General features: G+C 61.0%; 51 protein-coding genes and 4 pseudogenes (1 of these 55 running past the window's edge). 22 read left to right on the top strand and 33 right to left on the bottom strand.

The annotated features are described in order from the left end of the window. Nucleotides 1-985: pseudogene (locus tag NCS28_RS33555) on the top strand (aldehyde dehydrogenase family protein) (its annotated part extends 743 nt beyond the left edge of the window); the annotation flags it as partial. On the opposite strand, the pseudogene NCS28_RS24260 reads toward NCS28_RS33555, so the two are convergent. From NCS28_RS24260 to NCS28_RS24250, 3 genes and pseudogenes are all read right to left on the bottom strand, one after another. After that, nucleotides 974-1201, bottom strand: a pseudogene (locus NCS28_RS24260) (aldehyde dehydrogenase family protein); the annotation flags it as partial. The pseudogenes NCS28_RS33555 and NCS28_RS24260 sit on opposite strands and share 12 nt — an antisense overlap. A gap of 410 nt (nucleotides 1202-1611) precedes the next feature. Next, nucleotides 1612-2667, bottom strand: coding sequence for an ABC transporter substrate-binding protein (locus NCS28_RS24255; protein WP_250516322.1), 1056 nt, complete (start codon nucleotides 2665-2667; stop codon nucleotides 1612-1614). 46 nt (nucleotides 2668-2713) lie between these two features. Further along, on the bottom strand, nucleotides 2714-3748 hold the full coding sequence (locus NCS28_RS24250) for an aldo/keto reductase (protein ID WP_250516321.1): 1035 nt from the start codon (nucleotides 3746-3748) through the stop codon (nucleotides 2714-2716). A gap of 191 nt (nucleotides 3749-3939) precedes the next feature. On the opposite strand from NCS28_RS24250, the gene NCS28_RS24245 reads away from it, so the two are divergent. Both NCS28_RS24245 and NCS28_RS24240 read left to right on the top strand, forming a co-directional pair. After that, complete coding sequence (locus NCS28_RS24245; RefSeq protein WP_250516320.1) at nucleotides 3940-4734, top strand: IclR family transcriptional regulator; 795 nt, start codon at nucleotides 3940-3942, stop codon at nucleotides 4732-4734. Between the two features lie 109 nt (nucleotides 4735-4843). Further along, on the top strand, nucleotides 4844-5803 hold the full coding sequence (locus tag NCS28_RS24240; RefSeq protein ID WP_250516327.1) for a PDR/VanB family oxidoreductase: 960 nt from the start codon (nucleotides 4844-4846) through the stop codon (nucleotides 5801-5803). Nucleotides 5804-5897: 94 nt separating this feature from the next. Here NCS28_RS24240 and NCS28_RS24235 read toward each other — a convergent pair whose 3' ends face one another. The 10 genes from NCS28_RS24235 to NCS28_RS24190 form a co-directional block, all read right to left on the bottom strand. After that, on the bottom strand, nucleotides 5898-7064 hold the full coding sequence (locus NCS28_RS24235) for an ABC transporter ATP-binding protein (protein WP_250516319.1): 1167 nt from the start codon (nucleotides 7062-7064) through the stop codon (nucleotides 5898-5900). Then, nucleotides 7027-8769 (bottom strand): ABC transporter permease, encoded by a 1743-nt coding sequence (locus tag NCS28_RS24230; RefSeq protein ID WP_250516318.1) that lies wholly within the window; start codon nucleotides 8767-8769, stop codon nucleotides 7027-7029. Before NCS28_RS24230 ends, NCS28_RS24235 begins: the two co-directional genes overlap by 38 nt. Before the next feature lie 289 nt (nucleotides 8770-9058). Further along, entirely contained in the window at nucleotides 9059-10396 is a 1338-nt protein-coding gene (locus NCS28_RS24225) for a Rieske 2Fe-2S domain-containing protein (RefSeq protein ID WP_250516317.1), read from the bottom strand. 213 nt (nucleotides 10397-10609) lie between these two features. After that, nucleotides 10610-11137 carry a chromate transporter gene (locus NCS28_RS24220; protein WP_250516316.1) on the bottom strand — a complete coding sequence of 176 codons (528 nt, stop codon included), beginning with the start codon at nucleotides 11135-11137 and terminating at the stop codon, nucleotides 10610-10612. Nucleotides 11138-11141: 4 nt separating this feature from the next. Then, complete coding sequence (locus NCS28_RS24215) at nucleotides 11142-11750, bottom strand: chromate transporter (protein ID WP_250516315.1); 609 nt, start codon at nucleotides 11748-11750, stop codon at nucleotides 11142-11144. A 41-nt stretch (nucleotides 11751-11791) separates the two neighbouring features. Then, a complete protein-coding gene (locus NCS28_RS24210) occupies nucleotides 11792-12778 on the bottom strand; it encodes a substrate-binding domain-containing protein (RefSeq protein ID WP_250516326.1) in 987 nt (328 codons plus the stop codon). Nucleotides 12779-12842: 64 nt separating this feature from the next. Next, nucleotides 12843-13556, bottom strand: a complete 714-nt coding sequence (locus tag NCS28_RS24205; RefSeq protein ID WP_250516314.1) for a class II aldolase/adducin family protein — start codon at nucleotides 13554-13556, stop codon at nucleotides 12843-12845. Nucleotides 13557-13585: 29 nt separating this feature from the next. Beyond that, nucleotides 13586-14686 (bottom strand): Bug family tripartite tricarboxylate transporter substrate binding protein, encoded by a 1101-nt coding sequence (locus NCS28_RS24200; RefSeq protein ID WP_250516313.1) that lies wholly within the window; start codon nucleotides 14684-14686, stop codon nucleotides 13586-13588. An 82-nt stretch (nucleotides 14687-14768) separates the two neighbouring features. Continuing rightward, nucleotides 14769-16961, bottom strand: a complete 2193-nt coding sequence (locus NCS28_RS24195) for a tripartite tricarboxylate transporter permease (protein ID WP_250516312.1) — start codon at nucleotides 16959-16961, stop codon at nucleotides 14769-14771. Between the two features lie 251 nt (nucleotides 16962-17212). Then, nucleotides 17213-18451, bottom strand: a complete 1239-nt coding sequence (locus tag NCS28_RS24190; protein WP_250516311.1) for an aromatic ring-hydroxylating dioxygenase subunit alpha — start codon at nucleotides 18449-18451, stop codon at nucleotides 17213-17215. A 288-nt stretch (nucleotides 18452-18739) separates the two neighbouring features. On the opposite strand from NCS28_RS24190, the gene NCS28_RS24185 reads away from it, so the two are divergent. Genes NCS28_RS24185 through NCS28_RS24175 form a run of 3 tightly spaced genes read left to right on the top strand, consistent with a single transcriptional unit; the run spans nucleotide 18740 to nucleotide 21515 of the window. Next, nucleotides 18740-19288 (top strand): MarR family winged helix-turn-helix transcriptional regulator, encoded by a 549-nt coding sequence (locus tag NCS28_RS24185; protein WP_250516310.1) that lies wholly within the window; start codon nucleotides 18740-18742, stop codon nucleotides 19286-19288. Between the two features lie 5 nt (nucleotides 19289-19293). Then, nucleotides 19294-20478 (top strand): Gfo/Idh/MocA family protein, encoded by a 1185-nt coding sequence (locus NCS28_RS24180; protein WP_250516309.1) that lies wholly within the window; start codon nucleotides 19294-19296, stop codon nucleotides 20476-20478. 47 nt (nucleotides 20479-20525) lie between these two features. Beyond that, nucleotides 20526-21515: a PDR/VanB family oxidoreductase gene (locus NCS28_RS24175; RefSeq protein ID WP_250516308.1), complete on the top strand. Its 990-nt coding sequence runs from the start codon at nucleotides 20526-20528 to the stop codon at nucleotides 21513-21515. A 63-nt stretch (nucleotides 21516-21578) separates the two neighbouring features. Here NCS28_RS24175 and NCS28_RS24170 read toward each other — a convergent pair whose 3' ends face one another. From NCS28_RS24170 to NCS28_RS24160, 3 genes are read right to left on the bottom strand one after another with little or no spacing between them, the layout of a single operon-like run. Beyond that, nucleotides 21579-22571: an ABC transporter substrate-binding protein gene (locus NCS28_RS24170; protein ID WP_250516307.1), complete on the bottom strand. Its 993-nt coding sequence runs from the start codon at nucleotides 22569-22571 to the stop codon at nucleotides 21579-21581. 57 nt (nucleotides 22572-22628) lie between these two features. Further along, a complete protein-coding gene (locus NCS28_RS24165; protein WP_284505758.1) occupies nucleotides 22629-23669 on the bottom strand; it encodes a 2Fe-2S iron-sulfur cluster-binding protein in 1041 nt (346 codons plus the stop codon). A 26-nt stretch (nucleotides 23670-23695) separates the two neighbouring features. Further along, entirely contained in the window at nucleotides 23696-24505 is an 810-nt protein-coding gene (locus NCS28_RS24160) for an IclR family transcriptional regulator (protein WP_250516305.1), read from the bottom strand. 462 nt (nucleotides 24506-24967) lie between these two features. Between NCS28_RS24160 and NCS28_RS24155 the strand changes: the two genes are divergently transcribed. From NCS28_RS24155 to NCS28_RS24130, 6 genes are read left to right on the top strand one after another with little or no spacing between them, the layout of a single operon-like run. Then, nucleotides 24968-26104 carry a porin gene (locus tag NCS28_RS24155; protein ID WP_250516304.1) on the top strand — a complete coding sequence of 379 codons (1137 nt, stop codon included), beginning with the start codon at nucleotides 24968-24970 and terminating at the stop codon, nucleotides 26102-26104. A 35-nt stretch (nucleotides 26105-26139) separates the two neighbouring features. Further along, nucleotides 26140-27180, top strand: a complete 1041-nt coding sequence (locus NCS28_RS24150) for an ABC transporter substrate-binding protein (RefSeq protein WP_250516303.1) — start codon at nucleotides 26140-26142, stop codon at nucleotides 27178-27180. Between the two features lie 9 nt (nucleotides 27181-27189). Next, nucleotides 27190-27996 carry an ABC transporter ATP-binding protein gene (locus NCS28_RS24145; protein WP_250516302.1) on the top strand — a complete coding sequence of 269 codons (807 nt, stop codon included), beginning with the start codon at nucleotides 27190-27192 and terminating at the stop codon, nucleotides 27994-27996. Further along, nucleotides 27993-28826 (top strand): ABC transporter permease, encoded by an 834-nt coding sequence (locus tag NCS28_RS24140; protein WP_250516301.1) that lies wholly within the window; start codon nucleotides 27993-27995, stop codon nucleotides 28824-28826. The genes NCS28_RS24145 and NCS28_RS24140 overlap by 4 nt, the downstream gene beginning before the upstream one ends. Before the next feature lie 25 nt (nucleotides 28827-28851). Continuing rightward, nucleotides 28852-29565, top strand: a complete 714-nt coding sequence (locus NCS28_RS24135; RefSeq protein ID WP_250516300.1) for a class II aldolase/adducin family protein — start codon at nucleotides 28852-28854, stop codon at nucleotides 29563-29565. Between the two features lie 12 nt (nucleotides 29566-29577). Next, a complete protein-coding gene (locus tag NCS28_RS24130; RefSeq protein ID WP_250516299.1) occupies nucleotides 29578-30513 on the top strand; it encodes a CobW family GTP-binding protein in 936 nt (311 codons plus the stop codon). A gap of 27 nt (nucleotides 30514-30540) precedes the next feature. Here NCS28_RS24130 and NCS28_RS24125 read toward each other — a convergent pair whose 3' ends face one another. Continuing rightward, a complete protein-coding gene (locus NCS28_RS24125) occupies nucleotides 30541-30894 on the bottom strand; it encodes a non-heme iron oxygenase ferredoxin subunit (RefSeq protein ID WP_250516298.1) in 354 nt (117 codons plus the stop codon). Nucleotides 30895-30986: 92 nt separating this feature from the next. Between NCS28_RS24125 and NCS28_RS24120 the strand changes: the two genes are divergently transcribed. The 4 genes from NCS28_RS24120 (at nucleotide 30987) to NCS28_RS24105 (ending at nucleotide 35254) form a co-directional block, all read left to right on the top strand. Next, on the top strand, nucleotides 30987-32273 hold the full coding sequence (locus tag NCS28_RS24120; RefSeq protein WP_250516297.1) for an aromatic ring-hydroxylating dioxygenase subunit alpha: 1287 nt from the start codon (nucleotides 30987-30989) through the stop codon (nucleotides 32271-32273). Between the two features lie 11 nt (nucleotides 32274-32284). Beyond that, a complete protein-coding gene (locus NCS28_RS24115; protein WP_250516296.1) occupies nucleotides 32285-33421 on the top strand; it encodes a zinc-dependent alcohol dehydrogenase in 1137 nt (378 codons plus the stop codon). Then, nucleotides 33412-33912, top strand: a complete 501-nt coding sequence (locus NCS28_RS24110; RefSeq protein WP_250516295.1) for a hypothetical protein — start codon at nucleotides 33412-33414, stop codon at nucleotides 33910-33912. Before NCS28_RS24115 ends, NCS28_RS24110 begins: the two co-directional genes overlap by 10 nt. Nucleotides 33913-33982: 70 nt before the next feature. After that, the gene (locus tag NCS28_RS24105) at nucleotides 33983-35254 is read left to right on the top strand and encodes an MFS transporter (protein ID WP_250516294.1); all 1272 of its coding nucleotides are present in this window, start codon (nucleotides 33983-33985) and stop codon (nucleotides 35252-35254) included. Between the two features lie 16 nt (nucleotides 35255-35270). Here NCS28_RS24105 and NCS28_RS24100 read toward each other — a convergent pair whose 3' ends face one another. Next, nucleotides 35271-36221: a LysR substrate-binding domain-containing protein gene (locus tag NCS28_RS24100; protein ID WP_250516293.1), complete on the bottom strand. Its 951-nt coding sequence runs from the start codon at nucleotides 36219-36221 to the stop codon at nucleotides 35271-35273. A 25-nt stretch (nucleotides 36222-36246) separates the two neighbouring features. Continuing rightward, entirely contained in the window at nucleotides 36247-37575 is a 1329-nt protein-coding gene (locus tag NCS28_RS24095) for an MFS transporter (RefSeq protein WP_250516292.1), read from the bottom strand. 256 nt (nucleotides 37576-37831) lie between these two features. Between NCS28_RS24095 and NCS28_RS24090 the strand changes: the two genes are divergently transcribed. After that, nucleotides 37832-38650 carry a class II aldolase/adducin family protein gene (locus NCS28_RS24090; protein WP_250516291.1) on the top strand — a complete coding sequence of 273 codons (819 nt, stop codon included), beginning with the start codon at nucleotides 37832-37834 and terminating at the stop codon, nucleotides 38648-38650. Here the strand turns inward: NCS28_RS24090 and NCS28_RS24085 are convergent. Continuing rightward, complete coding sequence (locus NCS28_RS24085; protein WP_250516325.1) at nucleotides 38626-38976, bottom strand: amidase family protein; 351 nt, start codon at nucleotides 38974-38976, stop codon at nucleotides 38626-38628. The genes NCS28_RS24090 and NCS28_RS24085 overlap by 25 nt on opposite strands. A 293-nt stretch (nucleotides 38977-39269) precedes the next feature. Here NCS28_RS24085 and NCS28_RS33245 point away from each other — a divergent pair. Both NCS28_RS33245 and NCS28_RS24075 read left to right on the top strand, forming a co-directional pair. Continuing rightward, nucleotides 39270-39401: pseudogene (locus NCS28_RS33245) on the top strand (hypothetical protein); the annotation flags it as partial. Between the two features lie 64 nt (nucleotides 39402-39465). Continuing rightward, a pseudogene (locus NCS28_RS24075) lies at nucleotides 39466-39963 on the top strand (transposase); the annotation flags it as partial. A gap of 119 nt (nucleotides 39964-40082) precedes the next feature. Here the strand turns inward: NCS28_RS24075 and NCS28_RS24070 are convergent. After that, nucleotides 40083-40658 carry a nuclear transport factor 2 family protein gene (locus NCS28_RS24070; RefSeq protein ID WP_250516290.1) on the bottom strand — a complete coding sequence of 192 codons (576 nt, stop codon included), beginning with the start codon at nucleotides 40656-40658 and terminating at the stop codon, nucleotides 40083-40085. Between the two features lie 121 nt (nucleotides 40659-40779). On the opposite strand from NCS28_RS24070, the gene NCS28_RS24065 reads away from it, so the two are divergent. Beyond that, on the top strand, nucleotides 40780-41700 hold the full coding sequence (locus NCS28_RS24065) for a LysR substrate-binding domain-containing protein (protein ID WP_250516289.1): 921 nt from the start codon (nucleotides 40780-40782) through the stop codon (nucleotides 41698-41700). A gap of 189 nt (nucleotides 41701-41889) precedes the next feature. Here the strand turns inward: NCS28_RS24065 and gorA are convergent, their stop codons facing one another. From gorA to NCS28_RS24050, 3 genes are all read right to left on the bottom strand, one after another. Further along, nucleotides 41890-43275, bottom strand: a complete 1386-nt coding sequence (gene gorA / locus NCS28_RS24060) for a glutathione-disulfide reductase (RefSeq protein WP_250516288.1) — start codon at nucleotides 43273-43275, stop codon at nucleotides 41890-41892. Nucleotides 43276-43363: 88 nt separating this feature from the next. Then, entirely contained in the window at nucleotides 43364-44137 is a 774-nt protein-coding gene (locus NCS28_RS24055; protein WP_250516287.1) for a glutathione S-transferase family protein, read from the bottom strand. Nucleotides 44138-44268: 131 nt separating this feature from the next. Next, nucleotides 44269-45396, bottom strand: coding sequence for a porin (locus NCS28_RS24050; protein ID WP_250516286.1), 1128 nt, complete (start codon nucleotides 45394-45396; stop codon nucleotides 44269-44271). A gap of 254 nt (nucleotides 45397-45650) precedes the next feature. On the opposite strand from NCS28_RS24050, the gene NCS28_RS24045 reads away from it, so the two are divergent. Beyond that, nucleotides 45651-46181, top strand: a complete 531-nt coding sequence (locus NCS28_RS24045; RefSeq protein ID WP_250516285.1) for a MarR family winged helix-turn-helix transcriptional regulator — start codon at nucleotides 45651-45653, stop codon at nucleotides 46179-46181. A 40-nt stretch (nucleotides 46182-46221) separates the two neighbouring features. Here NCS28_RS24045 and NCS28_RS24040 read toward each other — a convergent pair whose 3' ends face one another. The 7 genes from NCS28_RS24040 to NCS28_RS24010 form a co-directional block, all read right to left on the bottom strand. After that, nucleotides 46222-47682 carry an aldehyde dehydrogenase family protein gene (locus tag NCS28_RS24040; RefSeq protein WP_250516284.1) on the bottom strand — a complete coding sequence of 487 codons (1461 nt, stop codon included), beginning with the start codon at nucleotides 47680-47682 and terminating at the stop codon, nucleotides 46222-46224. A gap of 45 nt (nucleotides 47683-47727) precedes the next feature. Beyond that, nucleotides 47728-48918 carry an amidohydrolase family protein gene (locus tag NCS28_RS24035; RefSeq protein WP_250516283.1) on the bottom strand — a complete coding sequence of 397 codons (1191 nt, stop codon included), beginning with the start codon at nucleotides 48916-48918 and terminating at the stop codon, nucleotides 47728-47730. A gap of 32 nt (nucleotides 48919-48950) precedes the next feature. Beyond that, the gene (locus tag NCS28_RS24030) at nucleotides 48951-49814 is read right to left on the bottom strand and encodes a fumarylacetoacetate hydrolase family protein (protein WP_250516282.1); all 864 of its coding nucleotides are present in this window, start codon (nucleotides 49812-49814) and stop codon (nucleotides 48951-48953) included. A gap of 30 nt (nucleotides 49815-49844) precedes the next feature. After that, on the bottom strand, nucleotides 49845-51101 hold the full coding sequence (locus NCS28_RS24025; protein ID WP_250516324.1) for an MFS transporter: 1257 nt from the start codon (nucleotides 51099-51101) through the stop codon (nucleotides 49845-49847). 76 nt (nucleotides 51102-51177) lie between these two features. After that, a complete protein-coding gene (locus NCS28_RS24020) occupies nucleotides 51178-51675 on the bottom strand; it encodes a flavin reductase family protein (RefSeq protein ID WP_250516281.1) in 498 nt (165 codons plus the stop codon). Continuing rightward, the gene (locus tag NCS28_RS24015; RefSeq protein WP_250516280.1) at nucleotides 51672-52586 is read right to left on the bottom strand and encodes a VOC family protein; all 915 of its coding nucleotides are present in this window, start codon (nucleotides 52584-52586) and stop codon (nucleotides 51672-51674) included. Before NCS28_RS24015 ends, NCS28_RS24020 begins: the two co-directional genes overlap by 4 nt. Nucleotides 52587-52598: 12 nt before the next feature. After that, nucleotides 52599-53843 carry an acyl-CoA dehydrogenase family protein gene (locus NCS28_RS24010; RefSeq protein ID WP_250516279.1) on the bottom strand — a complete coding sequence of 415 codons (1245 nt, stop codon included), beginning with the start codon at nucleotides 53841-53843 and terminating at the stop codon, nucleotides 52599-52601. Nucleotides 53844-53955: 112 nt separating this feature from the next. Here NCS28_RS24010 and NCS28_RS24005 point away from each other — a divergent pair, with 112 nt between their 5' ends. Next, nucleotides 53956-54978: an amidohydrolase family protein gene (locus NCS28_RS24005; protein WP_250516278.1), complete on the top strand. Its 1023-nt coding sequence runs from the start codon at nucleotides 53956-53958 to the stop codon at nucleotides 54976-54978. A gap of 166 nt (nucleotides 54979-55144) precedes the next feature. Here NCS28_RS24005 and NCS28_RS24000 read toward each other — a convergent pair whose 3' ends face one another. Both NCS28_RS24000 and NCS28_RS23995 read right to left on the bottom strand, forming a co-directional pair. Continuing rightward, entirely contained in the window at nucleotides 55145-56047 is a 903-nt protein-coding gene (locus tag NCS28_RS24000) for a LysR family transcriptional regulator (RefSeq protein WP_250516277.1), read from the bottom strand. A 67-nt stretch (nucleotides 56048-56114) separates the two neighbouring features. Then, nucleotides 56115-57449 (bottom strand): MFS transporter, encoded by a 1335-nt coding sequence (locus NCS28_RS23995; protein WP_250516276.1) that lies wholly within the window; start codon nucleotides 57447-57449, stop codon nucleotides 56115-56117. Between the last annotated feature and the right edge of the window lie 222 nt (nucleotides 57450-57671).

Below are 57671 nucleotides of genomic sequence, written 5' to 3'. Positions count from 1 at the left end.
ATCGGTCGCGCGTGTCGCGGCGCGGCGCGGCGCGGCGTGCAAACTGATGCTCGCCAACCGCAACACGCTCGCCGAATTGCTCACACGCGAACAAGGCAAGCCGCTCGCCGAAGCGCTCGGCGAAGCCGCCTACGCGGCGAGCTTCTTCGAGTGGTTCGCCGAAGAAGCGAAGCGCAGCTACGGCGACATCATCCCCAGCCTGAAGCCGAACTCGAAGATCGTCGTCACGCGCGAGCCGGTGGGCGTCGTCGCGGCCATCACGCCGTGGAACTTCCCGCTCGCGATGATCACGCGCAAAGCCGGCCCCGCGCTCGCCGCGGGTTGCACGATGGTGCTGAAGCCATCGGAAGAGACGCCGCTTTCGGCATTCGCGCTCGCGGTGCTCGCCGAGGAAGCCGGCATTCCGGCGGGCGTGTTCAACATTGTTTCGGGCGATGCCGCCGTCATCGGTCAGGTGCTTACCGAACCGCCCGACGTGCGCAAGCTGTCGTTCACCGGACAGACGCGCGTCGGCAAGCTGCTCGCGAAGCCATCGGCGGATACGCTCAAGAAGCTGTCGCTGGAACTCGGCGGCAATGCGCCCTTCATCGTGTTCGATGACGCCGATATCGACGCTGCCGTGCAAGGCGCGATGGCATCGAAGTTTCGCAACACCGGACAGACGTGCGTGTGCGTCAATCGCTTCTGCGTGCAGGACGGCTTCTACGAGGCATTCACGCGAGCCTTGACGCGAGCGGTGCACAGTTGCGCGCAGGAAACGGGCTCGAAGGCGAGTTCGATCAGGGACCGCTCATCAACGCGGCCGCGCTGAAGAAGGTGCAGACCCATGTCGCCGATGCCGTCAGCAAAGGTGCGAAGGTTCTGACGGGCGGCAAGCCTCACGCTCGGCGGCACGTTTTACGAGCCGACCGTGCTCGCGGACGCCACGCCTTCCATGCTGATCGCCGATGAAGAAACCTTTGGCCCCGTCGCCGCATGCTTCCGTCGAGATGATGCCTTCGTTGATGCCGACCATGCCGCTTTCCAGCGCTTCCGCGACGCGCCACGCGCGGCCCAGATCGCGCGTGTAGAAATATGCGGAGAGGCCGAAGGGCGTGTCGTTTGCCGCGTCGATCACGTCTTCTTCCGTCTTGAAGCGGAAGCAGAGTCCGCACCGGGGTAACGCTGGGCTTGGATGCAACTCGCCATGGCGGGTTTTCATTCGAGGCCAGATCTCAGATCATATCCGGGTGCACGACGCAAACCGCCCCGGTTCTCCTTCGCTTGGCTCTTGGCTGGCTCCTGGAAATCGGAGCCTTTCAGGAGCACCTCATGGCGAAAATCAAACTTGCCAAGACCGCGGTTGAAGCTGCACAACCAACGAACTGCGACGTGGAGCTCCGGGACACGGTCGTTCCGGCTTCTTGTGCAAGGTTATCAGCCGCACGAAGCCGCTGGTGCGTCTGATCCTCAACCGGATCGGTCGTCGCCTGACCGAATCGCCTGAAGGCAGCGACGGTATCGGTCATCGCGGATGCCACGCAGCGCCTTAATGCGCATGGCTTCGGTCAGAACAGCCGCAGTCATGGTGAGTCGCGGAAGTCTGATTTCCTGGCTAGCGCCAGTACAGAATCACCCTCCCGCCGCATGAAGAAAGATTTGATTGAAAAGAGACGTCCATTCGGTTCGTTCAGTAAGCGGCATAGCAGAGTCGACAGGTGTTATCTGCACGCCCTGAAACGGAGAAGCAACTTTTCGATTGGTAGGCACATAATCGCGGCTTGCAAGGATCTTTTGCGCATCCACAGACAGAAGATAGTCGTACAACAGAAGCCCTGCCGCTGGATGAGGCGCGTGCTTGAGCAGCGCGACGCCATTGGCCCGCGCGGCCGCCGGCTGCAACAGGAACCAGTCGATAGGCGCGCCCTTGCGCTTGGCCTGAGCGGGCATGTAGTTATAAACCTCGAGCGCCATCGGCACTTCGCCAGCCGCCACCAGATTATTCAACAAGGAATTCCCCGTGCGCGCCGATACGCCATTCCGAGCGACGAGTTCCTGAAAGAAAGCGATCCCCTTCTCGCGCCCCATCTGCGATGCAACCGTCGCAAACCAGTCGGAACTCTTCGCTTCGATGCCCAGCTTGCCCTTCCATTCCGACCGCAGCAAATCCGCATACGAAGCGGGTAACTCCGACTTCTTGATCAGATGCGTGTTATACGCTTGCACCCACACCGAAAGCATCGTCGCCGCCCACTGACGATGTTCGGGAATGGTCTCGGGCATCAGGTCAGCAAGCGCGGGCGACATGACAGGCTGCAGCAGCTTCTCGCGCCTTAGCGCATCCAGATAAGACGAGCCGGTATGCACTGCGTCGGGAATATATCGATGGCCCTGTGCTTCGGCTACGACGCGCTGAACGACCTGCTCGTCGCCGGCACGCCAGATATCGACCTGAATGCCGAACTTGTCCTGAAACGGATCGATCAGGGGCGCAATATCCGGTTGCGCTATCGACGTATAGAAGTTCAATTGCCCTTCGGCTTTGGCCGCAGCAAGAATTCTTGCTTCCCGGTCAGGCCCTGTGTAGCTGGTCAATGCCAGGTTGGGCGAAACCGTATCGCTTGCGTCTACATCGAACGGCAGGCCCATCGCGCTCAGCGCGATCCAAAGCCCGGCCGCCTTCGTCACGGTACGTCTCGTCGTCATTTCGTCCCCATCTTATGTGTCTTGCTCTTCAGGAATGAACTCGGACGGTGGCGAAGTTATTGCGCCAAACACGGTCGAGGCGACTCAGCAGGTCGTCCGGTAGCGGCCCCATTCCGGAGACGGCCGAAAGCTCCTCGAGCTGTGCGAGCGATGAAAATCCGCCCAGTGCAGTCGTCACTCCGGTGTGTCCGAGCACGAATCGAAAAGCGGCTTGCGCCAGACTGATTCCGAGTTCACGCGCCACGAACTGAACCTGCGCTGCCTGTTGCTGCAGCCCACTCGCTCGCTCTCCGTAGGCCGCCGTGCTGCGCGCAAGCCGGTGACGCTCCAGTCCGTGAACACTGTCGTCGGTGAGAAATCCACGGGCGAGAACGCTGTACGCTGCCGCGCCGCAACTGGCATCGCGTGCGAAATCCAGCACTGCGCCTCCGTCCTTTTCGACCTCGAGACCTTCGGGACACACTATTCCCGGCGTCGGGTTGAGCATCGTATAGCTGACGTTGATCATGCTGAACACGCCGGTATCGAGCAATTGCCTGACCGGATCGATGTCGTTACCACGGCAGACAAAGCCGACATACCGCACCTTGCCGGCCTGCACGAGGCTCTGCAGACCCTCGAGAGCGCCATTCGGTCCCGTGAAATGATCGATGCCAAGCGTCGCGTAGTAATCGCCCTGCAGCGGCGCTGCACCGAATACCGGCCCATTGTGAATCTGTAGAACGTCGAGGTGATCGACCTGAAGCCTGCGTAACGTCGCTTCGGTAGACCGCACCACGTGTCCAGCCACATCGTCCAGATCTCGCGCGCGTATCTCGACTTTCGAGTTCAGTACGGGGCGCGCCTCGAGACGCTTCAATACCTTGCCGAGGTTCTCTTCGGCGAGGCCGTTGCCGTAATCCGGTGCGGTGTCGAAATACGTGACGCCGAGATCGAGCGCTCGCTCGACGACAACCAGCTGCTCGTCGAAATCTCCCCGGACCATCAAGCCCGCATTGCCGCCGCAACCGAAACCGATCTCCGACACCGTGAGGTCGGAAGCCCCTACCTGTCTGTATTTCATCTGCTGGATTCCCACACCGCGTGCGTCGCGGCCGTCGTGAGGCGTTCATTCATTGCGGGCGAGGACATGGTCGTCTCCTTCATGTGTGGAAACCAGAGTATTTTTCGAGCATCGTTCTGTCAAGCGGCACAAATTCTGTTAGCCGGAACACCTATAATGCGCTATAAATCCATCCATGCAAGGAGACGACCATGCAAATCGCAACCGGCACGACAACATCCGAGCGCGATGACGACATACCGCTCGACGCTCACATCGAAGGCACCGACGACAGTGCGGACAAGCCGCGCGCCCGAATCGAAGCGGTCGAACGGGCACTGGCGCTCCTTCAATGCTTTCGACAACCGGGCGAAATCCTGACGCTTGCCGTTCTTGCGCAGCGCTCCGGCTTTTACAAAAGCACGATCTTGCGCATGGCGGCCTCGCTGGTCTACATGGGCTTCCTGCAGCGCGATCCACGCGGACGCTATCTGCTGGGACCCGAGTTGCGCCGGCTGGGCGCATTGAGTCCGGCTCAGGTCAATCTGGAGGACCTTGTGCGGCCCGAGCTTCACAAACTCTCTTCATTTACGCGCGAAACAGCGTCGTTCTATGTACGGGATGGCAAGGACCGCATCTGTCTCTATCGCGTGAACTCCTCGCGTTCCGCGCGGCATCACCTGGATGAAGGATCGCGTCATCCCCTCAAAAGCGGTGCAGCCGGCAAGGTGCTGTGGGCTTTCGATCCTTCCGCAACCGATGAAGCGTCGGCGACGATCCGTACGCGCGGGTGGGTGGTATCGAAAGGCGAACGCGACCCCGATCTCGCCGCGATCGCCGTCCCTCTTCTCAACGAGGGCGGTGAACTTCTTGGCGCGCTGACGGTGTCGGGGCTGCTGACGCGGTTCACCACCGACGAAATCAAAACGTATCGAAAGCGGCTGCTCGACGTCGCTGCAGCGCTTAAACCTCGCCTGCCTCCCCGAAACGTTCTCGACGCTGTCTAGATGCCCTACAACCCCGCGGCGTGGACGCCGTGCATCAGCAAGTGAGGAAGTCTTCATGTCTCATACAGTTGCCGGCCGCGATACGAAGCCGGATATCACGGTACCCGCCATGTCGGAAGGCGACGCAAAAGCGACGCTGACCATGCGCGTAACCGCAATCCGCTACGCCGCGAGCGAGATTAGCGTGTACGAACTTCGCCGCCTCGATAATGCAAGATTGCCGGCCGTCGAGCCGGGTGCGCATATCGACCTGCATCTACCTGGCGGCATTGTCCGGCAGTATTCACTCGTGACTTCCGGCGTGGATCTGTCTGCGTATCTCATCGCGATCAAGCGCGAACGTGCGAGTCGCGGCGGTTCAAGCTTCATGCACGACAAGTTGCGCGTAGGCCAGTTGCTTGAAATCGGCGGTCCGCGCAATAGCTTTCCTCTGGTTGAAAGCGCTCCGCACACCGTCCTGATCGCGGGCGGCATCGGCGTTACCGCGATCTGGGCCATGGCACAGCGCCTCGAGCGCCTTGGCCGTTCGTTCGAGATGCATTACGCATGCAGAGAACGCGCAGACGCCGCGTTTCTCGATGACATCGAGCGTCTTGCTCACACCCGCATCCACGTGGACGCGGATTGCTCCGGGCAACCGCTCGACGTTCGCGCAATCGTCGCCAACGCCCCGAGCAATGCGCATTTCTATTGCTGCGGCCCGCTTCCCATGCTCGATGCTTTCGAAGCCGCAACGTCTTCTTTACCCGTCGAACAAGTGCATGTCGAGTATTTCGCGCCCAAACAAATGGCGGCAATCGACGGCGGCTATGTCGTCCAGTTGCAGCGCACGGGCCAGGAATTCGCGGTGCCGCAAGGCAGGACCATTCTTCAGGTCTTGCGAGAGGCCGGCGTCAGCGCTCCGTACTCGTGCGAAGAAGGAATCTGTGGCGCGTGTCAGGTCAATGTCATCTCGGGCGTTCCAGATCATCGCGATAGCGTGCTGAGCGCGAGCGAACAACAGCAAGGCAAGACGATGATGATCTGCTGCTCCGGATCCAGGACCGAGCGCCTGGTCATCGACTTCTAGACTTCGCGATGAAGCTTGCAACGTGGCCGATCAAAAGCGGCCCGTTTGTCGACCGGACAGGCCGGCGACTATCCGGGCCGAATGTCGTGGACTGTCAAACCGCTTCGGACCGCAGCGCGATACAACAAGCCGGATCGACGGAAAAGAAGATCTGGCCGCCTACGGGTGTCTTGTGCGTCGGATGAACGCGCGCTAGGACGACCTGTTCATTGACCTTGATCTGAAAGTCCAGCGTTTCGCCGAGAAACACCTTGGTGAACACCGTTCCTTCGAAAACGTTCGGCGATCCGGCGGCCTCGCGCGTATCGCTTACCAGAAGGTTTTCCGGGCGCATGGAGATGGTGACCTTGTCGCCGACACGACATGAAATCGCATTCGCCACGGTCACGACCCCGATAGCGGAATCGACGACCATATGCCCGTCCGGTTGATCGCAACTGCGTACCGTCCCTTCGATGAAATTGGTCGTCCCCACGAAATCGGCGACGAATTTGCTGTTCGGCAGATCGTAGATCTCCCGGGGAGGCGCCTTCTGAACGATACGCCCTTCCCTCATCACGGCGATCTCGTGCGAGAGCGCCAAAGCCTCTTCCTGATCGTGCGTGACGTAGATAGTCGTGAGCCGCAGCTCCCGCTGCATGCGCTTCAGTTCGAAACGCATCTTGTCGCGAAGCTTCGCGTCGAGGTTCGACAAGGGCTCATCGAGCAGCAGGAGCTTGGGCTCCATCACCAACGCTCGCGCCAGAGCCAGACGCTGTTGTTGTCCACCCGACATCTTGGTCGCATCGCGCTCGGCGATATGATCGAGTCCGACAGCCGTCAATACCCGCATCACCTTTTCCTGGATGTCACGCTTCGATAACTTTTTCGTTCCCACCTCGAGCGGAAAGCTGCAGTTCTTGAAGACGGACATATGCGGCCAAATCGCATACGACTGAAAGACCATGCCGAACTGGCGCTTGTTGGGCGGTACGAACGTATTGGTATTGGCCGCGAAAATAGTCAGCCCGTTCACCGTAATGGAGCCGCCTACCGGTCGTTCGAGGCCGGCAATCGAGCGCAGCGTCGTCGTCTTGCCGCATCCGCTCGGTCCGAGCAGCGTGAAAAGCTTACCTTCCGGCACGTCGAACGAGACGTCGCGCGCAGCGCGCACCCGGACGTTATGGCCATCGACATACTCCGTATTCAAACCCTGTACGTTAAGCACGATGATCTCCGTGTATTCAGCCTCGGCTCGCCTTGACGCCGAACTTTCCGCCAATGTATTGGGCGAGTGAAACCAGCAAAAGCAATGCGAAGATCAGCATCACACTCAGCGCGGACAATTCCACATACTGACCGTTCTGCCACAACTCCCAGATCACGATCGAAACCGTTTCCGAGCCCGGGCTATAGAGAAGAATCGAACTGGATAGCTCGCGCACCGAAACGATCATGACGTAGATCCAGCCGGCCATCAGTCCGGGTTTGAGTAGCGGCAGTACGACCCGGTAAAAGGTGGCGCCCCACGTTGCGCAGCTCATCGCGGCCGATTCTTCCAGCTCTTTGTGAATCTGAATCATCGACGTATTCGTGTAACGCATTCCGTATGGAAGAAAGCGCGTGATATACGCGAGCACGAGGATCCACAGCGTCCCGTAGATGCCGATATCGACGTTCAGCGAAACGATCATGAATGAAAGGCCCAGCACGAGACCCGGGAACACCAGCGGCAGCGACGCAAGATTGTCGAGAAGCCAGCGACCCGGAAGCTTCGTCTTGACTACGATCCAGCAGATCACCGCGCTCAGGAGCATCACGGCGGTCGCACAGCTTATCGACAGCAACAGGCTGTTCACGACCGCATGACGTAATGCCGGCAGATAAACGATATAGCGGTAGGCGTCGAGCGTCAGGTGCTGCGCGGCGGCCAGCGACGGGGATCGGTAATACTTTTGCAGCGACGACCAGATCAGCACCGCCAGCGGAAGCGCCACGATCAGCAGAAAGTACAGAACATAAATGCCGGCGGTAACGAATCGCCACGCGCCGATGTCCATCTCGCGAGGGCGAAAGCCTTTGCCCGTTGTAGTCGTGTATTTTCCTCCGCCTGAAGCCACTCGCGACTGGAGATAAAGACCCACCGAGGTGATCAACAGGAGCAGCACGGAATACGACGAAGCCAGTCCGATCTGGCTCGGGTATTGGTTGATCGCTTCATAGATGGACGATGTGAACACTTGCAGTTTGACGGGCAAGCCAATCAGGGCGGGGACTTCGAAAGACTCCAACGCTCGCACGAACAAGATCAGCAGCGTGGAAACGACCGCCGGAAAGGCTAGTCGAAAAGTGATTCGCCACATTGTGCGCGCAATACTGGCGCCGCTCATCAGCGACGACTCTTCGAGCGAGGGATCCATGCCGCGAAATGCAGCCGACATCAGCAGGAAGGCCATCGTCGAATAGTGCAGGCCGTCGACCCAGATCATCCCGCCCATGCTGTAGATGTCGAACACGGGATGAGAGAGATTGAACATCGAACGCAACGCGACGTTGAGCGCGCCGATCATCGGACTGGCCAGAAAGATCCACGAAATCGTGAAGAGGATTCCGGGAATGATCAACGGAACGATCGTAATGGCGTAAAACAACTTGCGGAAAGGCGTGTTGGTACGCTCGTTGATCCACGCAAGCAGAGTGCCGATGAAGAAAGATACGAGCGCCGCGCCGAAGGCGAACCTCAATGAGTTGCCCAAGGTTCGCAGCGTCTGCGCGCTTCCGTAAGCGATCCGGTAATTGCTGAACGTGAATGTCGCCGGCGTATCCGCGACTTGTGGCGTGAAGAAGCTCTGCCAAAGAAGAAAGCACAGTGGAATCAGCGCGAGAATGCCGGTGATGAGCACCGCCGCCCCGATGACGAACCATTTTCCCTCCAAGCGTCGCGAAGGCTTGATGGCCGTTTTTATACTGTCGGACGTCAGTTCCATACGACGTCCTCTCGAGCATCATTACTCGAGCCGGGACGGATCGACATGTGCAACGTGTTCAGCCAGGCGGGGACCATGGCTATCGTGGGGCATCTGCTTATCATGCTGTCTCCAGTCTTTTCGTCTGGCGGCACATCGCGCTTACGGGTTGCGATCCGCGAAAGCGTCGCGATGTGCCTTTGGCCGCGTGTGACGGCTCTTGCTTGTCCAGACGTGAACCGCTTTGTCGCCGACGCAGCGCGACGAGAATCCGTTTTTCATACCCGCGCACCGGCAGGCGGTAGGCGTGTCAGCCGGCACTGCCTTCTGTCGATGCCGCGGCGGCCTGCGCCAACTCGAATTCCTCAATGCGGCGGTGCAGATCCTTGACCGACTCGAAGATCGGCCCATAACGGTCTGCATCGTCATTGCCAAAGCCCCGATGGTAATACTTGCGAAAAGCGTGCTTGTGGAACGACGCAGCCTTGCCGGCTGTCGGCTGCAGCATTTCCGGGCTCTTGTCGAAAGTATTCATCGGCGCGAGCCCGTCTTCTACGCGTTTGATTTGTTCGTCCAGCTGGCGTCGCAGCAGCACGATAGGAATGTCGGTGCGTCCGAGCAGTTCGGCACTGCGATCGGCGATCGGCCCTTGAGCTACCCACACGATTGCGTCTTGCGCGAGCACATAGTCGAGAATCGCATTGCCTTTCTCGTCATACTGCGGCGGCACGTAATAGGGAACGACCTCCTGGCGCGGCACCTCGACGCCTTCGGGGGCGGCGTAGCACTGGTAGCAGATATGGTAGGTATGGGTGTCGTCGATCGGCACGCGAATCTGGTATTCGGAGCGCGGCGCGCCGCTTTTGCCTGTTTGCGTATAGAACGGGAAGATGACCGCCGAGTGCTCCTGGTCCTTGTCCTCGTCGGCGCCCAGCGCCTTGGAATAGCGGATACCTTTGCGGAAGCCGTATTCGCTTGGCTCCGCATAAAGTTCCTTGATGCCGACACCTACCTTCTTGCGCTGATGCAAGGTGTGAAGCTGATCGGCGTTGTGATGGTCGAAGCCCTCTTGCCGGCTGATCGCGTACTCGAACATGTGGCCGTGCGCCCACGCGCTATGCGCCGGATCGCCGGTATTCTCCTGGCACTGGAGCCAGTTGCAGTCGAGGATCGTAATGCCGATCTGACGAATGGCGTTCGGCAAGACGAACAGATCCCAGCGCGGCAAGTCCGGGGCGGGCAGCGGGCCCATATAGGCAAACACCAGGCCGCCTAGTTCGCGCACCGGATAACCCTTGAGCTTCTGCTTGATCTCCCCGCACGGGTTGGATTCCATCGGGCGCTCGATACACTTTCCTTCTTCATTGAAGAGCCAGCCGTGATACGGGCAGCGCAGACCACAGTTATCAGGAACGCCGAACTGGAGGTCCACATTGCGATGCAGACAGCGGTCACCAATCAGACCCAGGTTGCCGCTCTTGTCCTTGTACAGGACCAGATCCTCGCCGAGGATGCGCACCTTGCGCACCGGATTCTCGTCGAGCTGGGCATACGGTGCAATGGGAAGCCAGTAACGACGCATCAGTGCGCCGCCCGGCGTTCCGGGACCGACATGGGTAAGGCGTTCATTCATTGCGGGGCTGAGCATGTGTTGTCTCCTTCATGGACTGAGATCAGAATATTTTTCGACCATCGTTCTGTCAATCGACACAAATTCTGTCAGTCGGAACGTGCTTCTTCGCTCATGAAAGACACTGTCTTGCCAATGCCGATAACCCGACTCCGCCGGAAGACTTCTCGAAGGCGGTCGGGATCGTGCAGCGGAAAGTGAACTACCGGGTGCAGCCTGCCGGATGAATGCTCATCCGAACACGCCCGCAAGACCGAGCAATGCGCTTGCCGCGACAAGATAGATGGGATTGAGTTTGCTGCGATAGGCGACAACTGCGCATACGCCGGTACACAGTGTGCGTGAGAGATTCACATCGGTTTCGCGCGCGAATACATATGCAGCCGACACGAGCAAACCCACGGTGACGGGCGCAAGTCCGCTGCGAATCGCATTGACGAGACGCGAATCCCGCCTGCGTTCGACCCAGGCACTGACGAAATACGCCATCAGCGATGAAGGAAGAATCTTGGCGATTGTCGAAACGAGCGCACCCGAAAGCCCCGCGGCCTGAAATCCGATCAACGCGACAGCCATGCCGTTGGGGCCCGGCGCCGCCTGCGTAATGGAGAAGAACGTGACGAACTGCTCGCCCGTTACCCAATGACGCGTGTCCACCGCATAGCGCTGAATATCGGCGAGCGTCGCGTTCATGCCGCCCACCGCGAGCAGAGACCAGACCGCACCATGCACGAAGAGATCGGCGAGCGTGCTCCACATCGCCTTAACCCTTACCTGAGCGACGCAGCATCGCAATCGTGCCGAGTGGCCCGAGCACGGCGAGCACGAGCAGAAGCGGCAGTTTCATCATCGCCATGCCGATGAACGTCGCCGCGACCAGCGCGATGCTGGCGGCGCCGCGCGGCAGGCTCGTCACAAGCTTCAGCACGGTTGCGATCACGAGGCCGGTCGCCGCCGGCATAAGCCCCGCGAACAGATGCGCGGTGATTGCCGCGTGGCCCCAACGCGCATACGCATAGCCGATGCCGATCGTGATGATCGTCGGGGCGAGATAAAGCGCGAAGACTGCGATCGCCGCACCTTTCGCGCCGCGATATTGCCGTCCGAGCACGGTCGCTATATTTGCGACATTCGGCCCCGGCAGCAACTGCGCGAGCGGCAGCAGCTCCGCGAATTCACGATTGCTGAGCCAGCCCAGACGCTCGACAAGCATGCGGCGCGCCCATGGCAGCACGCCGCCGAAGCCCGTCAGGCCGATAAAGAAAAAAGCCTTGAATAGCGCGAACGAAGTAGGCACCAGCGGCAAGCCGGTTTCATCCGCTTCACCCGCGACGGGCACAGGCGATAGCTCGTGGATCGTATGGGCAGTCATCGTGATGCACGCCGTGGGTTAAGCGCCGTGGGTTTGCGTGCCTATATCTTGGTCGTTTCGAACGTGGCCGGGTGAAAGACATCCTCGATACTCAGGCGGCGTTTGGACAAGCCTTGCGAATGATGATGACGCAGGAAAGTCTCGAGCGTATCGCGATTCGCATCGATGCCGTACGACCAGTGATCGTCGCCCATCAATTCGCGCGCGGCTTTCAATTGCTCTTCGACGAAGGGCAGCGTCACCTTGGTGGCCGATGTATCCGAGAGCTTCGCCAGCGCCACGCGCTTCGCTTCCGTAAAGGCCTTCAGCACGGCGCCAGGCAGCCATGGATGCGCCTCGACGAGTGTCTTACGGATACCCACCACGTGCATGATCGGAAACACACGCGTGCGGCGGTAGTAGTCTTTGGCGGCAGCGGTCGGATCGCGAAAGAGCCAGCCGACGTTCGGATTCGTTGCGGCACAGCCGGGCGGACGCGGCGCCACGAAACCGTCGATGTCGCCGCGATCGAGCATCGCCGAAATCGTATCGCCTTCGGGCGCGGCTTCGACCCGGATATCGGACGGCAGATCGAGCTTGATCTTCTCCGGCCTGCCGGGCTCGTCGATGCCGCCGCGCACCCACTTTACATCGCTCGGCTTCACGCCGAAGTCGTCCTCGAGCACCGCGCGCGCCCACACGTTCGCCGTCAGCTGATACTCAGGCAAGCCGATACGCTTACCTCTCAGATCCTCGGGCCGCTCGATACGATCGGTGCGCACATAAATGGACGTATGGCGAAAGGCACGCGAGAGAAAAACCGGTATGGCGATATATGGACACGACCCGTCCGCCGTTTTCACTGCATAGCTGGAGAACGACAGTTCGCTGATATCGAAGTCCTGGTAACGAAACGCGCGAAAGAACATCTCCTCGGGCGAGAGCGTCATGTATACCGGCTCGGCACCGTCGATCTGCACTTGGCCGTCGAGCAGCGGACGTGTCCTGTCATAGTCGCCCATTGCGACGGAGAGTTTGAGTTTTCCGATCATCGTGTGAACCTCCTGCGGATTGCATACATAGGTCAAAATTGTCGATTGCATGCAAAACGCATTAGACCAGCGAGTGCATGAAATTCCGATTAACTTTGCGGCGCAGGAATTCGAAGTTCACGCTGAACTGTTCCGCGCGTGTCACCGAATCGTGCAATCGCTCCACGTCTTCGGACGAAAAGGTTTCGCCGATGCCGCCCGCCGCCTGGGTCAGCAATTGAATGCGGCATGCATTATCCAGAAGAAGCGAAAGCACCACCGACTCCTCGATCGAACGCCCCACCACGGCGACTCCGTGATTGCGCATCAGCACCGCCTTGCTTTGTCCGAGCGCGCGCGCCACGCCCGCGCCCATGTCCTGGGTGCGGATCAGATTCATCGTCTCGGTGTAATACGGCAGGCCGTCCGCGAAATGCACGCTGGGCTGACTGATCATCTCCAGCGGCTGGCTCGTCGCGGAGAGCGCGACCGCGTGCGTCGGATGCGCGTGAATCACGCTCGTCACGTCAGGGCGCAGCTTGAAGATCTCGGAGTGAATGAAGACTTCGCTGTGACGGCGGCCGCCACCGCTCACCTTGTCGCCCGCGAGATTGCACACCACGATGTTGTCCTCGGTGATCTCGTCGAAACCGTGGCTATGCGGCTTCATCAGGAAGTGCGTCGGGTCGCCCGGTACGCGCAGGGAAATGTGCCCGCGCGTGAGATCGCCCTGACCTTCGGCTTCGAGAATGCGGCCGGCGTCGATCAGTTTTTGTTTCGCTTCGTCCAGAGTCATGATGTCGTCCTGCGTTCGTGATGAATCGGTTAGAACCGTCCGCCCACCGCGGCCTTCGCTTTTGAAAGCACATCGGGCGGCGTCTTGTAGAGTTCGTCGAGCAACTGGTCCATGCGCTGCCACGAGACGGGCCGAACCTCAAGGCCCATCCGTTTCGCTTCGGCAAGGAATTGCGGGTCTTTCACCGTCTGCTCGAATGCCTGGCGCAACGCCGCCGTGCGCTCCGGCGGCAGCCCCGGCGGCGCCGCGAACGGGCGCGCGAACACCTGGCTTGCGACGATCACCTTCAGCACCTGGCGCGTCTGATCATTCGAGGCGACGTCGAGGAGCAGCGGCACGTCGGGCAGGTCGGGGTGTTTTTCGAGCGCTACCTGAACGAGAATGTTGATCTTCTTGCCGCTGATCCAGTCCGGATGGCGTGTCTGGATCGTGCTCCACGACACGCCGCATTCGCCGTCGATCTCGCCGCGTTCCATCGCGAGCGCGGTTTCGTTGCTGCCCGGATAACCGGTCACGAGTTTCAGCTTCGAGTTGAAAAGGCTTTTGATGGTCGACGCGATCACGTCCGGATCCGACCCGGCGCCTTGTCCGCCCATGCGCGCTTCCTTGTCGACGAGATCCTTGAATGTCTTGACCGGCGAGGTATTCCACGTCACGCACAAACTCACGTCGCTCGTAATGCTGCCCAGCCAGGTGAGCTTGCGCGCATCGAAGCTCGCTTCGCCGAGCAGCGGCTGTTCCGGCATGGTTCGACCGAAGGTGCCGAAAGTGGAACCGTCCTTGGGCGCAATGCCGTACAGGTAATTGACCGCCTTCAGGCTACCCGCACCCGGCATGCTTTGAGGTGTGATGGCTGGCTTGCCGGGAAGGAAGTTGCCGATGTATTTGCCGAGCAGACGCGCATAGGTGTCGTAACCGCCGCCGACCGAATAACCAATCGTCATCGTCACGTTTCGTCCGCCGTAAAAATCCGCGACGGTTTCGGCGGCCGCACGGCTGGCGAGCGGCGCGCATAGCAGCATCGCCGCCAGCGCGGAAATAGTTGCGCGCGCAATCATGCGCCGTCTGTCGCCCGTGGACCTTCTGTCGAGGCCTTCGTGCGATGTGAGCTGCGAGAGTCGAGTGTTCATGATTCTGTCTCCACCAGTTGTGACCGGCCGGCCGATGTGTACCCGCCGCCGATGACTTTTGCCCGCTTGGATGGTTATTCCACTACACGATGCCGCCGAGATGACGCAATGCCGGCCACCAGTCGCCGATCAGCGATTGCGGCCACGGCGTCGAGAAAATGCGGCCGAATACGAGGTACAGAGCGACGGTCATCGCGATCGACAGTACGGCCGATGTGCGCCAGCGTTCACCGAACTCGAAACGCGCCACGAGCAGCATGAAGATCAGCAAGGCCGGCAGCAAACCGATGACGGTCGCCGCGCCGAGCGCCCCGGCAATCCATGCGAAGAAGCGCACGCCGCGCAAGTAGATGGTGCGCGTATCGAGTGTCGATGCGAGCCCGTCGTGCATCGAAGGCTCGCCGTGTCCGCCGAGCGCCGTACTCGCGATGGCGCTTGCGTCGGCCTTCGCGATCGCGTGGCTGGGTTGTGCATCGACATTGCTTCGCGGCTCGTCGAAATGCGCGCTTGCGCCGGCCATCGCAAGTTTGCCCATCGGAGCGGATGTGCCTTTGTCGCGCGTGATCAACTCACGCGTGAACAGTTGCTCGATCAGCACGATGCCGCAGAATACGAGCGCTGCGCCCGCGCAAGTCATCGGCATGAGGCGCGCGGCAAAGACCCAGTCCCAAGCCACCGCCATCGCCGCGATCACGAGCGCCGTCATCGTCAGGGTGAAGACGATCTGCCAGTCGAAACCACGCAGGCGCAACCTGAATGAAGGAACTGCGCTGCGTGACTCCGCTTGCGAGCGCCCGCGCAAAGTCTTGCTCAAGCCCTTGATCGTCGGACCGAGCACGACCCACAGTGCGGCTAGCAGAATCACGACTACGACCGGCCGCGTAAAGAGGCTCAGGCCGTAGATCTCGTTCGAGATGAAGTAATAGCGTTCGAAAATGCTGCCGAGCACGAGTCCGAGAATGAGCGGGGGACGAGGCCAGTCCAGCCGCTTCATGATCCAGCCGATGCCGCCGAACAGCACGAGCGCGCACAGATCGCCCCAGCTCTGGCTTGCGTTGAACGCACCGAGATAGACGATCGCGATGACGAGCGGTATCAGGATGCCCACGCGAACGGTCGCGAGCCGCGAGAACAGACTGCTGCTCGACAAACAGATCACCGCGCCCATGATGTGCGAAATCGTCAGCGTCCAGATGATCGTGTAGGTCACGTCCAGACGCTTGGTCAGCATCTCAGGGCCGGGCGTGAAGCCATGCATGATAAAGGCGCTCAGTAGCAGCGCCATCGAGGCGCCCGCCGGCATGCCGAACGCGACGGTCGGGATCAGGTGACCGCCTTCCTTCGCATTGTTGGAACTCTCCGACGCGATCACGCCGCGAATATCGCCTTTACCGAAGTTCTCCGGATTCTTCTCGGTGCGAATGGCGTGGCCATACGCCATCCAGTCGATCACCGCCGATCCGATCCCGGGCACCGCGCCGAGCAGCGCACCCAGACCACTGCACCGGAGAATGAGCCACCAGTGACGCCCCGCGTCCTTCACGCCGTCCCACTGAGTGCTCGCGCGCTCGCCAGGCTGCAATTTCGCTCGCGCGATGCCCGTGCGCTCGATCGCCATGTCCGCAAGTTCGGGCAGCGCGAAAATTCCGAGCGTGACGGGCACGATCGGCAGATGGTCCCACAAATACAAAGTGCCAAAGGTCCAGCGCAGGGTGCCGGTCTGCGGATCCGAGCCGATCAGCGAAAGCATCAGGCCGAACGATGCAACAGCCAGACCTTTGATCGGCGCCTTGCCGGAAAGGGTCGCGACCATCGAGAGACCGAAGATGCACATCGCGAGCAGTTCCGCCGAGCCGATGTACAACACGATCAGGCGCAACACGGGAATCGCGAGTGCGAGCAGCAGTGCGCCGAAGATGCCGCCTGCCAGCGACGATGCATACCCCGCGCCGAAGGCACGGCGTGCGTGGCCCTGCTTCGCGAGCGGATGGCCGTCGAGCACGGTGGCGGCCGCGCCCACTGTGCCCGGCACGCCGAACAGCACGGCGGGGATGAAGTCGGATACGGTCGTCACCGCAGCCATGCCGAGCAACAGCGCGAACGCGGTGTAGCCGTCGAGATGATAGGTAAATGGAATGAGCAGCGCGAGCCCGACGATTCCGCCGAGGCCTGGCACGACGCCCAGCGCGAGTCCGAGCAGCACGCCTCCCAGCATGATCCCGAGCCGCAGCGGATCAAGGATCAGGGTTAGCGCATGGAGAGCGGCGTCCAGCATTAAAGTGCCTCCCGACGAACGAGCGGCGTGACGCTCAGGCGACGACACCGGCGGGATAGGCTGTATGTGGGTCGCATCTCAAGTCTCCGGTGACCGTCCGGCTGCGTGGCCGGGCGCTTATAGTCGAACCGCTCATCGCTCCGAGCCGCAGCGGCCGGCACGATGCGTTTTGCATTACGCATCCACGATTGCCTTTTGTGTTATGCGTTTTGAATGCAAGCCGCAACGTGCCCCTGCTCCGGCGTAGACCGCTATTCGAAGATGCGCACCAGGTCCTGTGCGATCGGCGAATACTTCGCGTGCGTGCGCAGCATGAAGCTCGCGAAGCCATCGCTGTTGTGGTGCTTCTTGCGCTCGTTGGGCAGATCGATGCACTGATTGCGCACGGAATCGCGTACGAGGCCCATCGGATCTTCGCCCGACTCGACCTTCTTCAGTTCGCGACGCAGCATGCGGCGGTAGATAGCGAGGCCCTGGTCGGACGCGCCGAGGTTTTCGCGCGTGCGGTCTGCTATTGCGCCTTGCGTGATCCACGCCATCATGTCCTGACCGTCCACGTTATCGACGATGAACTCGCCATCCGCATCGCGAAACGGAACGTCGTACGTATGCAGGCGCTCCGTGAGACGGGCCGGCACGTCGATCCCCTTCGGCGGAAGGTAAGCGTTGTACCAGAGGTGCAGCGTATGCTCGTCGTCGACCGGCACGCGGATCTGGAAAGAGTAATAGCGCGAAGCCTCGTCGCCGTTGCCCACGGCCAGCATGTTCGGGAACACGATCGGATGACCGACGAGCCAGTCGTCCGAGTCTTCCGAATGGCCAGCCAGCAGACGATGTTTCGTCACGCCGAATTCGAACTCGTTGAAGGCGATCTTCTCGTGCTTAGCACTGATCGCCACCTTCACGCCTTCCTGTTCCTTCTGAAACTCGTAGTGGTGGCCGTGCAACCATTCGGTATGGATCGGATCGACCGAGTTTTCCATGATCTGCAGCCAGTTCACCGGCAACAACGCCCGGCCCATCATGCGGATCGCGCCCGGCGCGACGAAACCGTCGAAGCGTGGAAGCAACGGACGCGGCTCCGGTCCCATATACGCGAACAGCACGCCACCGAGTTCCTCGACCGGGTACGCATCGGTTGCGACCTTGTCGCGAAACGCACAATTGTCCGGCTCGTTCGGCTGATTGAGGCACTTGCCCTCTGCGCTAAACTCCCAGCCGTGATACGGGCAGCGGATGCCCTGCTCCGTGGGAATACCATGCGCGAACGACGCACGCCGATGCGGACACTGCTCCGCAATCAAGCCGCGCCTGCCTTGCCGATCCCGAAAGAGAACGAGGTCCTCGCCGAGCAGACGCACGCGCTTGGTCCATTTATCGTCGAGTTCCGACGCCGCCGCGAACGGTTGCCAGTAGCGGCGCAGCAGCTTTCCCATCGACGACCCTGGTCCGATGCGCGTCAAGGTTTCATTTTGTTCAGCCGTGAGCATGAGTCGATTCCCGTATGGTGGAGAAGTGCGCTGGCGCCGCACCTCTCGCCGCCAGCCTTTTAACGATAGTATGCTTAGGTACCTAACTTAAAAATAATGGAAAATACTGAGTTCACACGTACCTGTCTTAAATCCGCTCCAGCACGGCGGGGAAGCACCTTTCAGTAAAACTAGCGAGCAGACGGCGAGCTAAGGTTTCTCCCTAGCTATCGAAGCGTTGACAATATTAGTTTAGTTATCTAAGTTTACGGAAAAGAGGCATGCGTGCATGCCGGACAAGGTGAGACGATGAACAAGAGCGAGGCAAGAATTCCACGCGACCCGCAACCGGGCTCGCTCAAGCACTGGCGTGAAGCGTTGCCGGAAGAACGCATGGCGCATCTCGTCAAGGACGCGGCGCGTACCTTCTCGCGTTCGTTGCAGGCGCGCCTCAAGGAGCACGACGTGCTCTATGGCCACTGGACGTTTCTGCGCATCCTCTGGCAGACGGACGGCCTCACGCAACGGCAGTTGAGCGAACAGGCGGGTGTCGCCGAGCCGACGACGTTTTCCGCTCTGAAGACGATGGAGACGCTCGGCTATCTCACCCGTCAGAAACTGCCCGACAACCGCAAGCAGGTGCGCGTGTTCCTGACGCCGAAGGGCGTTGCGCTACGCACCGCTCTCGTGCCGGGTGCGATCGAGGTGAATCGCATAGCGCTTGCGGGCATCTCGCAGGAAGACATCGCGGCGACGCGCCGCACGCTGCTTGCGATGATCGAGAACCTGGCCGCCGACGACCTCGTGGCGCCCAGAAACGGCCGCGATCCGGCACCGGGAAATTTCAGCGAGGAATGATTTTGATGAACACACCGAAGCCCGACAACACTCACGACAGCGCCTCGCGAAAGCGCGTGCGCATCGGCATCGTCGGCTTCGGCACGGCGGGGCGGGCGTTCGTCCCCGCCATCCGAAAACACGACGGCTTCACGTTCACGGGTTTCGCCGATCCCTCCGCGAGCGTGCGCGAGGCCGGCGCGCAGGAATACGGTGTCTCCGCGTACGAGGGCATCGAGGATCTGATCGTACACGAGGCGCTCGACGCACTCTATATCGCCTCCCCAACCACGCTGCATCGCGAGCACGTCGAACGGGCGGCGCGCGCGGGCAAGCACGTACTCGTCGAGAAGCCGATGGCCGCGAATCTCGACGATGCCCGCGCGATGGTCGCGGCCGCCGATACAGCAGGCGTCGTCCTGCTCGTGGGCCATTCGCATAGCTACGACCAGCCGATCCGTGCGATGCGCGAACTGATCCTGTCGGGCCAACTCGGCCGCGTGCGCATGGTGCATACGTGGTGCTTCACCGACTGGATTTATCGCCCTCGCCGGCCCGATGAACTCGTAGCCGCGCAGGGCGGCGGCGTGACGTTGCGCCAGGGTTCGCATCAGTTCGACATCATTCGTCTGCTCGCGGGCGGCGCGGCACGTAGCGTACGCGCGAGGACGTTCGACTGGGATCCGGAGCGACGCGCGATCGGCGCGCATACGGTGTTTATCGACTTCGATGATGGCGCCGCCGCCACAGCGGTCTACAACGGCTACGGCCGATTCACTAGCGCCGAATTGAGCTTCGATATCGGCGAGTGGGGCTTTCCTGCGCAGCCGCGTGCAATAGCGAGGCCAGCGAGCATGGAAGACGAATTGCGCGCCAAGAGCGAGCGCGCGAAACACGCCATTCCCACTGGAGCGCCGAATCAACCGTTCTTTGGTTTGACGGTGGTCAGTTGCGAGCGCGGCGAGATACGTCAATCCCCCAAGGGGCTGTTCGTGTATACGCAGAAGGGCCGACGCGAGATCGAATTGCCGACCGATGTCTCGCCGCGCGAACTCGTGATGCGCGAATTTCATGACGTGATCGGTAGTCGCAGGCGTGCCGTTCACGACGGCCGCTGGGGCCTCGCCAATCTGGAAGTCTGCGCGGCGGCGATCGCTTCGTCGGAGCGCGGCGAGGAAATTTTTCTGAAGCATCAAGTCGCGCTCGCTTGACCGACTGATCAAACCGTGAGGCGACCAGACGAGGTTGCTCGAGAATCATGACCATACTTAGTACGCCAGATCAAATCGAAGAGACTGCAGTAACGCTTACGCTCAGGGTCACCGAGAAGCGCGAGATCGCCGAAGACATCTTTCTGTTCGAACTGCGTGACGAAGACGGCGGCACGTTGCCACCGTTCACCGCCGGCGCCCATGTGTTGGTGCAGACGCCCGCCGGTATCGCTCGGCGCTATTCGCTGTGCAACGCGCCGGCCGAACGCGATCGCTATGTCATTGCGGTCAAGCGCGACACAGCGGGCGGCGGCGGATCGCTCAGCATGGCTCGCGACGTCCATGAAGGATCGATGCTGAGCGTGACGCCGCCGCTCAACTATTTTCCGCTCGCCGACGACGCCTCGCGCTATCTGCTGATCGCCGGCGGCATCGGGATCACGCCCGTGCGCGCAATGATGGCCGAACTCGCCGCCCGCAATGCGCCATTCGATGTGATCTATTGCACGCGCGCGCCCGTATCGACGGCGTTCCTCGGCGAATTCAACGCAGGCGAGTTCGCATCGAAGATTCGCGTACATCACGACTTCGGCGATCGCGCGCAGTCCATCGCTATCGAGCCACTCGTGGCCGAGCGTAAAGGCAATACACACGTCTATTGCTGCGGCCCGCGCCCGCTCATGCAGGCCGTGCGCGATGCGACCTCGCACTGGCCCTCCTCCGCGGTGCATTTCGAGGACTTCGGCACAAGCGCGCACGAGAACACAACAGGCGACAAAGCTTTCACTGTGCGACTCGCGCGCAGCGGCGGATGCGTAAGCGTCGCCCCCGGCGAAACCATTCTCGATGCGTTGCGGGCAAACGGCATCGAAACGCCCAGTTCATGCGAGGCGGGCACGTGCGGATCGTGCAGAACACGCCTGCTCGCGGGCGAGGCCGATCATCGCGACTTCGTCCTCGACGATGACGAACAGGAGACGGAGATCATGATCTGCGTGTCGCGTGCTCGGTCGAGTGAACTGGTGCTCGATATCTGAACGCTGCGGCGTCGGCTTAGCGCCGCACAACGCAGTGCGCGGCGCATCGCCAAGATCATGCGATCAGATCTTGAACGATTCGAACGTCTCGGGCGCAAAGATCTCTTCGGGTTCGAGCAGTCGTTTCGACAAACCTTGCTCAAAGGAATAACGCAAGAACGTGCGCAAATTCTCGCGATTTTCTTCGAAGCCGTAAGGCCAGAAATCGTCGCCCATTTCCTTGCTCGTCTCTTCGACATGCGCATTCAGCCACGGCAGCATGGACTTGAGTGCGGCGGTTTCGTTGAGATCCGCATAAGTGCGCCGCTGCGATTCGATCAATGCCTTATAGAGCGACTGCGCGGCCCAGCGATTCGCCTCGTACACCTCCCGCCTAAGCACGACGGTATGCATGATCGGGAACATCTTCGTATCGCGGAAGTACTGGCGTTCAACCTCGGCATAGTTCTCGAACAGCCGTCTGACGCGCCCCTTGCCGTTCGCATACGACGACGGCATGCGCGCGGTATATAGCGCATCGATTTCGCCGTCGAGCAGCATCTGCGAAAGGGTCTTGTCCCGCCCGATCGGTTCCACGCGAATGTTCGAAGGCAGATCGAGCTTGAGTTTCTCCGGCCGGTTCGGCTCTTCTTCGCCACCGGTGTAATACGTGACGCTATCGACAGGAACGCCATAATGATCCGACAGAATGCCGCGAATCCAGACGGGCGCGGTCATCTGATACTCCGGATTCCCAATGCGCTTGCCGATCAGGTCTTGCGGTTTCTCTATACCCGAATCCGCATTCACATAGATACACGAGTGACGAAAAAAGCGCGACGGAAACACGGGAATCGCGATAAACGGACGCGGCTCGCGAAAGCACGACATCGTGTAGGAAGACAACGACATCTCCGATGCATCGAACTCTCGATGACGCAGCATGCGGAAGAACGTCTCTTCCACCGGCATGTTCAGGTAGTTGAGATCGATGCCGTCGGGCTGCACGCTGCCGTCCATCAAAGCGCGCGTGCGGTCGTAATTCCAGCATCCGAAGGTGAGTCTAAGCTTGGACAAGATCTGCTCCTGGCAGCGTGTTTAAAGTTTCATGAGGGACTCGCCGAGTGGCGCGATTCAATAGAACTGGTCGAAATGCACCTGCTCGAACGGCACCTTCAACGCAATGAGCGCGCGCTGAACCGATTCGCCCATGGCAGGCGGTCCGGCGAAATAGATCTCCATGTCGCGAAGCTTCTCTCCGAAGACCGTCTCGGCGACGGTGTGCACGAAACCGACATGACCGTCCCAGACGCTTTCGCTATCCGGCGTGACGTCGGACACGGCTGCCTGGAAGTGCAGGCGTTCGGCCCAGCCCGGCAAGACTTCGAGCATGTCGCGGCCACAAACATCGCGCGGCGTGCGACCGCCGTACAGGAAATGCAGCTTGACGTCGCCGAGCGCGGGTTCGGCCGCGACGCCACGCGCAATGGAGATCATCGGCGCAAGGCCCGAGCCGCCCGCGATACAGAGGATGTCGCGCTTCACATCGCGACGCAGATAGGCCATGCCATAAGGCCCGTCGATGCCGATGCGCGTGCCGGGTTCGAGCACGTCGAAAAGCACGCCGGTGCCCTGCCCCTTCGTTACGCGACGAATCTGGAAGTGCAATTCGCGGGGCCGGCCGTTGCGTTCGGCGATATTGCTCATCGAATACGCGCGTTGGCCCGCGACGCCCGGCAATGTCAGCAGCGCATATTGCCCCGGCTCGAACGGCATGTCGTCCGAAAGCTCGAAACGGAATTCCTCGATGTCGTGCGTAATCGCACGACGCGCGACGAGCGTGCCAGTCACGCGTCGCGGCGTGTGCTTCGGCGCATAGTGCGCGGCGGGACGCATCTTGATCGTGCAGTCGCCGCGCGGCGCGCTTTGACAACCGAGATAGCGGCGGCGCTCACGATCCTTCGCGGTCCAGCCGGGCGCCTCGGGCCAAAGAACCTCGACCTCGCCTTCGACCAGTTCGAACTTGCAGTTGCCGCAAGCCCCCACGTTGCATTCGTACGGAAACGCGATGCCCGCGCGCAAGGCCGAGCGCAACATCACATCGCCAGCCTCGCATTCGACAGTCTGATCAGATGCTACGAGCGTAATGCGATGTACGTGGCCGTCCGAATGCATGAATCCACCTTGTCTCAAAAGTTATTTCATAGCAGCCGGTGGTATCCGAGCGTTGCGGAAATACCTTCGGCCGCGGTAAGCAGATGCGGGACCGCTGCGCGCAGCGCTTTCTTCGTGAGCCGTTGCGCCGGCCCGCCAACACCCACCGCCGCCACCACGTTGCCCGAAATGTCCCGAATGGGCGCTGCGATGCCGCGCATGCCGACCTCCGACTCTTCGTCGTCGATCGAATATCCGTCGCGCCGCGCTGCCTCGAGCGTCTTCAGGAACACCTGGGTGTCCGTGTTGGTCTTCGGTGTGCGTGCGGCGAGACCCTCTTTCAAAACGCGCGAAATTACATCCGGCGCGCGCGATGCCAGCAGCACATGACCTTCGGCCGTACAGAACGCAGGTTTGCGTACTCCGATATACGAACGCATGCGAATCGCCTGATCGCTTTCAAGGTTGAACAGATACACGATGCTCGTATCGTCCAGCACCGCGAGATGCACGGTTTCGTCGGTATGCTCGCGCAGCACATGCAGAAAAGGCACCGCCTGCTTCGCCACGTCGAACCGGCGCCGAACGAGCGCACCCAGCGTGAACAACTGGATACCGAGCCGGTATCGCCCGTTTTCCTCGTTCTGCTCCAGCATGCCCTCGGCGAGCAGCGAGCTCGCGAGCCTATGCGCCGTGCTCTTGGCGATACCCATGCGCTTCGCCAGCACGCTGATGCCGAGCTCTGGCTCGTGTTCGGTGAACACCTTGAGCAACTGGAGCGCCGCCGTTACCGACGAAAGACGCTGCGGTCCCTCTTCCTTCTGCTGCGCTTCGTTCTGCGCTGCCTCTGACTTCATCGACTATACCTCACAAGTGCGTAAATGGAATAGAGTTCCGTATAAAGGAACGCAAAACGAACTTCAGGAAAAACTTCGGCCACGCCCGCCGACCCGGAACGCGAGAGATCGTCCGTATTTAAAACAACGAGCCATCACATGGATGCGGAATAACCCTGAAGGGCCTTCGTTCCGCTTGACTTAGGGACCTAAACAAAGCGAAACTCAGTTCGTCCCATTTTAACAGACCATCGTTCTGCATAGAGGAACGAAAAGCCGATTCTAGTATTTCGTCGATCTCGACCCCAGCACCGACGCACGAACATTCGTTAGAAGGCGGCACGCAATAACGGCATAGAAGACGGGGATACGGTTAGTCATCCGTATCACTCTGCTTCCACGAACACGACGATAAAAATATTCCGCGACAAGACATCCGGTTCGACGAACCGGCATCACTGTGAAACAAGGGACGGAGACCCCATGAAAAAGACAGCGCTGTTTCTCGCACTCCCCGTGCTCGCCGGAGCAGGCGTTGCCCACGCCCAAAGCTCGGTCACGCTGTACGGATTGCTCGACGCCGGAGTGGTCTACATCAATAACCAGTCGGGACACGCGAACGTCGAGACGGTTACCGGGCAGACGAACGGCAGCCGCTGGGGTTTGCGCGGCTCCGAAGATCTGGGCGGCGGCATGAAGGCGATCTTCACGATCGAGAACGGCTTCGACACATCGAACGGCAAACTGCTTCAAGGCGGCCGGGAGTTCGGCCGACAAGCATTCGCCGGACTTTCCAGCCCCTATGGCACGATCACGCTGGGTCGTCAGTATGACCCGATGACCGAATGGCTCGGCGAAATTGCGGCAACATCGATCTGGGCCTGGGTCGGCACGCATCCGGGCGACTTCGATAACCTGAACTCGAACTTTCGCGTCAACAATGCGGTGAAGTACCTGTCGCCGAATATGTACGGTTTGCGTCTGTCGGGTATCTTCGCGCCGGGTGGCATCGCGGGTGACTTTGCTTCGGGCCGCGTCTACACGCTCGCGGCAAACTACGTGAACGGCCCGATCACGGCGGCCGTCGCCTACGAGAACGTGAACAATCCGTCGGTATCCGCCTACGACGGCACTGCGAACCCCGGCACGGCAGGCTACACGTCTCCAGGCAAAAGCCCTGTATATAGCGGCTACGCATCGGCGAATTCGGTAGAGATCTTTGGCGCCGGCGTTGCCTACAGCATCGGCACGGCAAAGATCGGTCTCGTCTATACGAACACGCGCTTCAACGACATCCTGCGCACGGCCACGACGCCGAACACCGGCAAGGCAACCTTCAACAGCTACGAAATCAATGCGCGCTGGTTCGTGATTCCGACGCTGCAGGTTGCCGCGTCGTTCGATTATACGAAAGCCGAGTCCGCGAAATACGAGCAAGTCGACTTCGGACCCGACTACTTCTTCTCCAAGCGCACCGACCTGAACCTCGTCGGCGTGTGGCAGCACGCATCGGGCATCGACTCCACCGGCAAGGCCGCCGTCGCGGCCATCGGCTCGCTCGGGCAATCGAGCACGCCGAACCAGGTCGCGGTCAAGCTCTCGCTGCGTCATCGCTTCTGAGAACGACCGCGGAACTTCGCTCAAGGAGAGTTGCAGTGAAAGGAATCAGGTTATTGCGCGCGATGCTTGGCGCATGCATCGCGCTGGGGTCGGTTACAGCGGGCGCGGCCGATTTGACGACGGTGCGGATCGGCATCGCCAATGCGAGCAGCGATGTCGCATTCTTCATCGCGGAGAAGAAAGGCTATTTCCGCCAGGAAGGGCTCGATCCGAAGTTCATCCCTTTCGATTCCGGCGCGAAGATGGTCGCGCCGCTCGGTGCAGGTCAACTCGATGTAGCCGGTGGTTCGCCATCGGCGGGTCTGTATAACGCGGTGGTGCGCGGCATCGGCATCAAAATCGTGGCCGACAAGGGCTCGACGCCACCGGGCTATGGTTATCAGCCGCTACTCGTGCGCAGCGATCTCGTGGCGAACGGCCGCTACAAGTCGCTGGCGGACTTGAAGGGCATGAAGGTGGCCGGCAGCGCCACGGGCAGCGCGTCCACCTCGACGATGAACGAGGCGCTCAAGAAGGCTGGCCTCAAGACGAGCGATGTCGAACGCATCTACCTCTCTTTTCCGCAGCACGTCATGGCATTGCAGAACAAGGCCGTCGATGCCGCGCTCACCACCGAACCTTCGGCGACAGAAGCCGTGAAGCGCGGTGCTGCCGTGCGCGTGGTCGGCGACGATCAAATCTATCCGAATCACCAGCTCGCGGTGGTGCTCTATTCGACGAGTTTCATCAAGGACCATCCACAAGCGGCGAAGGCCTTCATGCGCGCTTACATTCGTGCGGTGCGCGACTATAACAATGCGCTTTCGAACGGCAGGATCGCGGGTCCGAATGCCCCGGAAGTGATCTCGATTCTCACCGAGTACACGCCGATCAAGGATCCCGGCATCTATCGCACCATCGTGCCGCAGGGCACGAACCCGGATGGCAAGCTCAACGTGCCGAGCCTCGAGAACGACCTCGCGTTCTTCAAGAGCGAAGGGGTCGTGAAGGGCAACGTGACGGTCGCGCAAGTGCTCGACACGTCGTTCGCCGAAAACGCCGTGAAGGAACTCGGCCCCTACAAACCGCTCAAGTGAGGCGCCGGCATGTCGATACCACCCGTGAAGATTCGCCTGAACAAACTGACCAAGACGTTTGAATCGAGAAGCGGTTCCGTGACCGCGCTCGACAACATATCGCTCGATATCCCCACCGGCTGCTTCTTCATGATCGTGGGTCCGAGCGGTTGCGGCAAGTCCACGCTGCTGCGAATCCTGGCAAATCTGGACGAGCCGACGAGCGGCAGCGTAGAGATCAGCGCGCCCGCGGAAAAGCGCCCGGGCAACTCGATGGTATTCCAGGGCGACTCGCTCTTTCCTTGGATGACGGTGTGGGACAACGCCGCCTATGGCCTTACGCTGCGCGGCGTGCCGAGAGCGCAGATTCGCGAAGTGGTCGGCCACTATCTGAGCCGCACGGGTCTCACGCGTTTCGCGAAGGCGTATCCGCATCAGTTGTCGGGAGGCATGCGCCAGCGCGTATCGATCGCGCGCGCATTCGCGAACGATCCTGACATCCTTCTGATGGACGAGCCTTTCTCCGCACTCGACGAGCAGAACAAGGTACTGCTGCAGGAGGAGTTGCTGCGCATCTGGGAAGAAACGCGCAAGACGGTGCTCTTCATTACGCATAGCGTGGATGAAGCCGTGACCCTGGGCGACCGCGTGATGATCATGACGGCGCAACCGGGCACGGCGAAGCAGATCGTCGATGTGCCCTTCGACCGGCCGCGCTCGGTGCTCGAACTTCGTTCGCGGCCCGAGTATGGCGAGTTCGTCTATTCAATCTGGGGACAACTGCGCGACGAAGTTCAGCGCGCCCGTTCACGTGACCTTGGTGAAATTCCCGCATGAAATCCGCGCAAAAACTTTCCGCACCGGCGATGCAATACAACTCCTCTCGTTCACGGTTCAAGCGCTGGTTCTCGGGCAATAATCGCGACCGCATGATCGGCATCGCGTCGCCGATCGTATTGCTTTTGATCTGGCAGATTCTCGCCGAGACGGGTGTCATCGACGAACGCTTTTTCCCCGCGCCGTCGAAAGTGTTCGGCGCCTTCGTCGGGCTCGTCAACGACGGCTCGCTGTGGGACAACACCTGGGCGACCCTGCAACGGCTCTTCTGGGGCACGCTGGCGGGCGGTATTCCCGCGCTGCTTCTCGGTGTCGCCATCGGTCTTTCACGGCCGCTGCGTGCGATGTTCGATCCGTTGATCGCGGCGACCTATCCGGTTCCGAAGAGCGCGATCTTTCCGTTGCTGCTCCTCATCTGCGGCCTGGGCGAAGCGTCGAAGATCACGATGGTCGCGATCGGCGTGTTCTTTCCGGTGCTCATCAATACCGCGATTGGCGTACTCGAAATCAACAAGATCTATCTCGACGTCGGGCGCAATTTCCGCGCGAGCCGCTGGCAGGTCTTCCGCACGATCGCGTTTCCCGGCGCGGTGCCGCACATCATGAGCGGCATCAAGCTCGGCATCGGTCTGGGTCTCATGCTGATCGCGATCGCGGAGATGATCGGTTCGAAGAGCGGCCTCGGCTACATGATCTGGAATGCGTGGGAGCTGCTTTCCGTCGAAACGATGTATGTCGGTCTGCTGGTCATCGCCGCGTTGGGTTATGGCATCTCGGTCCTGCTGACTGAACTCGAACGCAAGCTGATCCCCTGGAAATCGTCGCGCTGAACGCCCACCCTCATTTCGTCACATCATGAATTCGACCGCAACGATTCACACCGACAGCCACACCGGCCAGAAACGCATGTTGGCCGACGCCATTCTCATGCTCGAGCGCGCCGGCGTGATCGACTTCAATGGGCACGCGAGCTGGCGCGTACCCGGTCAGGCACGCATGCTGATCAACTCCGGCGCGTCGGTGCGCAGTGCGCTCACGGCGGCGGATATCGTGATAGTCGACTTCGACGGCAATCCGATCGAAGGCGATACGCTTCCGCCGATGGAGTTTCACATCCACTCGGAGATTTATCGGAGACGCCCGGATGTCGGCTCCGTGATCCACGCGCATCCGCTCTGGTCCACGCTCTTCGGCATGACCGGCAAGCCCGTATTGCCCGTGATCATGCAGGCGGCTGTGCTGGGCGAGATTCGACAGTTTCCCAAGACTGCTTCGATCAATCGCAGGGAACTCGGCCAGCAACTGGCCGAAGCACTCGGGCCACATCGCGTCGCCATGCTGAAGTCGCATGGCTCGGTGATCGCGGCGTCGAGCATTCTCGAAGCGTTTGTGCTCGCTTTCTATCTGGAAGAGAACGCGCATCGGCAGTATCTCGCGGGCCAGCTCGGCGAACCGGCCGTGCTCGATGCAGGACAGATCGAAGCGATCCGGCGCAACCTGTGGAAGCCGAATCTGCTGCAGAAGGTCTGGGACTATCACGCGGGCAAGCTTGGCTCGCTCCCTGACTGATCTTCACGTCACATGCATTGCAACCGCATACCGGTCTATGTCGTGACCGGCTTTCTCGGCAGCGGCAAATCCACGTTGCTGTCGCGCTGGCTCAAGGAAGCGCCCTTCGATCGTGCCGCGCTGATCGTCAACGAGATCGGCGAAATCGGTATCGATCATGCCACGCTCGGCTTCTCGGGCGATGCATCGACGCTGCTCGCCGATGCCTGTGTCTGCTGCACCGGCCTGCCCGCGTTGAACGAAGCACTCGAACAGCTGTTCTGGGCGCGGCTGCACCGTAGCACCGCACGCTTCGAGATGGTCGTCATCGAGACGACCGGCCTTGCGGATCCCGGGCCGCTCGTGGCGGCGTTGAGTCTCAACGCGTTCGTCAAGGAACGCTATGCGATTGCGGGGACCTTCACGACAATTGCCGCCTCGAACGCGCTCGAAACGCTTTCAGCGGAAAGCATCGCACGGGCGCAACTGCAACGTGCGGACGTCGTGATCATTACGAAGGCGGATCGGGTGAACGCGGATGAACGGCTCTCCATCGAATCGACATTACGCGACGCGTATCCCGGCGCACGTATCGCCCATTCGGCCCATGCCAGCTTGCGGCTCGAAGATGCGCTCGCGTGTCTATCCCAACCCGCGCCGCCCGTAGCGTCCACCTATACGCAGCCTTTTTCACGGCTCCGTCCGCACGGTGCGGAAACGCGCTTCATCGGGATCGACGAAGCATTGGATATCGACGCGCTCCACGAACGAGTTCTGGAGATCAAGGGGCAATACGGCGAAGCATTGCTGAGACTAAAAGGCCTCGTCCGGGTGAAGCATCAAGGCTCGATCGCGGTCGTGCAATTCGCGCGTGGCGATGCTGGCGCGCAAATCACCACCGCAAGCATGAACGCGGATGAAGTGAAAAGCGGCCTTACCGTCATCCTGAGATCAGACGCGATGCGTTGAGGGCGCGCGCGCCCCGCGGAGGATGCTTCATTCGCCATTGATCTCGATCGCCACGTCCCCGTCCTCCACGTGAGTCTTGTAGGTCTTGAGCGGGATCATGCAGGGCGGCGCGACGACCTCGCCCGTCCTGATGTTGAACGAGCCGTTATGGAAGTCGCACTCGACCACGTCGCCGTCGATATACCCCTCGGACAACGATCCTGGCCCGTGCGTACAGGTGTCGTTGGTGACGAAATACTCGCCCTGAATATTGAACACGGCCAGCGTCAGGCCGTTCTTTTCGATCTTGATGGCCTGACCTTCGGCTACGTCGCCGGTCTTGCAAAGGCGGGCAAATGCGCATGCTTGATGCATCGGGTTATCTCCTTCTCCGTTTGACATAGGATAGGTCCAATGATAACTTTGTTCCCGTGAAAAGAACATTGTTCCTTTATATGGAACGACTAGACGACGGCAAATATGAGGCGAGCATCATGTTGAGAAAAGAGCAAAACGATCTGGTTACGCAAACCGGCCCGGGCACTCCGATGGGCGAATTGTTCCGGCGCTTCTGGCTGCCCGCGCTACTTGCCGAGGAACTCGCCGAACCGGGCGGCGAACCGGTGCGACTGCAACTGCTGTCGGAGCGCATGCTGGCGTTTCGCGATTCGGAAGGAAAACTCGGGCTCATCGACGAGTTCTGCGCGCATCGCGGCGTTTCGCTCTGGTTCGGCCGCAACGAGGAAGGCGGCATTCGTTGCCCGTATCACGGCTGGAAATACGACGTGACCGGCCAGTGCGTCGACGTGCCGTCGGAGCCGGCTGCGAGCGGCTACTGCAACAAGATCAAGCTGAAGTCGTATCCGCTCGTCGAACAGGGCGGCGTGATCTGGGTGTACATGGGCCCGAAGGAAGAACAGCCGCCGCTACCCGCGTTCGAATTCTCGACCGTCCCGGTGAGCCAGTCGTTCATGAGCAAGCGCTTGCAGGAATGCAACTGGCTGCAGGCGCTGGAAGGCGGCGTCGACTCGAGTCACGTCTCCTTTCTGCATAGCGGAAGCCTCAACACCGACCCGCTTTTCAAGGGCTCGCGCGGCAATCAGTACAACCTGTCCGACCTGAGTCCGGTGTTCGAAGTCGTGGAATCGGAAGGGGGCTTGTTCATCGGCGCACGCCGCAACGCCGAGGACGACCAGTATTACTGGCGCATCACGCCGTGGGTCATGCCCTGCTTCACGATGGTTCCACCGCGCGGCGATCATCCCGTGCATGGCCACTTCTGGGTCCCTATCGACGATGAAAGCTGCTGGGCATGGAGCTTCGACTACCATCCGACGCGCGATCTCACCGAGGCCGAAGTGCAGGCTATGAAGGACGGCAAGGGCATTCACGTGCGCTATATCCCCGGCACGTTTATCCCGCTGCAAAACAAGACCAATAACTATCTGATGGACCGCGCCGCGCAGAAGGCCGGCGTCACGTACAGCGGCGTCGAAGGCATCGCGATGCAAGATGCTTCGCTGCAGGAAAGCATGGGACCGGTACAGGACCGCACGCGCGAAAACCTCGTCTCGACGGACAACGGCATCATCATGGTGCGTCATCGTCTGATGAAGGCAGCGCGTGCGCTTGCCGAGAAAGGCATTGAGCCGCCGGGACGCGATCCGGAATCGCAGAAGGTCCGCTCGGTCGCAATCGTCCTGCATCGCGACAAGCCGTTCAACGAAGGCGCGCACGATGCCCTTCACGCCGAAGCGGGCAAAGCCCACACCACCATCTGACGAGGACACGCGTGAACGAAGCAGATCGACACAGCGAATCCTCGCGGACCTTCAGGGCGGCCGTCGCGGTCGAGCCGTTGCGCACCGAGATTCAGACCTTCGAGCGACCGGACATCACATCGTCGACGGGATTATTGCGCGTCGCGATCACCGGCGTGTGCGGCAGCGACGGTCCCTACTATCGGCAACTGCCGCAAAGCCGCGGACCGCTGATTCTCGGGCACGAAACAGTTGGACACATCGAGGAAGCGGGCGAACTCGCGCGCGCGCGATGGGGCTTGAAGGAAGGCGATTATGTCGCGCTCGAAGAGTACGTGCCTTGCGGCCATTGCGGATACTGCCTCTCCAACGAGTTCCGTCTTTGCGATGCAACCGACTGGCGTCTCAACGGCCTGCGCTATGGCGCTACCGGCCTGCGTACCGCGCCGAGTTTCTGGGGCGGTTTCAGTCAGTATCAATACCTGCAACTGAACACGGTGTTTCATCGCGTGCCGTCGAATGTCGCGCCGAAACATGCGGCGCTCGCGCTTCCGCTCGGCAACGGAATCGAGTGGGCTTATCTTCAGGGCGGCGCGGGACCCGGCCAGGCGGTTGTGATTCAAGGCCCCGGGCAACAGGGACTCTCGTGTGTCGTCGCGGCGCGTGAAGCGGGCGCCGCGAAGATCATCGTAACGGGCCTTTCGACCGGCACGGACCGGCAAAGGCTCGAACTCGCCAGGCGGCTCGGCGCGGATCACACCATCGAAGTGGATCAGGAAGACGTGCTCGAACGCGTCGCCGATCTCACTGGCGGCGCAATGGCCGATCTCGTCATCGATTGCGCATCGGGCGGTCCGGCCACGGTCACGTCCGCCATCCAGCTCGCGCGCAAGCGCGGCACGGTGGTGCTCGGCGGTCAGAAGCGCATGCCGATTCCCGAGTTCAACAGCGACATGATCATCGCGCGCTTTCTCACGGTCAAAGGCATGCGCGGTCATAGCTATCAGTCGGTGGAACTGGCGCTGCAACTGATCGCCGCGCAACGCCACGGTGTCACGCAGATGAGCACGCATACCTTCGGCCTCGACGAGACCGATCTCGCCTTGCGTACCTTGCAGGGCGAAGGCGTCGAAGGTGCAATTCACATGACGATCGATCCATGGAAGTGACCACGCCCGCAACGCGCGCGCCCTCCGAGGTGCGCTTCAGGGTTCGCGCGCCGAATTCCGCGCCGCGACGCATCAGGGTCATTGCTCTCTCGGATGACGATGCGGAAGTGAGAAGATGCGCCGAGCGCGCGCTCGCCGACGTGCAGTTCGTGCGAGCGAGCGAGCTGGCCGCGCTTCTGCAGACCGAAGGCGCCGATGCTGCCAGCATTCTGCGCAGATCCGATGTGAACACGTCCGCATCGAACGCGTGGCTCGGAGCGCCCGATCTCGTGGTGATCGCAGGCTGCGAAGGCGACGATGCCCAGGCCGGCGCCATCGCGGCGAAGGCGTATCGCAACCGGGGCATCACCGTATCCGGCGTAGTCGGACCCGCGGGCGATCGCCGTTCCGCAGCCCGCACCGCCGACCAGTTACGGCCGCATTGCACGATGCTGATCCTGCCGGTGAGCGCGGGTTATCTCGACGATCTGCTGGCCGCGCTCGGCGCATGAAACATCCCGGGCTCGCGCGCAATACCAACGAATTCGTCCACGCTCGCGCGGACGTGCAGGAGACATAGCTGTGAAGCAAGACATCAATCGATGGTGGACCGTGCTCGGTGGCGCGATCTGTCTTTCAGTCGGCGCGGGCGTGATATCGGCGTTCATGTTCGGCACCTTCATCAAGGCGATCGCCGCCGAAAACGGCTGGAGCCGCGCGCAGGTGTCGCTCGGCCTCACCATCTTCGAGTTCGCGATGGGTCCGGGCACGATCGTGCTCGGCTCGCTGATCGACCGCTTCGGCGTGCGTCGCCCGACCATGGTCTTCCTGTTGCTGTTTGCGGGAGCGATCGCGCTGGTCGGTGTCATACCGGTGTCGCTCGCGCTATTCTGCCTGGCGTTCGTGATCGTCGGCTTCTTCGCGCCGGGCAGTAACGCGTTGCCGTATGCGAAGGTGGTGTGTGCGCGTTTCGATCACCGGCGCGGCCTGGCGCTTGGGCTGACCGTCGGCGGCACGGCCATCGGCGCGATGCTGATGCCGCAATACGCGGGCTATCTGCTGCGTCATTTCGGCTGGCGCACGGGTTATCTGGGTGTCGCCGCGTTGATGGTCATGCTTTCGATCCCGGCGCTGTATTTCCTCGTGAAGATGCCGCCCGGCGTGGACGAATCGATCTCGCGCCGTGCGCGTGAAGCACGTGCCGATCTGCCTTCGTTATGGTCCATCTTTCGTCACGACCGCACGTTCCGGTTGCTGGGCATCGCGATCTTCTGCATGTCCGGCGTGCTGCTCGCGCTGCTTTCGCAACTCGTGCCGATGATGACCGATCGCGGCGAAACCGTGCGCGCCGCCGGCGCCATGCTGTCCGTCGCCGGTCTCGCTTCCGCCGTCGGGCGTCTGTTTGCAGGCTATCTGATGGACCGCGTACATGCGCCTTATGTCGCCGCGATGTCGTTCGCCCTGACCCTGTGCGGCGTGCTGATACTCGCGGCCGGCGCCACCGGCGACACCGCGATGGCCGCATCGGCGATGATCGGCGTGAGCATCGGCGCCGAGGCGGACATCATCACGTTCATCGTGAGCCGCTACTTCGATCTGCGCCTGTTCGGACGCGTGTGCGGCGGCATGTGGGCGTGCTGGGGCTGGGGCGCGGGGATCATGATCTTCCTGTCCGGCCTCTGCTATGACCTCACCCATTCGTACCGTCTGGCGTTGTGGATCTTCTCGGGAATGGTCGCTCTTTCGGTGATTTCGATCATCCGGCTCGGGCCTTATGCTTATCCCGAACAAGGCGATCCACGCAAGAACCTGGCGTCAGGCATCACGCTCGACCACTCCGCCGAAGCCAAATGACGCCGATCACCGGCATTCAACCTGCGTAACGCTCGTTCTCGACCTGGTTATCAGCATTGCGCACCGCGCGATAGCGCCGCATCTCCTCTTCCAGCCACGACGCGAAGGTGGCGAACGGCGCCCAGTCGCGCCGCTGCTCGGCAAACATGAGATAGGTCTTCTGCGCGTTGATCGCCGCATAGTCGCCGATGCGGATCAGCTGGCCGGACGCGAGTTCCTGTTCGATCAGCACGCGCGGCAGCAGTGCCACGCCGAGGCCCGCCACCGCCGCGCGGATCGCCATGATGAAGAAGTCGAAGGAATGATCGCTGCCGTCGCGCGAAGGCTGCGCGCCGCGTGCCGACACGTCCGTTTCGCTCCACGACATCCACGCGGCGGGCAAGTCGCGCGTATGGATCCACGGCATCGCGGCGATATCGCAACCGGCATACGCCTCTATGAAGGAAGGTGCCGCCACCATCCAGACTTCGTCGTCGGCGAGCAGCACCTTGCTCGCGAGTCCCGGCAACGGCGACTGCTCGAAGTGGATCGCGGCATCGAAATTCAGGTCCTGAAAATACGTGGGCTGATCGCGTCCCGTCAGCCGCACCTGAATGTTCGGATGGGTGCGATGAAACCCCGGCAGGCGCGGCACGAGCCATTGAGCGCCGAAGGTGACGCCGACGGCCACGCGCACCGTCGAGCGCTCGCGATTCGCTACCAGTTGCTGCGTATCCTGCCGGATCTGCTCGAGGTTCACGCGGATGCGATGCGCGTAGTCCGCGCCGGCATCGGTGAGCACCAGCCGCTGGCTCACGCGCCGGAACAGTTCGACGCCGAGGCTGGCTTCGAGTTCGTTGACCTTCTTGCAGATGGCGCCATGGGTCTGATGCAATTCGGCGGCGGCTTTCGAGAAGCTCTGATGGCGCGCCGACGCCTCGAACGCCTGGAGTGCCGTCAGGCTGGGAATTCCTCGACGCAATGACACGGGCGGATCTCCATGGAAAGTCCGCTCATTTTAGCGCCATGCCCGCCGAGGGCACGCGGCGCCGCTCCGGATCGAGCGCGATCGCGAGCGTGGCGCCGATCACCATCGCAACCGCAATGGCGATGAACGCGAGTTGGAACGTGCCGGTCGTGTCGCGGATCCAGCCGATGAAGTAAGGCATCAGGAAACCCGACGATACGCCGATGCTCGTGATGAGCGCGATGCCCGCCGCGGCCGCGCGATCGGTCACGATGCGGCTCGGCAACTGCCAGAAGGTGCTGATGCTGCAGAAACAGGCGGAGGTGCCGATCGCCAGCACCGCGATGGTCGCAACCGGCGAAGACAGATACAGCGCGCTCGCGAGCGTCACCGCCGAAAGCAGCATCGGCCCCGCGACGTACAGCGCGTGAATGCGCCTGTGACTCACGATTCGCCCCCACACGATCACGCTCACCACCGCCACCGCGAACGGCGCGGCGGTGATGAGCCCGATCTGCGTCAGCGAGAATTGCGCGCCGCCCTTGAAGGTCTTCACCACTTGCGGCAGGAAGTACAGCAATCCGATGATGCCCGAGTTGATGCCGAAGTACACGATGCCCAGCCCCCAGACCTTCAGGTTGGTGAGAGCGTGGCGCGCATTGCCGGGCTGCACCGTCTCCGCCGCCGCTTGCTCTTCGTCGGCGAGCGCCGCGCGGATCGTCTGGCGGTCGTGGTCGGACAGGCCGCGCCACGCATGCGGGCCATCGGGCAGATAGAACCAGGCGATCACGCCGAGGATGATGGCCGGCAAGCCTTCGAGCATGAGCATAGCGCGCCAGCCGGTCACACCGAAAACGTTCGCGTGCTCCATGATCCACGTGGAGACCGGTGCGCCCAGCATGCCGGTGAGCGGAATCGACATGGTGAAGAGCGACATCATCCAGACGCGGTTGCGCGCGGGCATCCACAGCGTGAGGTAATAGACCATGCCGGGGTACAGGCCCGCCTCGAATACGCCGAGCATGAAGCGCGCGACATAGAGCCATTGCGCATTCGGCACCAGGCTCGTCAGTGACGACAGCAGACCCCAGCTCACGAGAATGCGCGTCATCCAGCGTCGCGCGCCGAAGCGATGCATGCACAGGTTGCTCGGCACTTCACAAAGAATATAGCCGAGGAAGAACAGGCTGGCGGACAGCCCGTATTGCGCGGCCGTCATGCCGAGCTCGGCGTTGAGCGTCAAGGCCGCATAGCCGACATTGGCGCGGTCGAGCTGATTGGCCACGTACATCAGCACCATCAGCGGCGCGAGACGCCACACGATGCGCTTCATCAAGGCGGGCGGCAAGGCGCCTGGGGTAACGAGAGTCTGCATGTAGATGTCCGGTACTGGCGTCAGGTGATTTAGCACCGGCCGAATTTCCATGACAATCCACGAAAAGTATCTGTCCTGTGACGGTTCGGCATGTACTCGCGCGCGGCCTTCTGGCAGAAAGCTTTGCGCGCCGTATTGACGAAAGCTCACACGAGATTGCGCAAACCGCCGTGGACGGCCGGCATGCAGGCGCAACAGAATGGGCGCCGTAAACGCTACCGAAGCGTCCCTGTCATTTCCACCCGGAAGGTGCCGCATGTGCCTGGCTGATTCGAACGAATATCAGATTCCCACTCCCATCGGCGGCGCGCTGCCCACGCCGCGCGAATTCGCCGACTTCGAGGACGAACGCCGCCATCGCAAGCTCCGGCTGGCTGCATCGTTCCGGATGCTCGCGCGCTTCGGGCTGACCGAGGGTATCGCCGGTCACGTTACGGTGCGCGATCCCGAACATCACGATCGATACTGGGTCAATCAGTATGCCCAGCACTTCTCCTCCATCCATCCCGACGATCTGATGTGCATTGACGACGCAGGCGCCGTGCATCACGGGACAGGACCGGTCAACGCAGCGGCGGTGGCCATCCACTGCGGGCTGCATCGCGTGAATCATTCGGCGATGGCCGCGGTGCACACGCACACGACTTACGGACGCGCCTTCGCGGCGCGCGAGCGGCTGCTCGCGCCGATCAATCAGGAAGCGTGTCTGTTCTATGAGAACCACGTGGTCTTTCGTGGGGATATCGTCGTGCTCGCGACCGATGAAGGCGCGCGAATCGCACAGACGATGGGCGACTGCAAGGCCGCGATCCTGCTGAATCACGGCTTGCTGACGGTGGGATCGAGCGTGGATTCGGCGGTGTATCGCTTCATCGCGATGGAGCGATGCGCGCAGGTTCAATTGCTCGCCGAAGCGGCCGGGCCGCTCGAACCGCTCAGCGCCGAGGAAGCACGTGCGACGCGGCGGCATCTGGCGTCCGACTATGTAGCGTGGCTGGGGTTTCAAGGCCTGTATCGGCAGATCCTGCGCGACCACGAAGACTTGCGTGACTATGAGCGGACTTTGCCCGAATGATCGCCCGGCCTCGAGTGGTTTGCCTCCCCCCTCCCCATCGATGATCGGCGCCAGCCGCTTCGCGATGCGCACAGTCCCGCATCGCCCATCTGCGCACCGATCAGCTGAACGCCCACCGGCAAGCCGAACGGCCCGCGCGTGCATGGCACGGCGAGACAAGGCACGTGCAGCAGCGTCCACATCGAACTGAATACGACGTCACCGGTGAACGCGAGCCCGTTCGGCGCCTCGCCGCACGACGCGGGCGTGACGAGCACATCATAGTCGCCGAACACCGTATCCAACTCGGCGCGGCAACGCTCGGCGGTCCGGTACGCGCGTCGCAGCGTCTCGGACGTCGCGAGCTTTTTCGAATCGACGCGCTCGAGGAGCGTCGCGTTCGTGCGCGGCGTTCGCGCTCGATCAGATCGAGAAACGCGGCGGCGCCTTCGGTTTCCATCACCGTGAGCTGCGCGGCCGACATCTCATCGAACGATGCGGGCAGCGTCACGTCCGCGATCTTCGCGCCCGCGTCGTGCAAACGATCGGTAGCGACTACGCCTGTCGAATGGGTCAGTCCGAGTCACGCGCACGTATGCGGCCCCAGCTACTACCAATAAAGCGCCCGGCGTCATAGTAGTTGCCGCCTCTGAACTTTCTTATCAAGAAGAATCAGAGGTACAAGTTGAAGGCGAAACAAACGTATTCTGTTGAGTTCAAAGAGCAGGCACTTTCGAAGGTCCTGCAGCGCGGCGACCGGACAGTTGGAGCGGTGGCCGACGAATTGAACGTGAATGTACTGACATTGAGGAAATGGATGAGAGGGGCCGCCTGCGCGCGAAGCGATACAGCCCGCCCAGGTGATTTTGCATTCGGACAACGGCGGCCCGATGAAAGGCGCGACGATGCTTGCCACCCTTCAGGCGCTGGGCGTCATGCCGTCGTTGAGTCGCCCGGGCGTGAACAACGACAACCCTTACTCCGAGTCGTTGTTCAAGACCCTGAAGTATCGACCTGCTTATCCGCTCAAGGCATTCGATACCCTGTTTGCCGCGCGCACGTGGGTGGGCGCACTGGTGCGCTGGTACAACGAGGAGCATCGTCACAGCGCGATCCGGTTCGTGACGCCGGCGCAGCGTCATGCCAACCTCGATCAGGACATTCTGGATCGACGCGCGGCGCTCTACGAGCACGCCCGGCAACGCAATCCGCTTCGATGGAAAGGCCGCACGCGCAACTGGCAACGCGTCGATGCTGTGCACCTGAACCCGAATCGAATTGACAACCAGAGCGATGCCCCACAACACCGAAACCAAGACAGAGAGGCCGCCTGAAGTCTAATCGTTGAGGCGACAACTACCTTGAAAATTTCCGCGGCCTTGCCTGTCGAATGCACGGGGCATCTGCACTTCGACTGCACGCATGCCGTTCGCCCGTCGCTCCGAGCAGCGTTTCACGCGACAAGCCAACTGTGCCCCTCGTGTTTCATTGCACGTTCCATTTCGCTGCCGCGGGTCGCGAAAATACGTCTCACGGGAAAGCCACTCTTTTCGAGCACATATGCCAACGCTGCGTATTCGCGCGGGTAACGCGCCACCGCGTCGCGGTCGATTTCGACCGTCCCAAACGGGAAAGCGAACGTTCCCATGTCGTAGACGCTCTGACGCTTCACGATCTTCCACGCACCATCCCGCTTTTCCACCAGGTCGTAGAACCGGTTGTGCACTTCGCACCCAAGGTTCAATCGCACGTTGTCGCCGATGATGACTGCATTTGTCTCGACGATGGCTCTGTCGCCGTTGAAAGTCACCGCAGGCGTCCCGATCAAATGCTTAGTTTTAAAATCTGACGCGCCCATTTTCATCGATCGGTCCACGAATTCATTGAAAGGCCCTTCGAACCAAGTGATTTCGATGACGCCATCTGGATGGAATAAGCCGCGCAGCTCGTTCCACTGCCCGAGGTCACGGTGCATCCAGCCATTGATCAGGTCGGTGATCTGCAAACGGTCTTCTACGCGTAGTTCCATGACTTTTCCTTGCGACGAATGCGCGAGATTGCGCGATGATGACAGGATCGTTCACAATCGGGTTTTGGGCAAATAGATTGAATTGACCGATTAATCACTCAAACTGATCGTTGAGCACGCAATGGAACTGCGGCATCTGCGGTATTTTCTAGCTGTGGCGGAAGAAGGACATTTCGGACGTGCAGCGCGCCGTCTGAACATCGTGCAACCCGCGTTGAGCATGCAGATCCGCGCTCTCGAAGCCGAACTCGGCGGCGCGTTACTGGTACGAACGAGCCGAAAAGTTGCGCTCACCGAGGCCGGGGAGACGCTGGTAATCGAAGCGCGACGAACGCTCGCCCAGGCCGATCGGACTATGGCGATCGTCCAACGCTCTCTTCGCGGGGAGACCGGCCAGGTAAGAGTGGGCTTTGCGGGTAACGCAGTACTTGCGGGCAGGCTAATGCAGGACATGCGGCTACTGCGCGCGAGCTATCCCACCATCCGCCTTGAACTAGTCGAGCTGGCGCCGCATTTACAGTCAGACGCCCTGATTGCCGGAAGAATAGATGTCGGTTATTGCCCGCGGTTCGGCATACGGCTAGAGGAGCAGCTTGACGCGGAAAAGATCGGAGAATGGCCGATGAGTGTGGCGATGGCGGACACCCATGCGTTCGCGCACCGGAGATCGGTGTCGCTTGCGGCAATCTCGTCGGAACCACTGATCGCTTACGCCCCGGGCGACGGAGAGGACAGCGCCGCGATGTTACGCCTACAATTTGGCTTGAATGTAAATGTTGCACATCGTGTCTCCAGTACCTTGAGCGTCTTGGCGCTCGCGGCGGCCGGAATGGGCATCGCTTTGGTCCCCGCCTCGCTTGAGCAGGTCAATATCCCTCATCTCGTCTTTCGCTCGCTCAAAGACAGCGCCGTATCGGCTGATCTGCTGTTACTGAACCGCAAACATGAGGCCGATCCGGCGGTGCGGGCCTTTCTTTCGCTTATGCGAACGCCGCCCCTAAAGGCCAGCACAAACCGTGGGACCGCGACCAAGCCGCGATAGGTCAGTGCGCTCAGTGGCATGTAACTGAAAGTGTAGCTATGAGACTCCGTCCAGTTATTGCCTCCGCCTAGTTCGAAACCGATCGGAGATGCCACACGAATTGAAGATAGCACTTGGCCGTTGCCGGTCGGAGATGCGGTTCCTTCACGTCGCTTGTCACGAGAGCGCTAAACTACATCCCTGGTAAGCTCAGCCTGCAGCATAACGGCGGGCCGGCTCGCGCATCATGATCAACTCCTCCGCCGCCGTTGGATGCACCGCCAACGTCGGGTCCATCTCCGCTTTAGTTATTCCTCCCTGTACGGCAACGCTCATTAGCTGTATCAGTTCGGCCGCTTCCGGCCCCACCATATGAGCGCCGAGAACGCGATCGGTCGGACGATGCACGACCAGCTTCATCAAGGTCTGGCTGGTACGCATGGAAAACCTAGCCTTCATCGGACGAAACCGCGATACATAAACGTCGACCTCGGATGGGAACTCGGACACGGCTGCTTCCTCCGAGAGTCCGGTGACACCGACCTCTGGCGTCGTGAACACTGCGGTTGGCGTGAGCAGAGGACGACGCGCTGAGGCGTCGCGGCCAAACAGCCTGTCTGCCAGCGCGTGCCCTTCCCGGATCGCGACGGGCGTCAAAGCGATGACGTTGGCCACGTCCCCGACGGCGTAAATGCCCGGCGAACTCGTGCAGCAGAGATCCGTCACAACAACGGCACCGCGACTGTCCAGTCGAACGCCCGCTTTGTCCACGCCAAGGTTTGCGGTATTCGGTAGGCGTCCCGTGGCTCCAAGGACGGCGTCGGCGTCCAACCGCTGGCCGTCTGACAGGTGAACTGACAGCGCGTCGCTTGACATACACCGATCGACTCTCGTTAATTGCGCTTGCGCAACCACCCGTATGCCCGATTCGATCAACGCAGCCTGAAGATGCGATCGAACTTCATCGTCAAATCCACGCAGCACCTGCCCCGCTCTCATCACCACGGTGACCTCTGATCCCAGTAGCCGCAACAGGCTCGCAAATTCGAGCGCGATGTATCCCGCCCCCTGAACGACAACTCGCCGGGGCTGCGTCTTCCACTCAAAGACTTGGTTTGAGTCTGAAATCCAGCGCCAACCAGGCACGTCACGCGTCTGACTAGGGACTGCTCCCGTGGCGATGAGAACGTGCTCGGCGCATATGGTCCGGCCGCTGCCTACGAGCCGCACGGTATGAGGGTCATCGAACACGGCGCGGTCGCGGATGACTTCGACTCCGGCACGATCGAGCATGCCCGCATATATGCCTTCCAGGCGGTCCACTTCCCGGTCGACTGCGACCTTAAGCCTTTCCCATTCGAAAGATGCGGGTCCAAGTCTCCATCCAAAGCCCGCAGCGTCTTCGAACTCCCGACTGAAACGCGATGCGAGAACCATCAATTTCTTTGGAACGCAGCCTCGTATTACGCAGGTGCCCCCCAACCGGTGCTCCTCGGCCAGGATGACGCGAGCACCATGTCCGGCTGCTACCCGGGCTGCGCGAACGCCGCCGGACCCGCCTCCAATGACCAGTAGGTCGACCTCATTTTTTCGCATGGTCGCATCTCATTTCGATATTACCTTCGCGGGTTTCACAAGACCCGGCCGGTGACGAGTCCAAAGATCGACTCGTCCATGCCGCACCTCACGAATTGCTTGCGCGATCCTGGGCCAGCCCTACCTCTTGATAACCACCACCCGACTCGTCCGGCCAACTGGTGGCCACTTTAAAAGACGGGCGCTCTGATAGCGCCGCATACCAGGCATGGACCTTCGGGCGTCTTGTTTCAGACCAGAAACCTTCCTGTCCCAGCGCCGACAAGCGGAACATAAAAGGAGCAACGCAGATATCTGCTAACGAAAAATCGCCGACAAGCCACTGGCCAGGGACCAATGCCGTCTCAAGCTGATCCAGAAACGTACCGATTCGCACGGTCGCCTCGGCCAGTTCCGCTTCGCTGATCTCGCCACGAATGCCGCGCGAATGAAGATCCTGAAGAAACTTCGATGGCCTGCGGGCAGCTTGTTCACGAAGTGCCTCATCGCCCCAGCGATTGCGAAGCTTCGGCAGGATGTACTTCACCATCGTCAGTTTGACGATGGCTTCAAACCCGTCTTCACACGCCTTCACGAAACCGCGTACCCGCGCCGCTTTTAGCGGATCCGCCGGTATAAGCCGCACACCGTCGAAGGCCGCCTCAATGTATTCGTTAATCACGCCCGAGTCGCAGATGACTTCGCCGTTGTGAACGAGCGTCGGAACCACGCCTTCGGGATTGATCGCGAGGTACTCCGGACGGAGCTGATCAAACTTGAACAGGTCTACGTAGCGACTCGTCCAAGGTACCTGCTTTTCCTCTAGCGCCATGCGAACTCGAACAGAACATATCGAACTCCAGAAGTGATACAGCTCGATCATATCTTGTCTCCGTGCCGTGGGAATATGACTGTTGCTATTGCTGGAACTGACATCATCGGCTTGGAAATGCAGATGCCTGATGAGGCCGTGATTTTGTGATTGGCCCACGCCGATCAAATGCGATGCCGCCTTCAAAAACTGTGCTGTAACCCCGCCATCGCGCCAAACTGATTCATTCCCGTACCCGGCGTTGCGCCCGCCCCACCAGTACTGACGGTGTAGGCTGCGCGTGTACTATTCATCAGGTAGGCAGCTTGCACATAGGCGAGCGTGCGCTTAGAGAGGAAGTAGGAGCCGCGCAGCATCGCCATGGTTGCGCGCGTGTCATGCTGCTGGTTGATGATGCGGAAGCCTTCGCTGTCGATCTGAAACGCTGGTGTGATCAGATATGACACGCCCGCAAAGTACAGGTCAGAACGAACCGATGCGGGGCCGCCCTCGCCCGGCTCGACACGTCGGCCGATCCAGCCCGCATCGAACTTTAAACCTCCCCACTTCGTGTAGGCATTCAATTGGGTGCGGATGTCCTTGCCGCTGCGTCCCAGTGGCGCGGGCGCGACGCCATCAAAGAAATTGAAAGCAGCGTTTTGACCACCGCGCTGTTCCTCGTAAGAGGCGGCTGCGCCGAAATGCGGGGTGTCATAGCGCAACAAGGCCGAGAGGTTCTTACACTGTTGGAAATCGCCCGCGACTTGCCCCGCGCACGTTCCCTGTCCCGGCGAATTGCCAGTGCCCGCCGAATCGCGTCCGAGCGAATACATCGCGCCAATTGTGAATGGGCCGAAACGTCCTTTGTAGGACACGCTGTTGTCGGCGCGGGTATTGGGCAGGTAGTTGTCCAACGAGCCGAGGCTATACATGGCGGGGCCCGCGATCTCGTTATCCACGAGTGCGAACGCCGTCATCGTATATTGCCGCCCGAATGAAAGCGTACCCCAACTGTTCGACAATCCGACCCACGACTGACGGCCAAAAAGCCTTCCGCCCTGGCCCAAGTCGCCACCGCGCGTGTTGAACCCATTCTCGAGCACAAAGATCGCCTGTAGACCGCCGCCAAGATCCTCGACGCCCCGCAGCCCCCAGCGTGATGGAACGAGTCCACTGTTCCCCGGCATGCGAACGAGCTTCTGACTGCTTGCACCTACGTGGTTGACGAACTCCACGCCTGTATCCACGATCCCATACAACGTGACGCTTTGTGCATATGATGTACAACTAATTGATGCAAAAAGAACTCCAGAAAAAAAAGCGCGTTTCATATCGTCTCCTATTGTATGTACCGCGGCCCGGCCACTCTGCGAATCAAAGCGTCGGATCCGGCATTCTTATCGTTCAGCTTTCAGTGAGCGTCTTTCGCCATGGGTCCTTCATGGCGGTTGCTTAAGCTATCATTTAGTATCATCGTGCCGCTTTTGAGCCTACCGCCATGCCCAAACCACCACCCTCGCCTCCCCCCCGCCCGCACGCACGCGCGCCTCGTGAATCAAGTGCGTCCGCTTCCAGCCGTGAGCCTTTGCCGACCGAACGCACCGATCACGATCTGGATCACTCCGTCGGCTATCTCCTAAACCGTGCCGCCAGCATTATCGCGGCTCGCTTCAGCGACGATCTCAAAGCACACAATATCAATCTCCAGACGTGGCGCGTGCTCGCGGCCCTTCGCCACGAAGACCACCAGACACTCTCCGATCTCGCCAGCCATACAGGATCAGAGCTGTCCTACCTATCCCGGGCCGTCGGTGCGCTCGAATCCAAGGGCTATGTCCAGCGCAGCGAGTCTCCGTCCGACCGCCGCAACATCCACCTTTCCATCACACGCTCAGGCGCGGCAATCGTCGCCGAACTGGCTCCCCGCGCCTGGCAAATCGAGCGCATGTCCGTGAAGGGTGTGACAGCCCACGAACTCGCCATCACACTCAAAACATTGCGGGCGGTGTACTCCAATCTCGTCGATAGCTCCGAAGACACTTCGCTTGTCAATCGCAAGCTTGCTGTAGCACGCCGGGTGCGTCGCCGGGAGGCACGCGAGGAACCGCCCGAATAAGCCGAGGCGTCCGCGCGGTGCACTGACGCGGCCCTGCCGGTCAATGCGCAGGCGGCACGAAGTTCTGGGTAATCTGCTTGTACTCTAGAAAGTCTTCTACCGAGGCGAGACCACCCAAGCGTCCCATCCCGCTCGCCTTGAAGCCCCCCTCCTCAAATTCGACTGCCAGATTGGCCCAGCTATTGATCGAAATCAGACCCGCTTGCAAACGCCGGGCGACACGCAGCGGCCGGTCGACATCACGGCTCCAGACGCAAGCGCTGAGTCCATAGTCGCTGTCATTTGCCATGGCGATCCCTTCTTCTTCCGTGTCGAAGACTTGCAGCGTCTGGACCGGTCCGAAGGTCTCTTCGCGCGCGATGGGCAAGCTCGCGTCGTCGACTTCCAGCAGGGTCGGCAAGTAGAATGCACCGCTTGCAAGCGCGCGATCAGCAGGTATCCCACCGCGCACAATCACGCGTGCACCAGCGGCGATCGCTGCCTCGACCGCCCGATCCACCCGCAGTACTGCCGTCTTGTCGATCAACGGTCCGATCTGGCTCAAAGGATCCCGTGCCGCGCCCGCGCGCACGGCTCGCAGTCGTTCGGCTAGGCGTTCCTTCACCGCGTGGGCGAGCTTGCGATGCACGAGAATGCGACTGCCGGTCATGCAGAACTGACCTGCGAACACCGTGCACGATTTCTCAAGCACCGGTAGGACCGCATTAAGATCGGCGTCCTCGAAAATAAGGTGTGGCGTCTTTCCGCCGAGTTCCAGTCCGACGCGCTTCAGTCGGTCCGCCGCGGCGCGTGCGATGGCACGCCCCGTTGCAGTACTGCCCGTAAAACTGATGGCCGGGACCTGGGGCGAGTCGACGAGTCGCCGTGCGCCTTCTGCGCCCGACTCGATCACAACGTTGACTACACCTGCGGGGATGTCGCGCACCGATTCGACGATGCGCCCCAGCAGTGCGCCCGTCTGCGCTGCTTGATGCGGCATCTTGACGACCGCGCTGCAGCCTGCTGCGAGCGCGGGCGCGAGCGCCCGGATGCACAGATACGCGGGCGAATTCCACGGGATGATTAACCCAGCGACCCCGACCGGTTCACGAATCGACATTGCCTGCTGCCCCGGGCGGCTCTCTAGCACGCGTCCGAAATTGTGCATCGAAAGCCCCACGGCAAAACGCAAGGCGCGAGGGATCAACGATGCTTCAAATGTCGCTTCGGGGCGGATCTTGCCGTTTTCCAAGCACAGCGTATCGATAACCTCGTCCAGGTGCGCCTCGAACGCGTCGGCAAGGTGACTCAGGGCCGCCGCCCGGCCGTGCGCATCATCACGCCATCGACTGTTCCAGAACGCCTGTTCGGCCGCGTCAATGGCCGTCTGCATGGTCGTTTCGGGCGCATCGTGAAAATAGCCGATGACTTCACCGGTCGCAGGATCGATACTCTCCCGACGCGGACCGTCGGAGAGCCATGCGCCTCCAACCCAATGCTGCGCCTCGCGCACTACTGACATTCTGTGTCCCCTTTAAGTCATGTCGATCGATTACGCGACGAGCCGCTATGCAGTCGTACGTGCGCCTTCTCGTGCCACACGCTCGAGCAAACCCGCCGCATTGCCGCCTTCAACAGCGCGCAACTCGCGTTCACTGAAGCCGGCCTCTCGCAAGCCCGCCAGCGTCGCCTTCGTGCCCTGCTCGGGAACAAATGGAAAGTCCGTGCCCAATAACACGTTTGCGGGCGTCACGAGCTTGAGCAACGCAGCCATTGAGATTGGGTTCGCGGAAATGGCCGTGTCGTAATACTGGCGACGCAAGATTGGCATCACGCCACCCGGCACATGCTGCGCCAGGCGCTTATCGATCGAACCGAGAATCGACATGCGGGTGGCGAGAAACGGTACTGTGCCGCCCGCGTGCGAGAAAATGAACCGGATGTCGGGGCAACGCCCAAACGTGCCTGAAAACAAGAGGCTTGCGACCGTGCGCGTGGTGTCGTGCGGAAACTCGATGAGCGAATCCGGCTGATCTGGAAACAGACCACGACTGCAAGTGCAAGAAGTCGGATGCACATACACCACGGCCTTGCGGCGATTGAGTTCGTCGAACACCGGTACGAAGTCCGCGTGGCCCAGATAATGATCGCCGTAATTCGTCATTAACCCGATGCCGTCCGCTTTGAGCACGTCAAACGAATGGTCGATTTCCTTGAGCGCCGCGGCCATGTCGGGCAGCGGAAGCGCGGCGAACGTACCGAATCGCGTCGGATGGTCAGCTACCATCTGCGCCGAGAATTCATTGCAGGCACGCGTGAGCGTTCGCGTCTGTGCCATATCCGGCATCCACAGCGGCGGCGCTGAGACCACTGCGGTCGTGATTCCATATCGGTCCATGACGGCGAGCGAGTCACTCACGCGCCACGCAGGCGCGACCCGATTCGGCGCGGGCGCGCCGATGGCCGTCTCGCCCATTATTTCGCGAAACACCGGCGGCAGGATGTGATGATGAACATCGATTCGCTGGGCCGAGCGCGTCGCCGTCCCCGCATCCGTTCCGCCGCCAGCGGCGCTTTGACTTTGCGCTGCGACCCCGGGGATGACCTTGCCGGCGAGCATGCCCGCGGCCATCAACCCAAGCTTGCGCCGCATTGGGCTGGCCGCGCGGGCCGTCTCCATGTTTTGTTCGTTCTTCTTTTGATGCACGGATGTTCCTGAGTTGAATGCATGGAAGCCTTTCGCGGCCAGCGGAATCACGTGGCACATCCGCTGCCGCCCGCTCGCGTGTGTCAGACAGGCTCGGCTACGACGCGGTTTTCGATCGCGCCGATACGATCGATCTCCGCGCGCATGACATCGCCTTCGCGCAGATAGTTCGCTGGGCTCATCGCAACTCCGACACCCGACGGCGTCCCTGTTGCGAGCAGATCGCCCGGCTCGAGCGTGAACGCCGTGGACAGATGGGCAACTTGCGCGTACACGTCGTGGATCATTGAGCCGGTATGATCATCCTGGCGCAATTCGCCGTTCACCCACATGCGCAGGTGCAGCGCATGGGGATCACCTAGCTCGTCCGATGTGACAATCCATGGTCCTGTCGGACCGCACGTGTCGAAGGACTTTCCAATCGTCATGGTCTGCGTGGCAAGTTGCCAGTCCCGCACCGAAACGTCGTTGCAGACCATATAGCCGGCGATCACGGAAGGCGCCTCCTCGCGACTCACGTGCCGGCACCGCTGTCCGATCACCGCGCACAGTTCGACTTCGTAGTCGAGCTTGTCCGAGACCTTCGGAAGATGAACGTCGCCGAACGGTCCATTGATGCAAGAAACCTGCTTGTTGAACCAAACTTGCGCTGGGGGTGTATGCACGCCGACCTTGGCCGCCTCTTCGACGTGTTTGCGATAGTTCATACCGATTGCGAGAAACTTCGACGGATTCTGCAATGGCGCAAGCAGTTGCGACTGCGACAGCGGCACAGCGTAGTCGCCGCGTACTGCATTCGCACGCGCCATCATCGTCGGCCCGCCTTGCAGCAATGCCAGCATGGTGTCCGGGAGCGTCGGATCGTTGCGAGGCAGATCGATGATCAGATCGTCTTCCACTTTTCCGATTGAGGTCGTGCCGTTGTGGCGATATGTCACGAGTTTCATAAGGTGAGATAGCTGGAGCGAATAAATGAGTTACGCAATGCCGGCAGGCGACGAGTTCTGCTGCACGCGTTCGGTGCCGAGGGAGACGACGGGAAACGGATAGCGGCGTGGCAAGCGCAGCAGCAACAAGGACGCGCACGCGAGCAGCACGACGAAGCCGGTCAATGCGGGACGGTAAGAACCGGTGGCGTCGTAAGCCGCGCCCATCACGAACGGTCCCACCCCGCTTCCGACAGTGAATACGGCGAACAGGTAACCATAGATTTGCCCGAACGCTCGCAAACCGAAATAGCGGCTTTGCAGATACGCGATCAGGTCGACTTCTGCGCCCAGACCTAGGCCAACTAGCACGGCGCCTACGGTGGTGAGCGCGGCGTCATTACTCGCCAACAGTGTCAGGACGCCGATCGCCGGCAGCGCAACGAACGCGATGGCTACGTAGGGGCCAAAGAAACGGTCCAGCAGAAATCCACACAGCAGGCGCCCGACGATCAATGAAACGCCGATGGCGGAAAACGCTGCTACCGCCCGTTCGGCTGGGATGCCGCGGTCTGTCAACAGTGGAACGAGGTGAGTGATGGTGCCGTTGGCAACAATCGGTATGCATAGAAACACGACGGCAAGTTTCCAGAACTGTGAGGTGCGCAAAGCCTCGCGCGCTTCCAGTCCGGTCGATGCCTGCGCGCGTGCGTTCGACGGCGCGGTGCGTGGTGCACCGCCCGCGTTGCCGATGAACATCGCTACGGCGAGGAAAGCAACGATGAACACCGTCATACCGACCGCGACATAGGCCTCGCGCCAGCCGAACCTGTCAAGATACAACTGTGTCAACCGCGGCACGAGTCCGGCGCCCAGACCCACGCCCGTCATTGCGAGACCCATCGCGAGCCCGCGGCGCCGGTCAAAAGCCGCGGCGATCGCCTTGGCGTAAGGAAGCGGCGCCTGCCCCGCGCTGAACACGCCGACGACGGCGAACATTCCCAAAAACACGGCTGGGACGGCCGGCGCAAGGGACATGGAGGCGATCGCCAGCGCGAATAGCGTGATAGCTCCAAGCGTGATTGGCTTGATCCCGTGACGGTCCATTAGCTTGCCCGCGATCGGCGTAGCAAGCGCGGCGCAGACAGAGCCGAACATCACCGCTGCCGAGACCATGCCCCGGTTCCAGCCAAATTCCGCCATGATCGGCTTCATGAGTACAGAAGCCGAGAACTGCAAGATGGTGACGTTTCCGACGATCAGCCCGAGGACCGATCCGAATACAATCCACCATCTATTTGCAAACATACCTTGCACGATCGTCTCCAGATGCTGTTCTAATAATCGAGGTGACCCGCCTCTTCGTGGCGGCCCACTTGGCGGTTCATAGGGACTTACTCTGCTCCATGAAACGACCCGCATGAAACAGCAAGGGTGATTCGCTACCATAGGAAAAGCGCTCTACCTGCCCCAGCATCATCATATGGTCGCCGTACGACTCAATCGCTGTCGTTCGGCACTCAAAACGCGCCAGGGTGTCGCCTAGCACGGGCACGTCACCCAGGCCCGTCTGCAAGCGATCGCCGACGAATGCAAACTTGTCTTCCGAAGGGCGCGCGAAATGACTCGCCAAGTGCTGCTGATCGGCGGCTAGAACGTGCACAGCGAAATAGCCCGACTCGCGGAACACAGGCAGACTTGGCGCGCGGTCGTTCAGATACCACGCAACCAATGGCGGATCGAGCGAGACAGAGCAAAAAGAATTAACCGTGAGCGCGGCCTTGCGTCCGTCTGCGGTACTTGTCGTGACGATGCACACGCCAGTGGCGAAGCGCCCCAGCGCGTTGCGTAGCTCACGGCTATCTACAGTGGACGCGCTCATGGCTGTTGCTCCCCGGACATGGGCCGGGCGTTGGCGCCAGCACCGGTGAAACACCTTGGATCGCGCGCTGACCCCCAGTAATCCAGCGACAGCGGCGACGGCTCCATGCGGCGCGCCGCCCGCGGAAATGCCTCCGGGAACGCTTCCATCCCAAAGCTGTATTCCATCGTGAGGCCATCGGGATCGAGGAAATATAGAAAGACGCTGTCCGAGGCGGGATGGCGGCCTGGCCCGAAAACGATGTCTGAGTTCGCGGCCTTCAGACGGGAGAGCGCACGGCCGATATCGTCGATCTCGGTAACCATGAAATTGACGTGATGCAGTGCGCGGCGCTCAAACTTCGCAATGCCGATACCGTGATGATAAGGATTTGGCCAGCAGCGCATGAACGTAATGAACTCGCCCACTGAATCTGATTCTTTGAAATTCAGCACGTCTCGCCAGAACTCTACAGCCCGTGCAGCGTCCGGTGTGTTGAACACCACGTGCCCAAGGCGTTGAATGCGCGCAACCGACGGCTGGAACGGGCGCGCAGAATCCTCCACTGGCACATAGAATTCGATGGTAGCGCCCACCAACGGTTCGAAGACGCGTACCGCCCGGGCCTGAGCGCGTGAACTGCACGCGAGCGGCTCGATTTCGTGAACCTCAAGACCCGCACCGACGAGGCGACCGATCAATGGTTCGAACTGGGAAAGGTCCTCAAGCATAAAGCCAGCGCAGCGCAGACCGGCTTCCCGTGCCTCGAAGAGCACCAAGCTGTGATGTTCCTGATCGCAGCGCAGACGCACCCCTCCGTCGCTGCCCGTTTCGACGTACTGAAGGCCTACCACCTCCTCATAGAAGCGGCGGGCACGCGCAAGCTCAGTCACATTCAGTTCGATTCGCCCCAACTTCCGATATCGGACCATTTGTCTTTCTCCTCAGTACTGACCGCGCGGCGGAAGGCCAAAACGCATCTGTCCGTACATCGTGGACACCGCTTGCCAGTTGACGCTGATGTGATGGGCCACCGCGTTGATGTCGCGCCATGCTCGCTGCACGCCGTTGTCGAGCTGGATGCCCGTTCCTCCCACCACGTCGTACAACCCATTGATTGCATCAACGCATAGACGCACCGTATACGCATGTCCCCGACGCAGCGTAATGCGTTGCTCGACGCTGAGTTTTTCTCCGGCATTGACCAGATCGGTCGCCTGTTGAAGGTCCCGCTGCAGAATCAACTGTGCTGCATCGATCGCAGCTTCGGCCTGCGCGACGGCCGATTGAACATGTCCGAACTGCGCAATCGATGCACCGCCGCCGGCGAATGCACCGCGCGTAGAACGCGCCGCAATGCTCGCTACGAATTCATCGGTGGCGCCTCGCAGCGCTGCGACTGCGGGGTTGGCAAGCAAGGGCGGGAAGCCGCTCAGAAAAGGCACGCGATACAGCGCCGACTCATGGATCTCCGCGCCCGGCGCCTGCTGGTCGAGCACCTCGGCGAATGCCACGCATCGATGTGCTGGGACGAACACTTCAGTTTCGATCGCGATGTCCTTGCTGCCCGTTCCTGCAAGGCCCACTGTGTGCCAGGTGTCAACGATGCGATAGTCGCCATGCGGGACGAGCAGAAAAATGGGACGCGGCGAAGCGCCTCCCGGCTGCTCGACCATCGCGCCGAGTGACAGCCATTGCGCGTTGTCGCAATTGCTCCCAAAGCTCCAACGACCCATCAATCGGTAACCGCCATCCGTTGGAACAGCTTTGCCCGTCGGCGCGATGCAAGACGCAAGCAGTGCGTCGGAATCGCTGCCCCAAACGTCGTGCTGCGCTTGTTCCGGAAACATGCCCAGCACCCACGACGCCGCTGCGCTCAACCCATAGCACCAACCGGTGGAAGTGCAGCCGCGTCCGACCTCAAACGCGAGCCGGCGCAGGCTCTCGAGGCTCATTTCATAGCCACCGAAGCGCCGGGGCTGCACGACCTTGTAGAGCCCTGCCTCCTTCAGCAACTGCGTGACTTCGGCTGATACCCTGCGATCCAATTCGGTTTGCCGGGCACGTTGTGCCACAAACGTGCGGAGTTCGACGGCCGCATCAAGCAGGCGTTCAAACGGTTTGTCATCGATGCGTTCGACAGAAGCGGGCGCTTCCGGACGATCGAGGACGACTGACGTGACGGTCATTTGGACTCTCCCAAAACTATTGCAAAAGCAACCAATTCATGTTCGAATTAAATCCCATAATGGTTGGTTTTGCAACTGTTAAAGTCCCTTAACTTGATTGAGAGTTACCCGAATGAGCAATCCGGTTTCGCATTCATGCTGCGGTTGCATCGACGTTCATACCCACGTTGTTCCCCTCGATTTCCCTGCTTACATCGGCAAGCGGCGTGACTCGGCCTGGCCTTCAATGCGCGATGCTCAGCCTTGCCATCGCCACGTCATGATTTCAGGCAGCGTCTACCGCACGGTGTCGAATCAGGCCTGGGATACCGAGATCCGGCGCGCGGACATGGCACGGCTCGGGATAGAGCGTCAGGTTCTGTCTCCGATGCCCGAATTGCTGTCGTATTGGCTTGATGCGAATGACGGCGCGGCGCTGTCTCGATATCTGAACGACACGCTCGCAAACATGGTCGCGCAGGCGCCCGAGCAGTTCTTTGCGCTTGGCGCGGCGCCTTTGCAAGACATCGACCTGGCCGTCCAGGAGCTCGAATTCGCGGTCGGCACGCTAGGGTTGGCCGGCATTGAAGTCGGTAGCAATGTCAACGGCGTGCCGATCGGGGATCCCCGATTCTGGCCATTTTTCGAGGCGGCCGAGGCATGCGGCGCGGCGATTTTCGTTCACCCGCTGCGCCCCGCGGGCATGGACCGGCTTGTAGGACCGGCATCCCTGGAACAGGTCGTCGCGTTTCCTGGAGAGATCGGCCTTGCCGCGGCTTCGATCATCACGGGCGGACTGATGACGAGATATCCACGCCTACGCATTGCGCTAAGTCATGGTGGCGGCTCCATACAGGCCTTGCTGCCCCGAATGCAGTATTCCTGGGAGTGTCAGCAAGCGTTGCGGGAGGCAGTTCCCATATCCCCGCTTCAAGCTGCACGGGCGCTTTTCTACGACGACCTGCTCTATAGCGCCACGGCGATCCGTGCCCTCATCGCGATGGTCGGTCACGACCGCGTGATGATTGCGACCGATTATCCGTTCGCTATCATGGATGCCGACCCTGTGGGGCGTGTGGCTTCCCTCGATTTGGAAACCGCCGCTGCGGAAGCCTTGCGGTGGCGAAACGCCGCTGCCTGGCTCGGTGCGGCGTGAGAATCGCGGCTGTCTGTCGCGCCCTCGCGGCGTCTACGAGCTTGCTCGAAGAGCGGATGCCGCGCACCACAACCCATGCAATCAGACAGGCGGAGCCGCAGACAACGAACAGCACGTTGTACCCGACATTGATTTGACCGAGCAGGGTTCGCGATCTGAAGCTCCGTCATTTCTTGCCGACATCGGATCTCGATGCCTTCAACTCACTAATGAAAGTGTCGACGGACGGGTTGCGCGTGTCGCCGCGCCAGCAGACGACCATGTCGATTGCCGTGTCCCTATCCAAGAGCGGCCGGACGCACAGTCCGCTGCGCTGAATGTTGCGAATGCACTCGGGATAAATGCTCACGCCCGTATTTGCGGCGACAAGGCCGATGATGCCGTCGCTTGTCGACGCCTCCTGAGCGATCGCAGGAGCAAAGCCCGCTCGATGACAGATCGAGAAGAAGTGATGGCGAAACGCTTCCCACGAATGCGGCGTGCCGAGCACGAAGCGCTCGTTCGCGAGGTCCGTGAGTTTCAGCGCTTTCTTCTGCGCCAACGGATGCGCGGTCGGCAGGAGCGCCACCATCGGCTCCCGGCCGAACACCCGCGTTTCGACCCCGGGTGCCGCGAATGGCCCGATCATGAAGCCGACGTCGATAGTCGAATCGAGCATCGCCTCTTTCTGCACCGTGCTTGGCATATGCACGAGATCGATGTTGATCGACGGAAACTTCTTGCCAAACGCCTCGATGATGGCGGGCAGAGTGCCGTTGATCGCGAAGTCCATGTAGGCGATGCGCAAATGCCCGATGTTGCCCGCCTCCGCGCGTCGCGCGAGCGTGATCGCCTGATCGATATGCGTGAGCGCGAGCTGACAATGCTCCGCGAACACGCGGCCCGCATCGGTCAACTCGACGCGCCGCGTCGTGCGCGTGAGCAACGCCGCGCCCACCGATTCCTCCAGCGCCTTGATGATGCGGCTCAACGCCGGCTGCGTCATGTGGAGCCGCTCCGCCGCGACATTGAACTGCAGCGCGTCGGCGACCGCCAGGAAGGCTCGAATGTGATGAACGTCGATTCGCATGTCGCGTCGTGGCCCCTGCAGCGTCTGTCGGGCCGGACGCAAGGTCCTCGCGGTCCGGACAAGTGCCCTATTTTACCGGTCGTCCGGCCGAGCCCAGCGTGATCAGCGCACCAACGACGATCAATGCCGATACGACGAACAGGCCGTTATTCAGGCTTCCCGTGACCGTCTTCACGAAGCCCAGCATACTCGGGCTCGCAAAGCCGCCAAGCAGGCCCAGGCTGTTGATGAACGCGATCGTGCCCGCTGCCGCGCGCGTGCCTGCGAGGAAGTCGGTCGCGATCGCCCAGAACAGCGGCTGCAAAGTGAAGATGCAGGCCGTCGCCACGCTGATCCACGCGAGCGCGAGCCACAGATCCGAGCCCGTGCCCGCAATGGCCGACAGCGCGGCTGCGCCGATCAAGGCACAAGCTGCAGTATGCCAGCGCCGTTCGCGCGTCCGATCGGAATGGCGGCTGACAAGCACCATCGTGAGCGCCGCAACGCCGTAGGGAATCGCGGAGAGCATACCGATCGAGTATGCATCGGTAACGCCTGCACCCCTGATCAGGGCTGGCAGCCAGAAGCTGATCGCATACACGCCGCAGATGAACGTGAACCAGACGAGCGCGAGCGCATAGATCCGGCCGCTTCTCAGCGCGCCGCCAAAGCCATGTCGCTCGAAGAGAGACGACGCGTCACGCTCCTGGTCGAGCTCGTGCAGCACAACCGCTTTCTCGGCACCGGAGAGCCAGCGTGCCTCGCGCGGATTGTCGTCGAGATAGAAGAATGCGGCGATGCCGAGCAGGCACGACGGCAATCCCTCCATCAGAAAGAGCCATTGCCAGCCTTGCAGCCCATGCACACCGTCGAGCCGGTTCAACGCCCATCCTGACACCGGCCCGCCCAGCACGCCTGCCATCGCCACCGCGGTGAGAAAGAGCGCCATCACACGGCCGCGCCGCGCGGCCGGATACCAGCACGTGAGATAGAAAATCATGCCCGGAAAGAAGCCTGCCTCGAACACGCCGAGCATGAAGCGCATCCCATAGAACGCCGTGGGCGACTTCACGAACATCATGCCCGCCGAAGTGAGTCCCCAGAGCAGCATGATCCGGATCAGCGTCTTGCGCGCGCCGATGCGTTCGAGGATGAGATTGCTCGGCACCTCGAAAAGAAAGTATCCGGCGAAGAAGATGCCGGCTCCGAGTCCGTACACCGCGTCGCTGAAGCCTAAGTCGCTGCGCATCTGGATCTGCGCAAAACCGATATTGATGCGGTCCAGATACGCCGCCACGTAGCATACGAAGAGAAACGGAACCAGCCGCCACGTGATGCGGCGATACGTGGCGTTTGCCATCGCGGACGAATGCGGCACGGCATCCTCCGTCGAAACTGCGCCTTGAAATGCACCTTCGTTCATTGCGCTCTCCAAAGATGTGCAATAAATGGCGAAGCGACGACCCTTCGGGAGTCGGTGGCGCGCGGCCGGTCATCTTGTTCCCGTTCGAAACCGCAAGTGCGGCACCGGGGGGGGGGGGCGGGCCCCCCGCCCCCCCCCCCCCCCCCCCCCCCCACACCCCACCCCCCCCCCCCTCCCCAAACACAAACACCCCAAAAAAAAAAAAAAAAAAAAAAATAAAAA

It is taken from the genome of Caballeronia sp. INDeC2, assembly GCF_023631325.1.
Taxonomy (GTDB): Bacteria; Pseudomonadota; Gammaproteobacteria; order Burkholderiales; family Burkholderiaceae; genus Caballeronia.
This window is presented reverse-complemented; position numbering and strand designations above follow the sequence as displayed.

Bases quoted from the DNA above. Each gene is read 5' to 3' on its own strand.
- NCS28_RS24250 (WP_250516321.1), bottom strand. From the start codon at position 3,748: ATGAAATACAGACAGGTAGGGGCTTCCGACCTCACGGTGTCGGAGATC.
- NCS28_RS24245 (WP_250516320.1), top strand. From the start codon at position 3,940: ATGCAAATCGCAACCGGCACGACAACATCCGAGCGCGATGACGACATA.
- NCS28_RS24240 (WP_250516327.1), top strand. From the start codon at position 4,844: ATGTCGGAAGGCGACGCAAAAGCGACGCTGACCATGCGCGTAACCGCA.
- NCS28_RS24230 (WP_250516318.1), bottom strand. From the start codon at position 8,769: ATGGAACTGACGTCCGACAGTATAAAAACGGCCATCAAGCCTTCGCGA.
- NCS28_RS24225 (WP_250516317.1), bottom strand. From the start codon at position 10,396: ATGCTCAGCCCCGCAATGAATGAACGCCTTACCCATGTCGGTCCCGGA.
- NCS28_RS24220 (WP_250516316.1), bottom strand. From the start codon at position 11,137: ATGTGGAGCACGCTCGCCGATCTCTTCGTGCATGGTGCGGTCTGGTCT.
- NCS28_RS24215 (WP_250516315.1), bottom strand. From the start codon at position 11,750: ATGACTGCCCATACGATCCACGAGCTATCGCCTGTGCCCGTCGCGGGT.
- NCS28_RS24205 (WP_250516314.1), bottom strand. From the start codon at position 13,556: ATGACTCTGGACGAAGCGAAACAAAAACTGATCGACGCCGGCCGCATT.
- NCS28_RS24200 (WP_250516313.1), bottom strand. From the start codon at position 14,686: ATGAACACTCGACTCTCGCAGCTCACATCGCACGAAGGCCTCGACAGA.
- NCS28_RS24195 (WP_250516312.1), bottom strand. From the start codon at position 16,961: ATGCTGGACGCCGCTCTCCATGCGCTAACCCTGATCCTTGATCCGCTG.
- NCS28_RS24190 (WP_250516311.1), bottom strand. From the start codon at position 18,451: ATGCTCACGGCTGAACAAAATGAAACCTTGACGCGCATCGGACCAGGG.
- NCS28_RS24185 (WP_250516310.1), top strand. From the start codon at position 18,740: ATGAACAAGAGCGAGGCAAGAATTCCACGCGACCCGCAACCGGGCTCG.
- NCS28_RS24180 (WP_250516309.1), top strand. From the start codon at position 19,294: ATGAACACACCGAAGCCCGACAACACTCACGACAGCGCCTCGCGAAAG.
- NCS28_RS24175 (WP_250516308.1), top strand. From the start codon at position 20,526: ATGACCATACTTAGTACGCCAGATCAAATCGAAGAGACTGCAGTAACG.
- NCS28_RS24165 (WP_284505758.1), bottom strand. From the start codon at position 23,669: ATGCATTCGGACGGCCACGTACATCGCATTACGCTCGTAGCATCTGAT.
- NCS28_RS24160 (WP_250516305.1), bottom strand. From the start codon at position 24,505: ATGAAGTCAGAGGCAGCGCAGAACGAAGCGCAGCAGAAGGAAGAGGGA.
- NCS28_RS24155 (WP_250516304.1), top strand. From the start codon at position 24,968: ATGAAAAAGACAGCGCTGTTTCTCGCACTCCCCGTGCTCGCCGGAGCA.
- NCS28_RS24145 (WP_250516302.1), top strand. From the start codon at position 27,190: ATGTCGATACCACCCGTGAAGATTCGCCTGAACAAACTGACCAAGACG.
- NCS28_RS24140 (WP_250516301.1), top strand. From the start codon at position 27,993: ATGAAATCCGCGCAAAAACTTTCCGCACCGGCGATGCAATACAACTCC.
- NCS28_RS24135 (WP_250516300.1), top strand. From the start codon at position 28,852: ATGAATTCGACCGCAACGATTCACACCGACAGCCACACCGGCCAGAAA.
- NCS28_RS24130 (WP_250516299.1), top strand. From the start codon at position 29,578: ATGCATTGCAACCGCATACCGGTCTATGTCGTGACCGGCTTTCTCGGC.
- NCS28_RS24125 (WP_250516298.1), bottom strand. From the start codon at position 30,894: ATGTCAAACGGAGAAGGAGATAACCCGATGCATCAAGCATGCGCATTT.
- NCS28_RS24120 (WP_250516297.1), top strand. From the start codon at position 30,987: ATGTTGAGAAAAGAGCAAAACGATCTGGTTACGCAAACCGGCCCGGGC.
- NCS28_RS24110 (WP_250516295.1), top strand. From the start codon at position 33,412: ATGGAAGTGACCACGCCCGCAACGCGCGCGCCCTCCGAGGTGCGCTTC.
- NCS28_RS24095 (WP_250516292.1), bottom strand. From the start codon at position 37,575: ATGCAGACTCTCGTTACCCCAGGCGCCTTGCCGCCCGCCTTGATGAAG.
- NCS28_RS24090 (WP_250516291.1), top strand. From the start codon at position 37,832: ATGTGCCTGGCTGATTCGAACGAATATCAGATTCCCACTCCCATCGGC.
- NCS28_RS24070 (WP_250516290.1), bottom strand. From the start codon at position 40,658: ATGGAACTACGCGTAGAAGACCGTTTGCAGATCACCGACCTGATCAAT.
- NCS28_RS24065 (WP_250516289.1), top strand. From the start codon at position 40,780: ATGGAACTGCGGCATCTGCGGTATTTTCTAGCTGTGGCGGAAGAAGGA.
- gorA (WP_250516288.1), bottom strand. From the start codon at position 43,275: ATGCGAAAAAATGAGGTCGACCTACTGGTCATTGGAGGCGGGTCCGGC.
- NCS28_RS24055 (WP_250516287.1), bottom strand. From the start codon at position 44,137: ATGATCGAGCTGTATCACTTCTGGAGTTCGATATGTTCTGTTCGAGTT.
- NCS28_RS24050 (WP_250516286.1), bottom strand. From the start codon at position 45,396: ATGAAACGCGCTTTTTTTTCTGGAGTTCTTTTTGCATCAATTAGTTGT.
- NCS28_RS24040 (WP_250516284.1), bottom strand. From the start codon at position 47,682: ATGTCAGTAGTGCGCGAGGCGCAGCATTGGGTTGGAGGCGCATGGCTC.
- NCS28_RS24030 (WP_250516282.1), bottom strand. From the start codon at position 49,814: ATGAAACTCGTGACATATCGCCACAACGGCACGACCTCAATCGGAAAA.
- NCS28_RS24025 (WP_250516324.1), bottom strand. From the start codon at position 51,101: ATGTTTGCAAATAGATGGTGGATTGTATTCGGATCGGTCCTCGGGCTG.
- NCS28_RS24020 (WP_250516281.1), bottom strand. From the start codon at position 51,675: ATGAGCGCGTCCACTGTAGATAGCCGTGAGCTACGCAACGCGCTGGGG.
- NCS28_RS24015 (WP_250516280.1), bottom strand. From the start codon at position 52,586: ATGGTCCGATATCGGAAGTTGGGGCGAATCGAACTGAATGTGACTGAG.
- NCS28_RS24010 (WP_250516279.1), bottom strand. From the start codon at position 53,843: ATGACCGTCACGTCAGTCGTCCTCGATCGTCCGGAAGCGCCCGCTTCT.
- NCS28_RS24005 (WP_250516278.1), top strand. From the start codon at position 53,956: ATGAGCAATCCGGTTTCGCATTCATGCTGCGGTTGCATCGACGTTCAT.
- NCS28_RS24000 (WP_250516277.1), bottom strand. From the start codon at position 56,047: ATGCGAATCGACGTTCATCACATTCGAGCCTTCCTGGCGGTCGCCGAC.
- NCS28_RS23995 (WP_250516276.1), bottom strand. From the start codon at position 57,449: ATGAACGAAGGTGCATTTCAAGGCGCAGTTTCGACGGAGGATGCCGTG.